Annotated in this window: 50 protein-coding genes (1 of these 50 only partly in view); 23 read left to right on the top strand and 27 right to left on the bottom strand. The window is 72.6% G+C overall.

Annotation, left to right across the window (positions count from 1 at the left end; genetic code table 11):
* Positions 1–137: 137 nt before the first annotated feature.
* The 7 genes from ACFZDK_RS48100 to ACFZDK_RS48130 form a co-directional block, all read right to left on the bottom strand.
* Positions 138–3692 (bottom strand): DUF4082 domain-containing protein, encoded by a 3555-nt coding sequence (locus ACFZDK_RS48100; protein WP_390983517.1) that lies wholly within the window; start codon positions 3690–3692, stop codon positions 138–140.
* 122 nt (positions 3693–3814) lie between these two features.
* A complete protein-coding gene (locus ACFZDK_RS48105; protein WP_390983520.1) occupies positions 3815–4933 on the bottom strand; it encodes a DegT/DnrJ/EryC1/StrS family aminotransferase in 1119 nt (372 codons plus the stop codon).
* Positions 4930–5619 carry a NeuD/PglB/VioB family sugar acetyltransferase gene (locus tag ACFZDK_RS48110; protein WP_390983522.1) on the bottom strand — a complete coding sequence of 230 codons (690 nt, stop codon included), beginning with the start codon at positions 5617–5619 and terminating at the stop codon, positions 4930–4932. Before ACFZDK_RS48110 ends, ACFZDK_RS48105 begins: the two co-directional genes overlap by 4 nt.
* A complete protein-coding gene (locus ACFZDK_RS48115; RefSeq protein ID WP_390983525.1) occupies positions 5616–6755 on the bottom strand; it encodes an aminotransferase class I/II-fold pyridoxal phosphate-dependent enzyme in 1140 nt (379 codons plus the stop codon). Before ACFZDK_RS48115 ends, ACFZDK_RS48110 begins: the two co-directional genes overlap by 4 nt.
* Positions 6752–7726 (bottom strand): SDR family NAD(P)-dependent oxidoreductase, encoded by a 975-nt coding sequence (locus ACFZDK_RS48120; RefSeq protein WP_390983527.1) that lies wholly within the window; start codon positions 7724–7726, stop codon positions 6752–6754. The genes ACFZDK_RS48115 and ACFZDK_RS48120 overlap by 4 nt, the downstream gene beginning before the upstream one ends.
* A gap of 30 nt (positions 7727–7756) precedes the next feature.
* On the bottom strand, positions 7757–8806 hold the full coding sequence (locus ACFZDK_RS48125; RefSeq protein ID WP_390983530.1) for a Gfo/Idh/MocA family oxidoreductase: 1050 nt from the start codon (positions 8804–8806) through the stop codon (positions 7757–7759).
* 32 nt (positions 8807–8838) lie between these two features.
* Positions 8839–10278, bottom strand: coding sequence for an exopolysaccharide biosynthesis polyprenyl glycosylphosphotransferase (locus ACFZDK_RS48130; protein ID WP_390983533.1), 1440 nt, complete (start codon positions 10276–10278; stop codon positions 8839–8841).
* Between the two features lie 296 nt (positions 10279–10574).
* Here ACFZDK_RS48130 and ACFZDK_RS48135 point away from each other — a divergent pair, with 296 nt between their 5' ends.
* The 4 genes from ACFZDK_RS48135 (at position 10575) to ACFZDK_RS48150 (ending at position 15580) form a co-directional block, all read left to right on the top strand.
* The gene (locus ACFZDK_RS48135; RefSeq protein WP_390983535.1) at positions 10575–11462 is read left to right on the top strand and encodes a glycosyltransferase; all 888 of its coding nucleotides are present in this window, start codon (positions 10575–10577) and stop codon (positions 11460–11462) included.
* Between the two features lie 26 nt (positions 11463–11488).
* A complete protein-coding gene (locus tag ACFZDK_RS48140) occupies positions 11489–12751 on the top strand; it encodes an MFS transporter (RefSeq protein ID WP_390983538.1) in 1263 nt (420 codons plus the stop codon).
* A gap of 44 nt (positions 12752–12795) precedes the next feature.
* Complete coding sequence (locus tag ACFZDK_RS48145; RefSeq protein WP_390983541.1) at positions 12796–13818, top strand: TolB-like translocation protein; 1023 nt, start codon at positions 12796–12798, stop codon at positions 13816–13818.
* A 493-nt stretch (positions 13819–14311) separates the two neighbouring features.
* Entirely contained in the window at positions 14312–15580 is a 1269-nt protein-coding gene (locus ACFZDK_RS48150; RefSeq protein WP_390983543.1) for an MFS transporter, read from the top strand.
* 38 nt (positions 15581–15618) lie between these two features.
* Here the strand turns inward: ACFZDK_RS48150 and ACFZDK_RS48155 are convergent, their stop codons facing one another.
* The 3 genes from ACFZDK_RS48155 to lnt form a co-directional block, all read right to left on the bottom strand.
* On the bottom strand, positions 15619–16554 hold the full coding sequence (locus tag ACFZDK_RS48155; RefSeq protein ID WP_390983743.1) for an SDR family NAD(P)-dependent oxidoreductase: 936 nt from the start codon (positions 16552–16554) through the stop codon (positions 15619–15621).
* 20 nt (positions 16555–16574) lie between these two features.
* Positions 16575–17054 carry an NUDIX domain-containing protein gene (locus tag ACFZDK_RS48160; protein WP_390983546.1) on the bottom strand — a complete coding sequence of 160 codons (480 nt, stop codon included), beginning with the start codon at positions 17052–17054 and terminating at the stop codon, positions 16575–16577.
* A gap of 67 nt (positions 17055–17121) precedes the next feature.
* Positions 17122–18735, bottom strand: a complete 1614-nt coding sequence (gene lnt, locus ACFZDK_RS48165; RefSeq protein ID WP_390983549.1) for an apolipoprotein N-acyltransferase — start codon at positions 18733–18735, stop codon at positions 17122–17124.
* Between the two features lie 185 nt (positions 18736–18920).
* On the opposite strand from lnt, the gene ACFZDK_RS48170 reads away from it, so the two are divergent.
* Positions 18921–19949 (top strand): O-antigen ligase family protein, encoded by a 1029-nt coding sequence (locus tag ACFZDK_RS48170; protein ID WP_390983552.1) that lies wholly within the window; start codon positions 18921–18923, stop codon positions 19947–19949.
* Between the two features lie 73 nt (positions 19950–20022).
* Here the strand turns inward: ACFZDK_RS48170 and ACFZDK_RS48175 are convergent, their stop codons facing one another.
* Positions 20023–20580: a hypothetical protein gene (locus ACFZDK_RS48175; protein ID WP_390983555.1), complete on the bottom strand. Its 558-nt coding sequence runs from the start codon at positions 20578–20580 to the stop codon at positions 20023–20025.
* 89 nt (positions 20581–20669) lie between these two features.
* Positions 20670–21461, bottom strand: a complete 792-nt coding sequence (locus ACFZDK_RS48180; protein ID WP_390983558.1) for an aspartate/glutamate racemase family protein — start codon at positions 21459–21461, stop codon at positions 20670–20672.
* A 57-nt stretch (positions 21462–21518) separates the two neighbouring features.
* Between ACFZDK_RS48180 and ACFZDK_RS48185 the strand changes: the two genes are divergently transcribed.
* Positions 21519–22694, top strand: a complete 1176-nt coding sequence (locus ACFZDK_RS48185) for a glycosyltransferase (RefSeq protein ID WP_390983561.1) — start codon at positions 21519–21521, stop codon at positions 22692–22694.
* Positions 22695–22707: 13 nt separating this feature from the next.
* Here the strand turns inward: ACFZDK_RS48185 and ACFZDK_RS48190 are convergent, their stop codons facing one another.
* Positions 22708–24048, bottom strand: coding sequence for a TerD family protein (locus tag ACFZDK_RS48190; RefSeq protein ID WP_390983746.1), 1341 nt, complete (start codon positions 24046–24048; stop codon positions 22708–22710).
* A 279-nt stretch (positions 24049–24327) separates the two neighbouring features.
* Here ACFZDK_RS48190 and ACFZDK_RS48195 point away from each other — a divergent pair, with 279 nt between their 5' ends.
* The 4 genes from ACFZDK_RS48195 to ACFZDK_RS48210 all read left to right on the top strand — a co-directional run bounded on the left by ACFZDK_RS48195 (position 24328) and on the right by ACFZDK_RS48210 (position 29295).
* On the top strand, positions 24328–24786 hold the full coding sequence (locus tag ACFZDK_RS48195; protein WP_390983563.1) for a DUF6643 family protein: 459 nt from the start codon (positions 24328–24330) through the stop codon (positions 24784–24786).
* A gap of 43 nt (positions 24787–24829) precedes the next feature.
* On the top strand, positions 24830–25654 hold the full coding sequence (locus ACFZDK_RS48200) for an MOSC N-terminal beta barrel domain-containing protein (protein ID WP_390983565.1): 825 nt from the start codon (positions 24830–24832) through the stop codon (positions 25652–25654).
* A gap of 487 nt (positions 25655–26141) precedes the next feature.
* Positions 26142–26747, top strand: coding sequence for a hypothetical protein (locus ACFZDK_RS48205; protein WP_390983567.1), 606 nt, complete (start codon positions 26142–26144; stop codon positions 26745–26747).
* A 121-nt stretch (positions 26748–26868) separates the two neighbouring features.
* A complete protein-coding gene (locus ACFZDK_RS48210; protein ID WP_390983571.1) occupies positions 26869–29295 on the top strand; it encodes a right-handed parallel beta-helix repeat-containing protein in 2427 nt (808 codons plus the stop codon).
* Here the strand turns inward: ACFZDK_RS48210 and ACFZDK_RS48215 are convergent, their stop codons facing one another.
* Positions 29296–31554 (bottom strand): hypothetical protein, encoded by a 2259-nt coding sequence (locus ACFZDK_RS48215; RefSeq protein ID WP_390983748.1) that lies wholly within the window; start codon positions 31552–31554, stop codon positions 29296–29298.
* 562 nt (positions 31555–32116) lie between these two features.
* Between ACFZDK_RS48215 and ACFZDK_RS48220 the strand changes: the two genes are divergently transcribed.
* Both ACFZDK_RS48220 and ACFZDK_RS48225 read left to right on the top strand, forming a co-directional pair.
* Complete coding sequence (locus ACFZDK_RS48220) at positions 32117–32935, top strand: DeoR/GlpR family DNA-binding transcription regulator (protein ID WP_355721689.1); 819 nt, start codon at positions 32117–32119, stop codon at positions 32933–32935.
* An 88-nt stretch (positions 32936–33023) separates the two neighbouring features.
* Positions 33024–33494 (top strand): SRPBCC family protein, encoded by a 471-nt coding sequence (locus ACFZDK_RS48225; RefSeq protein ID WP_390983573.1) that lies wholly within the window; start codon positions 33024–33026, stop codon positions 33492–33494.
* Positions 33495–33498: 4 nt separating this feature from the next.
* On the opposite strand, the gene ACFZDK_RS48230 is transcribed toward ACFZDK_RS48225, so the two are convergent.
* Positions 33499–34623: a pyridoxal-phosphate dependent enzyme gene (locus ACFZDK_RS48230; protein ID WP_390983576.1), complete on the bottom strand. Its 1125-nt coding sequence runs from the start codon at positions 34621–34623 to the stop codon at positions 33499–33501.
* 358 nt (positions 34624–34981) lie between these two features.
* Between ACFZDK_RS48230 and ACFZDK_RS48235 the strand changes: the two genes are divergently transcribed.
* Both ACFZDK_RS48235 and ACFZDK_RS48240 read left to right on the top strand, forming a co-directional pair.
* Complete coding sequence (locus tag ACFZDK_RS48235) at positions 34982–35305, top strand: hypothetical protein (protein WP_390983578.1); 324 nt, start codon at positions 34982–34984, stop codon at positions 35303–35305.
* A gap of 183 nt (positions 35306–35488) precedes the next feature.
* Complete coding sequence (locus ACFZDK_RS48240) at positions 35489–36097, top strand: ATP-binding protein (RefSeq protein ID WP_390983581.1); 609 nt, start codon at positions 35489–35491, stop codon at positions 36095–36097.
* Between the two features lie 27 nt (positions 36098–36124).
* Here the strand turns inward: ACFZDK_RS48240 and ACFZDK_RS48245 are convergent, their stop codons facing one another.
* From ACFZDK_RS48245 to ACFZDK_RS48255, 3 genes are read right to left on the bottom strand one after another with little or no spacing between them, the layout of a single operon-like run.
* Entirely contained in the window at positions 36125–38686 is a 2562-nt protein-coding gene (locus ACFZDK_RS48245; RefSeq protein WP_390983584.1) for an FtsX-like permease family protein, read from the bottom strand.
* Positions 38683–39432: an ATP-binding cassette domain-containing protein gene (locus ACFZDK_RS48250; protein WP_390983587.1), complete on the bottom strand. Its 750-nt coding sequence runs from the start codon at positions 39430–39432 to the stop codon at positions 38683–38685. The genes ACFZDK_RS48245 and ACFZDK_RS48250 overlap by 4 nt, the downstream gene beginning before the upstream one ends.
* A complete protein-coding gene (locus ACFZDK_RS48255; RefSeq protein WP_390983589.1) occupies positions 39429–39719 on the bottom strand; it encodes an SHOCT domain-containing protein in 291 nt (96 codons plus the stop codon). The genes ACFZDK_RS48250 and ACFZDK_RS48255 overlap by 4 nt, the downstream gene beginning before the upstream one ends.
* 181 nt (positions 39720–39900) lie before the next feature.
* On the opposite strand from ACFZDK_RS48255, the gene ACFZDK_RS48260 reads away from it, so the two are divergent.
* The 4 genes from ACFZDK_RS48260 to ACFZDK_RS48275 are packed head-to-tail and all read left to right on the top strand — an operon-like array spanning position 39901 to position 42365.
* Complete coding sequence (locus ACFZDK_RS48260) at positions 39901–40455, top strand: TetR family transcriptional regulator (protein WP_390983592.1); 555 nt, start codon at positions 39901–39903, stop codon at positions 40453–40455.
* Positions 40456–40460: 5 nt separating this feature from the next.
* Positions 40461–40850, top strand: a complete 390-nt coding sequence (locus ACFZDK_RS48265; protein WP_390983594.1) for a cupin domain-containing protein — start codon at positions 40461–40463, stop codon at positions 40848–40850.
* Positions 40851–40875: 25 nt separating this feature from the next.
* Positions 40876–41460: a DUF4865 family protein gene (locus ACFZDK_RS48270; RefSeq protein ID WP_390983597.1), complete on the top strand. Its 585-nt coding sequence runs from the start codon at positions 40876–40878 to the stop codon at positions 41458–41460.
* On the top strand, positions 41457–42365 hold the full coding sequence (locus ACFZDK_RS48275) for a phosphotriesterase (RefSeq protein WP_390983599.1): 909 nt from the start codon (positions 41457–41459) through the stop codon (positions 42363–42365). Before ACFZDK_RS48270 ends, ACFZDK_RS48275 begins: the two co-directional genes overlap by 4 nt.
* Here ACFZDK_RS48275 and ACFZDK_RS48280 read toward each other — a convergent pair.
* The gene (locus ACFZDK_RS48280) at positions 42362–43834 is read right to left on the bottom strand and encodes a ketol-acid reductoisomerase (RefSeq protein WP_390983601.1); all 1473 of its coding nucleotides are present in this window, start codon (positions 43832–43834) and stop codon (positions 42362–42364) included. The genes ACFZDK_RS48275 and ACFZDK_RS48280 overlap by 4 nt on opposite strands.
* A gap of 88 nt (positions 43835–43922) precedes the next feature.
* On the opposite strand from ACFZDK_RS48280, the gene ilvY reads away from it, so the two are divergent.
* Complete coding sequence (ilvY, locus tag ACFZDK_RS48285; RefSeq protein ID WP_390983604.1) at positions 43923–44774, top strand: HTH-type transcriptional activator IlvY; 852 nt, start codon at positions 43923–43925, stop codon at positions 44772–44774.
* A 30-nt stretch (positions 44775–44804) separates the two neighbouring features.
* Here the strand turns inward: ilvY and ACFZDK_RS48290 are convergent, their stop codons facing one another.
* Positions 44805–46043 (bottom strand): ROK family protein, encoded by a 1239-nt coding sequence (locus ACFZDK_RS48290; RefSeq protein WP_390983607.1) that lies wholly within the window; start codon positions 46041–46043, stop codon positions 44805–44807.
* Between the two features lie 129 nt (positions 46044–46172).
* On the bottom strand, positions 46173–46823 hold the full coding sequence (locus ACFZDK_RS48295; protein WP_390983610.1) for an alpha-ketoglutarate-dependent dioxygenase AlkB: 651 nt from the start codon (positions 46821–46823) through the stop codon (positions 46173–46175).
* A gap of 67 nt (positions 46824–46890) precedes the next feature.
* On the opposite strand from ACFZDK_RS48295, the gene ACFZDK_RS48300 reads away from it, so the two are divergent.
* Positions 46891–48021, top strand: coding sequence for a methyltransferase (locus tag ACFZDK_RS48300; protein WP_390983613.1), 1131 nt, complete (start codon positions 46891–46893; stop codon positions 48019–48021).
* On the opposite strand, the gene ACFZDK_RS48305 is transcribed toward ACFZDK_RS48300, so the two are convergent.
* Together ACFZDK_RS48305 and ACFZDK_RS48310 are read right to left on the bottom strand one after the other, a co-directional pair.
* Positions 48008–48868, bottom strand: coding sequence for a ketose-bisphosphate aldolase (locus ACFZDK_RS48305; protein WP_390983616.1), 861 nt, complete (start codon positions 48866–48868; stop codon positions 48008–48010). The two genes, ACFZDK_RS48300 and ACFZDK_RS48305, sit on opposite strands and share 14 nt — an antisense overlap.
* A gap of 2 nt (positions 48869–48870) precedes the next feature.
* Positions 48871–49773 (bottom strand): SIS domain-containing protein, encoded by a 903-nt coding sequence (locus tag ACFZDK_RS48310; protein WP_390983619.1) that lies wholly within the window; start codon positions 49771–49773, stop codon positions 48871–48873.
* A 124-nt stretch (positions 49774–49897) separates the two neighbouring features.
* On the opposite strand from ACFZDK_RS48310, the gene ACFZDK_RS48315 reads away from it, so the two are divergent.
* Positions 49898–50677, top strand: a complete 780-nt coding sequence (locus ACFZDK_RS48315) for a DeoR family transcriptional regulator (protein ID WP_390983622.1) — start codon at positions 49898–49900, stop codon at positions 50675–50677.
* 49 nt (positions 50678–50726) lie between these two features.
* Here the strand turns inward: ACFZDK_RS48315 and ACFZDK_RS48320 are convergent, their stop codons facing one another.
* The 3 genes from ACFZDK_RS48320 to ACFZDK_RS48330 all read right to left on the bottom strand — a co-directional run bounded on the left by ACFZDK_RS48320 (position 50727) and on the right by ACFZDK_RS48330 (position 52908).
* Positions 50727–51122 (bottom strand): luciferase family protein, encoded by a 396-nt coding sequence (locus ACFZDK_RS48320; protein ID WP_390983624.1) that lies wholly within the window; start codon positions 51120–51122, stop codon positions 50727–50729.
* 182 nt (positions 51123–51304) lie between these two features.
* Positions 51305–52234, bottom strand: a complete 930-nt coding sequence (locus ACFZDK_RS48325) for a PfkB family carbohydrate kinase (protein ID WP_390983627.1) — start codon at positions 52232–52234, stop codon at positions 51305–51307.
* Entirely contained in the window at positions 52231–52908 is a 678-nt protein-coding gene (locus ACFZDK_RS48330) for a class II aldolase/adducin family protein (protein WP_390983629.1), read from the bottom strand. The genes ACFZDK_RS48325 and ACFZDK_RS48330 overlap by 4 nt, the downstream gene beginning before the upstream one ends.
* Before the next feature lie 57 nt (positions 52909–52965).
* On the opposite strand from ACFZDK_RS48330, the gene ACFZDK_RS48335 reads away from it, so the two are divergent.
* Entirely contained in the window at positions 52966–53619 is a 654-nt protein-coding gene (locus ACFZDK_RS48335) for a TetR family transcriptional regulator (protein ID WP_390983632.1), read from the top strand.
* Positions 53620–53893: 274 nt separating this feature from the next.
* On the opposite strand, the gene ACFZDK_RS48340 is transcribed toward ACFZDK_RS48335, so the two are convergent.
* Complete coding sequence (locus tag ACFZDK_RS48340; RefSeq protein WP_390983635.1) at positions 53894–54433, bottom strand: hypothetical protein; 540 nt, start codon at positions 54431–54433, stop codon at positions 53894–53896.
* Positions 54434–54859: 426 nt separating this feature from the next.
* On the opposite strand from ACFZDK_RS48340, the gene ACFZDK_RS48345 reads away from it, so the two are divergent.
* Positions 54860–56733: the 5' end (the start) of a glycoside hydrolase domain-containing protein gene (locus tag ACFZDK_RS48345; protein ID WP_390983751.1), read on the top strand. 4861 nt of this gene lie beyond the right edge of the window; 1874 of the gene's 6735 nt are visible here — the first part of the coding sequence; the start codon lies at positions 54860–54862; its stop codon lies beyond the right edge, outside the window.

A 56733-nucleotide genomic window follows, 5' to 3' on the forward strand; every position in this document is an offset into this window, starting at 1 on the left:
CCGCGGGCGCCGGCCCCGGCGCCCTACCTGGGCGGGGGCAACCCCAGCCCCCCCCGGCCCAGGGGGTCCCCACCCACCCCGGCGGGGGGGGCCGGGCCCCGGCCGGCCCCCCCCCCCCGACGGTGTGTGGGGACGGGTCAGTTCTTCTTGTTCTTCTTGAAGGTGGTCCTGCTCGTCAGGGTCCAGCTCCGGGACTTCACCGTGTCGCGGTGCTTGTCCTTCGCGGTGACCGTGATCTTGAACCGGGTGCCGTCCGGAAGCGGGGCGGACAGGTGCACGGTCGCCCTGTGGGTCTTCCGGTCATAGGTGACCACGGCGGTGACGTGGAGCTTCTTCGCCGCCTGGGAACCCTTCAGGACGGTCACGGTCGCCTTGACGGACGCCACCGCCGCCTTGGCCGGCACGGTCAGGACGAGAGGGCTCGCCGCGTCGGCGGTGTGCGCCACGGTGGCCGCGGTCACCTCCGAGGCGGCGACCGACGCGGCCAGGGACGCGCTCGGGTCGTCGGCGGTGAAGACGGGGCCGACCCAGTAGTTCGCGGATCCGTAGGAGCCGTTGGGGAAGGCCGAGCCGCCGTACTTGTAGAGCCCGTTGTGGTGGGCGGTGGTGTCGGCCGTGGCCGTCAGCGGATAGGACTTGTGGGCCGCCGCGAAGTAGCCGCCGTCCACCGCGTAGTTGCCGTTGGGCGCGTGGTAGGAGACGACGTAGGCGGTGTCGGCGGTGATCGCCACCGGGGTGGCGAAGGTCAGCGTCTGCCAGCCGGAGGCCGTCTCGTTGGTGAAGGTGCCGCTGGCGAGCAGCGTGCCGCCGTCGGTCCACAGGCTGCCGGTGTGGGTGCCCGTGTTGCCGGTGCCCTTGTAGAAGGTGACACCGGTGACCCAGCCGGCCGCGGAGGACGTGAACCGGGTGCCCAGCTCGACGGAGTTGGGGTCGGCGGTCATGTCGGGGGTGGCCGGTGTGGCGGATGAACCCCACAGCGTGCAGGGGCAGGTGACCGCCGGCGGTGTGGAGCTGGTGGTGAACGACCAGGTCACCGGGGCCGCCATGGCGTTGCCCCACACGTCGGAGGCCTGGACGGACGCGGTGTACGTGGTGTGCAGGTCCAGCTCCGTCGACGGCGTGAAGGTCGCCTTGTTCGACGCGGGGAAGGTGACGGCGCCGGGCACGGTGTTGCCGTCGGCGTCCTTCACGGTGAACGTCACGCTGTCGGTGTCGACGGCCGAGCTGAAGGTGGCCGACACCGGCGACGTGATCGACGCGTCCGTCGCCCCGGACGTCGGGGAGGTCGAGGAGACGGTGGGCGGGGTCGTACTGGCCGTCGAGGTGTCGAGCACCACGTCCACCCAGTAGTTGCTGCCCGAGGACGCCGAGGACGGGAAGGAGCTGGTCGAGCCGTAGTGGTAGACGCCGTTGCCGCCGTCGACCCCGGTCTGCAGGGCCGTCAGCGGGGCCAGACCGGCGCCGCTGCCGGCGAAGGAGGGGTCGTAGGAGTATCCGCCGTTGGGGGCGAAGTACGAGGCGACGTAGGTGGTGTTGGCCTTGACGGTCACCGGGGTGGAGAAGTTCAGCTGCTGCCAGCCGGAGGCCGTCTCGCCGGTGAAGGTGCCGGTGGCCAGGCGGGTGCCGGAGGCCGTCCACAGGCTGCCGATGTGGGTACCGGTGTTGACGGGCGACTTGTAGAAGCGCACACCGGTGACCGAACCGGCCACGGTGGTACGGAACTTGACGCCGAGCTCCACCGAGCCGCCGTCGCCGGCGTTGACGGTGCCGGGCACGGCCGAGGCCGGCCAGATGGTGCACGGGCAGGCCTGGGGGCCGACCGTCACCGGGACGGTGGTGACGGCGCCGATGTTGACGCTGTCGTCGACCGCGCGGACCTTGATGGACTCGGATCCCGGGGTGGTGGGCGTCCAGCTGTAGGTCCAGGACCCGAGGCCGGTGGCGGCCTCCCAGGTGGTGCCGCCGTCCGTGGAGACCTCGACGCGGGCGACCACACCGCCGGAGTCGGTGGCCGTGCCCTTGATGGTGACCGCCTTCAGTGCCGGGACGGTGGCCCCGGAGGACGGGCTGGTCACGGTGACGGTCGGGCCGGTGGTGTCGGTGGAGGCCGTGGCGCCGACCAGGTTGCTCTGCAGGGTCAGCGGCTGGACGCCCATGTCGGCGAGGATGTTCACCGTCGCCTGCTGCATCCGGGAGTCCTCGGTGACCACCGTGTCGTCGGGGTTGTAGGTGGGCACGTTGGTCAGGCCCCACGACCACTGCACGGTCCCGGTGCCGAACACCAGGGCCCCGGAGTCCTGGTCGCGGAACTCGACGAGGTTGTGCGTCGCCGTGCCGTTGCCGTAGAGGTTGCCCCAGTCGAGCCGGTAGGTGCCGTCGGTGATGTCCACCGTCGTGGAGGACACGTCGATCTCACCCGCGGGCCGGGTGCTGTTGTCGAGGTCGCTGTCCCACTCGTAGCCGAGCGTGCCGGTCGGGAAGGTCGCGGTCTGGCTGGAGGTGAGGCCCGCGATGGACGTGTTGCGCCAGATCCGGTTCTTGCCGTACGAGCCGGGGACGGTGATCGCGTCGGCGCGGTAGCCGTTGGCCTGGAACATGGAGCCGGTGAGGATGTTCGGCGGCTGGTAGGTCTGGCCGTAGTTGGTGCTGGTCGGATCCATCCAGGTGCCGGTCCAGGTGCCGCTGGGATCGGCGACGCCGTTGTTGAACGCCATCTTGGTCATCTTGTAGCAGACCAGGGTGCGGTCGGCCGTGCTCGTGCCGTCGATGCTGGGGGCCAGCCGGGTCTTCCAGAAGACCTCGTTGCCGCTGAAGAAGCCCTGCCGCACGCCGGCCTTCCGGGCCGCCAGGACGTTGGAGTACTGGCTCTGTGTCCAGTACTCGTCGTGCCCGGACGACATGTACATCTTGTGCTTCTCCAGCAGGGTCGCGCCGCTGCTCGACGACACGTCCACGCCGGACAGATAGCTGACGTCGTAGCCGTTGCGTTCCAGCCAGGACAGCATCTCGAACTCGGAGCCGTAGATGCCGTTGTCGCCGCCGATGTCCAGCGGCCGGTTGTAACTGACCTCGTAGGCGCGGCCGTCGGGCGCGGGCCCGGTGCCGCCGTACAGGTCCTGGCCGCCGTAGTCGTTGTAGGCCTGCCAGGTCTGGTCACTGGTCTGTACGACGACGGCGGAGGTGCTGGAGTCGTTGCGGACGACGAACGGGTACGGCATCAGGCCGTCGCCGTCGGTCTGCGTGAGGTTCGCGATGTACAGGCCGGACACGGCGTCGCTGGGTACGGTCCAGGTCGCGGTCACCGGCCAGTTGCCGCAGTCGACCAGGCCGGTGCTGCTCTTGGTGGTGCAACTGGCGGCTTTGCTGGTGTAGTTGGCCGGATACGTCACGGCCGCCTGGGCCGCGGTCGACATCTGGCGCGCGCCGTCGCCGCCGTACCAGCCCAGCCGGTAGATCTGGATGTTGTACGAGACCGGGGACTGGACCTTGAACTGGACCGTGTCGCCCGCCTGGACGCTCTCCTTGGTGGTGAAGCCCTTGATGTCACCGTAGGCGTTGGGCGAGAACCAGTCGTCCTTGGGGGTGCCCGTCTTGGAGTTCTCGCACACGATCGAGTTGGAGCCCGACCCGCACGGATCGGACGCCGCCTGCGCGGAGGCGGCCAGCGGGAGCACCGCCAGTATCAATGCCACTACGACGGCGAGGCGCCCGCCCCGGATCCGTCTGCTCCATTTTCTCATGTGTACCTCTCAGCGGTGCTGTGCAGGGCCCGGCCCATGGGGACGGAGGTGGAGCGTGAAACTCTGGGGACCGGTCAGCGGCCGAGCGCGTCGGTGAACGCGTCCACGACGCGCCGCTGCTGGTCGGGGGTGATCTGCGGGTACAGCGGCAGCGACAGGATCCGGTCCGCGGCTTTCTCCGCGTTGGGGAAGTCGCCCCGGCCGTGCCCGAGACGGCGGTAGGCCGGTGTCAGGTGGACGGGCGCGGGATAGTGCACCCCGGCGCCGATGCCCTCGGCGTTGAGTTTGCCGACGAGGTCGTCCCGGTCGGCGTCGGCGACCTGGACGACGTACAGGTGCCAGACGTGGACGTTGCCGGGTGCGGTGACCGGGAGGACGATCCGGCCGTCGGCGGCCAGGTCGGCGAGGAGTTCGTCGTAGCGGGCGGCGGCCGCCCGGCGGGCCGCGTTGCCGGCCGCCAGCCGTGCCAGCTTCGCCCGCAGGACGACGGCCTGCAGCCCGTCCAGGCGGCTGTTGAAGCCGGGCACGTCGTGGCGGTACTTGGCGACTCCGCCGTGGTTGGCGATCGCCCGCACCAGGTCGGCGCGCTCTCCGTCGTCGGTGAGCACCGCGCCCGCGTCGCCGTAGGCGCCGAGGTTCTTGCCCGGGTAGAAGCTGGTGGCGGCGATGGATCCGCTGCCCGGGGTACGGCCGTCACGGGTCGCGCCCTGGCACTGGGCGGCGTCCTCGACGACCTTTACATCAGGGGGGAGTTGGGCACTGAGCGCCGTGACGTCGGCCATCTGCCCGTAGAGGTGGACGGGGACGACCGCGCGCGTGGCCGGGCCGACCGCGTCCAGCGCGGCCCGCGGGTCGAGCAGGTGGCTGTCGGGCAGGCAGTCCGCGAGGACCGGGCGGGCGCCGATCCGGGCGACCGCCCCGGCCGTGGCGATGAAGGTGTTGGCGGGCACCACGACCTCGTCGCCGGGCCCGACCCCGCTCGCCCGCAGGGCGAGTTCGACGGCGTCGGTGCCGTTGGCGACGCCCACGCAGTGCGCGACGGCGCCGAAGCCGGCGTACTCACGCTCGAATGCGCGCACCTCGTCGCCGCCGACGAACGCGGTGTTGGCCAGGACCCTCTCGAATCCGGCCCGTACCTCGTCGGCGACCTCCTCGTGGGCCGCTTTGAGGTCCACGAGCGGAATCTGGTTCATGTCAGCGGTCCCCCCACTGTTCTTGTCGCCAACTGTTCCAGCGCGGGCGGTTCCGCCGCGCGCAGCCGTCGGGCCGGGCTCCCCACCCAGACCTCGCCCGGCGGTATGTCGCCGAGCACGGCACTCCCCATCCCGACCAGCGACCAGGCGCCGACCGTCGTACCCTCTCTGACCAGCGCGCCGGAGCCGACGTAGGCGCCCTGTTCCAGCCGTACTCCGCCGCCGAGGCGGACGCCCGAGGTGAGTGTGGCGAAGTCCTCGACCACGTCGTCGTGGGTGAGGACGACCTGGGGCATCACGGCGACATGCGCGCCGACGCGCACCGCGGCCGTCAGGGCGCAGTGGGCGAGCAGGACCGTGCCGGGGCCGACCTCGGAGGTCTCGGAGACCGAGGCCGTCGGGTGGATCACGGTGGCGTAGCGGTCCGCGGGCAGGGCGAGCCGGCGGACCAGGCGGGCCCGGGCCGCGTAGTCCCGGGGATTGCCGACGCAGATCACCACCCGGGCGCCGGTCAGCTCGTGGACCAGGTCGCAGCCGCCGAGGACCGGCACGCCGTCCACGTGGGTGCCGTGCAGGGCGGGGTTGTCGTCCAGGTGCCCGAGCAGCTTGAACTCGCCCGCGTCCGCCACGGCCTGCGCGGTCTCCCGGGCGAAGCCGCCCGCGCCCACGATCACGAGTTCGGTCATCTTCGGGCCTGTTCGCGCAGGGCGGTCACGACGCGGTCCTGCTGGGCCTCGGTCATCGTGTGGAACAGCGGCAGGATCAGCGAGTCGCGGGTGAGGCGCTCGGTGACCGGCAGCGGCGCGCGGGGGTGGTCCGCGTAGGCGGGTTCGAGGTGCGCGGCCATGATCCCGCGCCGGGCGGAGACGCCGGCCTCGGAGAGCGCGGCGAGCAGGTCGTCCCGGCCGACCGGGAAGTCCTCGTCCAGCAGCACCCAGTAGGACTGGAAGTTGCTCTGCCCGTGCCCGGGGTCGCGTACGGGGGTGAGGCCGGGAACGTCGTGCAGCAACTCGTCGTAGCGAGCCGCCAGTTCGCGGCGGCGGGCGATCATCGCGTCGAGCTTGCCGAGCTGGACCAGGCCGATGGCGGCCTGGACGTCGGTCATCCGGTAGTTGAAGCCGACTTCCAAGTAGCTTTCCAGGACCGGCTTGTTGCTCGCGTGGCGGTCGGCCGCCGAGGCGTTCATGCCGTGCTCGCGCAGCCGGCGCAGCCGCGCCGCCCACTCGGCGTCGTCGGTGGTGATCATGCCGCCCTCGCCCGTGGTGACGAGCTTGCGCGGGTGGAAGGACCAGGCGGCGAGCAGCGCGCCGTGCCCGACGGGCTTGCCGCCGACGGTGGAGCCGATGGCGCAGGCCGCGTCCTCGACCAGGGGCAGGTCCCAGTCGGCGCAGGCGGCCCGCAGGGCGTGCACATCGGCCGGGACACCGCCCTGGTGGACGGCGAGGACGGCCTCGGTGCGCGCGGTGCGGACCGCGTTCACCGTGGCCGGGGTCAGGTTGCCGGTGGCCGGGTCGACGTCGGCGAACACCGGCTCGGCACCGACGTACCGTACGGCGTTGGCGGTGGCGATGAACGACAGCGAGGGCACCACGACCTCGTCGCCCGGGCCGATACCCAGCGCGACCAGGGCCAGGTGCAGGGCGGTGGTGCAGGAGCTGACGGCGACGCCGTGCTCGGCGCCCACCCGCTCGGCGAAGGCCTTCTCGAAGGCGGCGACCCGGGGGCCCTGGGCGACCCACCCGGACAGCACCGCGTCGGAGGCGGCCCGGGCCTCCTCCTCGCCGAGCCAGGGGATCATCACCGGGATGCGGTCGGTGCTCACTGGGCGGCCTCCCGCTCCGCGCGCCACCACTGGACCAGGTCGCGCAGCCCGGTCCGCAGGTCGATCTCGGCCGTGAAGCCGAGCCGCCCGGCGGCCTGCGAGGTGTCGGCGAGCCGGCGGACCACCGAGTTCACCGAGCGGGCGGGCCCGTGCACCGGCTCCAGTCCTTCGGCCCCCATCGCCTCCAGCAGCCCCTCGGCGAGCTCCTTCAGCGAGGTCTCCGTGCCGCTCGCCACGTTGAACACCTCGTCGGTGAGGTCCGACTCGGCGGCCAGGACGTTGGCCCTGGCGATGTCGCGGACGTCGACGAAGTCCATGGTCTGGGTGCCGTCGCCGAGGATCAGCGGCGGTTCGCCCGCCTCGATGCGTTCCATCCAGCGGATGAGCACCTCGGTGTAGAGGCCGTGGATGTCCATCCGGGGGCCGTAGACGTTGAAGTAGCGCAGCGCCACGTAGTCCAGTCCGTACATGGCGTGGAAGCTGCGCAGCATGCCCTCGTTGAAGGCCTTCGCGGCGCCGTAGAAGGTGTCGTTGTTGTACGGGTGGTGGCGCTCGGTCGTCGGGAAGGTCTCGGCCATGCCGTAGACGGACGCGGAGGACGAGGCGACCACCTTGGCGACCCCGGCCGCGGCCGCCGCCTCCAGGACGTTGAAGGTGCCGTCGACCAGGACCTCGTTGGCGAGCCGGGGCTCCTCCGCGCACTGGGTGATGCGGATCGCGGCGAGGTGGAACACCAGGTCGGCGCCCTCGGTGACCTTCCGTACGGTGTCGGCGTCCCGGACGTCGCCCTCGACGATCTCCACGACACCGCTGGGCAGGGCCTGGGCGAGGTTGGCCCGCCGCCCGCGCACGAAGTTGTCGAGTACGACGACCTCGCGGGCGCCGCCCTCGGCCAGCAGGTCGACGAGGTTGGAGCCGATGGTGCCCGCTCCCCCGGTGACCAGGATCTTCTTGCCGCGTACGCTGCTCAACTGTTCTTGCCTTTCAGCGAAGTGGTTCTGTCAACGCCCGGCGCGCAGGCCGACGACCGCGCCCTTGAATTCGAGGCTTCGCGACGCCGCCTCGAGAATGTCCAGCACCCTCAGGCCCGCCCGGCCGTCGGTCAGCGGCGCCCGGCTCTGGCGGATCGCGTCGCCGAACTCGTCGACCATGCTGCGCAGCGCTTCCTTCTCGCCGATGGCGGGCGCGACCATGTCTCCGGAGCGGTACGAGATGAGCATCTCCCGGCGCTCGTCCGCGCCGATCTCCTGCGGTGCGGCCATGTCCACGCCCCGGTCGTAGACCGAGACCCGCTGGAGGGGGTTGAGGTCGTCCCAGAGCAGGGTGCGCTTGGAGCCGCCCACCATGGTGGTCCGCACCTTCGTCGGGGAGAGCCAGTTGACGTGCACGTGGGCGATGGCACCGGTGTTGAGCTGGAGGGTCAGGTAGGCGACGCAGGCCTGGCCGGCGCCGATCGGGTCGGCCCCGTGGGCGGCGACGGCGACCGGTTCGACGTGGTCAGGGAGGATGAAGTCCAGGATGGACAGGTCGTGCGGGGCGAGGTCCCACAGCACGTCGATGTCCTTCTGGACGAGCCCGAGGTTGATGCGGACCGAGTCGACGAAGTGGATCTCGCCGAGCTCGCCGGAGCGGACCAGTTCACGGATCCGGCCCACGGCGGGCGTGTAGCAGTAGGTGTGGTCGCACATCAGGGTGAGGCCGCGTTCCTCGGCCTCGGTCACCAGCCGCATCCCGTCGGCGTAGGTCGCCGCGAGGGGCTTCTCGACGAGGACGTGCTTTCCGGCGCGCAGGGCGGCCAGGGCGATGTCGAGGTGGGTGCCGGCGGGTGTGGCCACGGCGACGGCGGCGACGGTGGGGTCGGCGAGGACGGCCGCGTAGTCCGCGGTGGCCTCGACCGTCGAGTAGCCGCCGAGGACCCGCCGGGCCCGGTCCACGTCGAGGTCGCACAGCCAACGGAGCCGAAAGCCCTCGCCGGCCTGGAAGTTGCGTACGAGGTTGGGGCCCCAGTAGCCGGCCCCCACGACCGCCACCCCCAACGGCTCCTGCGTCACTGTCTGCCTCTTCCGCTGATTCCTCTGGTCCATCAGTAGGCCCCCGTTCCACGCACCACCACGGCCCCGGTGCGCGCCAGGATCGACAGGTCCAGGCCCATCGACCAGTTGTCCACATATCCGAGATCGAGCCGGACCGCCTCGTCCCAGGGCAGGTCGGAACGTCCGCTGACCTGCCACAGCCCGGTGAGGCCGGGCTTCACCAGCAGCCGGCGCTTGATGTCCGCCGAGTACTCCTCGACCTCCTCGGGCAGCGGCGGCCGGGGCCCGACGAGCGACATCTGGCCCTTGACGACGTTGAGGAGCTGCGGGAGTTCGTCGAGCGAGCTGCGGCGCAGGAAGGAGCCGACCCGGGTGATGCGCGGGTCCTCCTTCACCTTGAACAGCAGCCCGTCGCTGTTCTGGTTGAGGTGTTCCAGTTCCGCGCGCAGGGCCTCCGAGTCGGCCCGCATGGTGCGGAACTTCAGCATGGTGAAGTGGTCGCCGTAGCGGCCCACCCGCTGCTGCCGGAAGAGGGCGGGGCCGGCGCTGTCCAGCCGGACGACCAGCGCGATCGCCAGCATCGGCAGCGCGAGGAGGAGGAGCAGCACCGCCGCGAGACAACGGTCCAGCAGTTCCTTCGGCAGCCGGGAGAGCCGGGAGAGGTTCGGCGGCTTGATCCGTACCAGCGGCACCCCGTTGGTGGGCCGTACCGCCAGCCGGGCGGTGGCCACGTCGGTCAGGACGGGGGCCAGCAGGAAGTCGACGCCCTGCACGGCCGCCGTCCAGGACATCCGGCGCAGGACGGAGGCGTCGAACTCGGGGGCGGGCAGCACCACCACGGTGTTGATGCCCAGGGCCCGGACGACGTCGTTCATACCGCCGACACCGCCGAGGGCGGGGAGCCCCAACTTGCGGATCTCGCGGGCGTTCTCGGGGTCGGTCAGGCAGACTCCGGCGGCCTGGAGCTTCGGGGTGCCGCCGCGTCTGAGCACCGCGACCAGTTCCACGATGCCCCGTGACGGCCCGACCAGCAGCGTCGCGCTGCCGTCCCGGCTCTGGGCCCATCGCCGGTGCAGTCGGCGGCGGAGCGTGTAGCGGACCGCAAGGGCGATCGCGGCGACAGGTGCCGCCGCCATGATCATGTCATGAAGGAGGCCCGAATCGTGGATGAACAGCCCGTACGCGACGGCGGCCAGGGCCGGCAGCGCGACGGCCCCCCGGAGCACCCGCCGATACTCCTCGGCCCCCAGACCGAGCGCGCCTCGGTCGTAGGAACGGTGGGCCAACATGGCCACGATCCAGGTCGGGGGCAGCACCAGGGCCACCGCCCAGCGGCCGTAGGCCGCGTGGACCAGGAAGGCCGCGGCGACGGCAGCGACGCCGTCCGCGACCAGCAGGACGATGCGGTACTTGCGTTCCCACCGTCTTCGGCGGCCTTGTGGAAGTCTGCGTTCCACGACCGATTGCTCATGCGTGACCTCAATGGTCATGCGCCCCCCACCACATGCGCGGCTACCCCTGACCGAAGTGCCCTGGACCGAGCGGCACTGGAAAGCGAGGGAGCTTCAGCGGTTCCCCAACCGCTGCATGCCCCCGGCATGCTGGTACGTACTGGTTGTTCTGATTGTTCAGATCCGTTCAACGGCCGGTCCATGACGTGCAGTCAAGAACGAGTTCCCCACCCAAACCGGTCCGGCGGCCATCAATCTAGACCACGGGGCGCAGTCTCGGGAACAGTTGGACGAAACACATGTCGCAATAGTGACGCCGACGGCATACTGCCCCCGTGACCAGCATCGTGATCCCGGCCCACAACGAGGCCCGCGTCATCGGTCGGCTCCTCGATTCGTTGTTGGCCGATTCCGGACCCACGGGCTCCTGTGGTTCCGGCGGCCTCGGGGACTCCCCGGACGACACCGACATCGTGGTCGTGTGCAACGGCTGCACGGACGACACCGCCGAGATCGCAGCGACCCGTGGCCCGCGCGTCCGGGTGGTGGAGATACCCGTGCCGTCCAAGCACGCGGCGCTGCGCGCCGGTGACGATCACGCGCGCGGCTTCCCGCGCCTCTACGTGGACGCCGACGTGGTGATCGCGGGCGCCGACGTACGGGCCCTGACCGAGCCGCTGGCCGACGGGACCTCGGGCATCCTCGCCACCGCCCCGGCCCGGCGGATCCCGCTGGCCTCCTGCGCCTGGCGGGTGCGCGCCTACTACCAGGTGTGGCAGCGGCTGCCCGCCGTACGCGAAGGCCTGTTCGGCCGGGGGGTCATCGCGGTCTCCAAGGCCGGGCACGCCCGGCTCGCCGCGCTGCCGCCGCTGATGGCGGACGACCTCGCCGCGTCCCTCGCCTTCGCGGCGGAGGAACGGCGCGTGGTCGACGCGGCCGGCGTGGTGATCCAACCCCCGCGCACCTGGCGGGATCTGATCAAACGGCGGGTCCGGGCCGCGGTCTCCACCGCCCAGGTCGAGCAGCACCAAGGGCCGCAGGGGGCCTCGGCACGCACCAGCAAGGCCGACCTGAAAGCGCTGCTGCGCCGGGAGCCGAGGCTCTTCGTGGCGGTGCTGGTCTTCGTCTCGGCGGCGGTCGCCGCCCGGCACAAGGCCGCGAAGGCCATCCGGGCCCAGGACTTCGGCACCTGGCTACGGGACGAGAGCAGCCGGCAGAACTGACCGCACCGCACCCGGGGGTTCCCTTCTTGTACCTCACCGACCGTTCGCAGCCCGTCCAGGCGGACACCGACCAGGGCCGAAGACGCGGGCCGGGGCACGGTGTCGCCCCGGTCGTGCTGGTCCTGGGCACGGTCAGCCTGATCACCGACATCTCCTCGGAGATGGTCACCGCCGTGCTGCCGCTCTACCTCGTCACCACGCTCGGCTTCAGCCCGCTGGGGTTCGGCACCCTGGACGGTGTCTACAACGGGGTCAGCGCGCTGGTCCAGCTCACCGGCGGCCACCTCGCCGACCGCGTGCGCAACCACAAGCTGCTCGCCGGGCTCGGCTACGGCCTGTCCGCACTGTGCAAACCGCTGCTCCTGTTCGCCGGCAGCATCGGCACCCTGGGCACGGTCCTCGCCCTGGAACGGACCGGCAAGGGCCTGCGCACCGCCCCGCGCGACGCGATGATCTCCCTGTCCACCCCGGCCGCCCACCAGGGCCGCGCCTTCGGCGTGCACCGGGCGATGGACACCACCGGCGCGATGCTCGGCCCCCTGGCGGCCTTCCTCATCCTGCGCGCGGCGGCGGACGGTTACGACGCGGTGTTCGGGGTGAGCGCGTGCGTCGCCGCGCTGGGCGTGCTGGTGCTGGTGCTGTTCGTGCCGGGCAGACGGCGGACCGGGGCAGCGGACGAGAGCGACGCCAAGCCTCCCGTCCGGGTCCGTGAAGCCCTCGCGCTGCTGCGCATCCCCCGGCTCCGGGCGCTCGCCGGCTGTGCCGCGCTGCTCGGCCTGACCACCGTCAGCGACGCCTTCGTCTACCTGCTGCTGCAGCGGCGGGCCGGCATCGGCGAGGAGTGGTTCCCGCTGCTCCCGCTGGGCACCGCCGTCGTGTTCCTGCTGCTGGCGGTGCCGCTGGGCTCGCTCGCCGACCGGGTCGGACGGCGCACGGTGTTCCTCGCCGGACACGCGGCCCTGCTCACCGCCTACGCCCTCCTGCTGTGGGCCCCGGCCGTCCCGGCCCTGGTCCCGCTCGTCCTCGCCCTGCACGGCACGTTCTACGCCGCGACCGACGGGGTGCTCCCGGCGGCCCTCGCCGGCATCGTGCCCGAACAGCTGCGCGCCAGCGGGCTCGCCATCGTCGGCACCAGCCAGGCGCTGGCCCGGTTCTGCTGCTCGCTGGCCTTCGGCGCCGCCTGGACGGTGTGGGGCGACGGCCCCGCGCTGGCCGGCGCGGCCGTCGGCCTGCTCTGCTGCGCCGCCGTCGCGAGCCTGGTGCTGCGCCCGGCCGACCCGACCCGATGACCACCACCGCCCCACCGAACACCACAGGGAACCAAGGGAACCAGATGACTTCCATGCGCCGCCGTCTGCTCGTCCTCCTCGCGGCGGTCCTGGTGCTCGCGGGCGTGGGCACCGGCGTGGTCCTGCACGCCGCGGACCGCGCGGACCGGGCGAACCAGCCGCACGCGGGCGACCCCACGGTCAGCGCGGGCAGGCTGACGCTCGGCCAGAAGAGCCGCCTGATGTTCGTCAACGCGGCCGCCGGCCCGCACCGCACCGCGGTCGCCTCGGTCCCGTCGGCCGACCCCGGGGGCAGCCGGACCGCCTCCGGCCTGAAGTGCGTCCGCTTCTACGCGGCGGCCGGGACCGGGGTCTGCCTGCAGTCCAACCCCGGTGTCCTCAAGCAGAGCAACCAGGCACTGCTCCTCGACGCCGACCTGCGCACCAAGCGCGCCTTCCCGCTCGCGGGCACCCCCAGCCGGGCCCGGGTCTCGCCCAGCGGCCGCTTCGTCGCCTGGACCGTCTTCGTCTCCGGCGAGTCCTACTCGTCCGCCTTCTTCTCCACCCGGACCTCGGTCCTGGACACCCGCACCATGAAGCTGACGCCCAGCCTGGAGACCTTCGCCATCACCAAGGACGGCACGTCCTACCACGCCTCGGACGTCAACTTCTGGGGCGTCACCTTCGCCGCCGACGACGACACCTTCTACGCCACCCTCAACACCGCCAACAAGACCTACCTGGTGCGGGGTTCGCTGTCCCGGCGCACGGTCACCACCCTCGTCGAGAACGTGGAGTGCCCCTCGCTCTCCCCCGACGGGACCCGGGTCGCCTTCAAGAAGCGGGTGCTGTCCCGCACCGACCTCTGGCACGAGTACGTCCTCGACCTGAAGACCCTCCGCGAGACACCGCTCGCCGAACGCCACAGCGTCGACGACCAGGCCACCTGGCTCGACGACCACACCGTCGCCTACGCGCTCCCCGCCGACGGCGACGTCAAGAGCACCGACCTGTGGTCCGTCCCCGCCGACGGCACCGGAAAGCCCCATCTGCTGATCGCGGGCGCGTCCTCCCCGGCGCCGCTGTAGGCCGGGACGGCGCGGCGCGGCCGCCCGCGCCGGCCACCGCCACCCGCCTTTGCGGCATTTACGACAGCTGATGATCTCCGCACGTATTCCGCCCCACTGGGCCACTCCACGGAGCAGCGCCCGAATTGAAGGGTTGGGCACCAATAACGGCGTTCAGGACGGAGAACGCCATAACTCCGTTCCCCGGAAGACGCCCAGGCCGGATACGTCACACCCGCCGGGAGAGCGCTATAGTGCAGCCGTCAACTGCCCGTGCTCGCACGCCAGTCCCCCACCCTTCCTCAGAGCGGAGGCCAGGTGTCCCACGTGCGCGTCGTGACGGGCAGGGACACGACTCGGCACGCCACGGACTGTCCTGAACAACCATCACGACAACCCGCCGCGGCGTAGTTCAATTTCCGCACCCGCATTTCCGGTGCGGGTAAACGGGCAACCGCTATCTCCCCCCACCCCTCTCGCAGTATCTCCCCCTCACCGAAAGTCTCCCTCTTTCGTGGCCATCACCGTGCACGAGAACCGGCCCGCGGGCCGGCATGCCGCCGTTCCGTCCGGCAGTCTCTTTCGGCGAATCTATGCTCCGCGCGTGAGTGACGCGCTGGCCTTTTCGATGGCTACGTACGCGATGCCGCTTCTGGTGCTCACCATCACCAGTTCCGCGTCCTTGACGGGCCTGGCGTTCGCGGTGGAGTGGACTCCGCGGATCGCGGCGTTCGTCCTCGCCGGCAAGGTGGTGGACCGCCGGGGCGCGGCGGTCGTCTGCTTCATCGCCTCGCTCGCCCGGGCCACGGTGGTGGCGGTCTCGGCGGTCGCCCTGACGATGCTGCCGAGGGGCACCGCCGAGACGGCGGTGATGCTGGTGCTGGCAGCCGTCACCGGCACCCTCTCCCAGTTCGGATTCGTCGCCAACGAGGCGGTCGGCGCGATCGTCACCCGGCGGGACCAGGCGCGGCCGCACGGGATCCAGGCGGTCCTCGTCGGCATCGACCAGACCGCCGCGGTGGGCGGTCCGCTGCTCGCGGGCTTCCTGCTGCTGGCGGGACCGGAGTGGATGCTCGGATGCCTCAGCGCGATCTCCTTGTTCGCCGCCGTGCTCGGCCTGCAGACCCCGCCGACCCCGTTGCGGGTCGTCCGTGCCGACGCCGCCGGAAAGGACCGCGCGCTGCGCCTCGGCCTGCGGACGCTGCTGAAACTGCCCGCCCTGAGCTGGCTGGTGGCCGGATTGGCCTGTTCCAACCTCGCCCTCGGTCTGCTCCAGTCCGCCAGCCCGGTGATCGTGGTGGAGACGTTCGGCCGCTCCGCCGCCGACGTCGGCACCATGTGGTCCGCCGCCGCCGTGGCGACCCTGCTGGCCATCACCTGCTGCCGGCTCGTGCTGAGCCGCCTCGACCTCTGGGCGGTGGGCGTGGTCTCCGCGACGCTCGCCTCCGCCGCGTGCCTGGCCGTCGCCGAGGCTCCGTCCTACCCCTCGTACACCGTCCTGGTGGCGATCTTCATGGCCGGGGACGGCGGCCTCACGGTCGTGTTGCGCACGGTGCGCTCGCTGATCATCCCGCCCACCGCACTCGGTGCCACGCTCTCCCTGACCATGCTCCTCCTGCTGCTGCCCTTCCCGGCGGCAGGCGTCCTCGTCGCGCTCACTCCGCCCTCGCACCTCGGCAGGGTCGTCCTGGTCTGCGCTCTCGTCCAGGCTCTCGCTCTGCTCGCCACGTTCGTCAGGCTCCGCAACAACGACACCCTGCGCATGGTCGCCACCCGGCGGTGACGAACGGGCTCCCCCGGCCGTCGGGCCCCGATCCCGGATCAGCCGCGCCCCGGAAGGGCCCCCAACCGGTGCAGGCGCAGCGCCAGTTGGACCTCCAGGACCCGTGCCGGGCTCTGCCAGTCGTCGCCGAGGAGGCGGGCGACGCGCTCCAGGCGCTGGGCGACCGTGTTCACATGGACATGGAGTTCGTCCTTCGTGCGGACCGGGCTCATCCCCGAGGCGAAGTACGCGTCGAGGGTGTCCAGGAGTTCCGTGCCGCGCCGCTCGTCGTAGGCGACGACGGGGCCGATGGTGCGTGTGACGAACCCGGCGACGTCCCGTTCGCCGGCGAGGAGCAGACCGAGGAAGCCGAAGTCATCGGCGGCGGCGCCGTCCCCGCCGCGGCCGAGGAGGTTCAGCGCGTCGAGGCAGCGGCGGGCCTCGGCGTAGGGTCGGCGAGCTGCTTCTCGACGAGCGGGGTGCGCGGAGGCGCGCAGCCCATGGACGGAGGACATGTTCACGATCCGCCCCCAGCCCTGCTCGTACATATGGGGCAGGGCGCCCCGGATGAGCCGGAACGGAGCCTCCGGCATCACCGTCAGCACGGTGTGGAAGACGTCCGGCGGGAACTCCTCGATGGGGCGGACGAGTTGGATGCCCGCGTTGTTGACGAGGACGTCGGTGCCGGCGGCGGCCCGCTCGGCCGCGTCCAGGTCGGTGAGGTCCAAGACGTACGGCTCGACGGCTCCGCCCGCCGCGCCCGGGGTCCGCCCGGCCGCGTCCACGAGCTCGGCCAGCCCCGCCGCGTCCCGGTCCACGGCTCCGACCCGCGCCCCGGCGGCCGCGAGACGCAGGGCGCAGGCGCGGCCGATGCCGCCGGCGGCGCCGGTGACGAGGGCGGTGCGACCGCGGAGGTCGAGGGCGGTGGCATACGAGCCGGGAGGGCGCTGGGCGAGCTCATGATCCGACCCTGGGCGGGCCTCCCCCGGGCCCACATAGGGGCAGCCCACATACTTCAGCTGAAGACGGTAGCGTCGAACCACGTGGGTGCGTCCGACAGGGCCTGCTTGATCCGGAAGACCCCGAACTCGTTGAGCTCCGGCAGGGCGTCCACGTCGAACCAGGCCACCTCCAGCGACTCGTCGTCGTTGACCCGGGCTTCGCCGCCGACGGCCCGGCAGCGGAAGGTGATGTCCATGTACTGGCAGACATCGCCGTTCGGGTAGGTGACGGGGTTCAGTGCCTGGACGAGGACCACCCGCTCGGCGACGCACCGCACCGCGGTCTCCTCGAAGACCTCCCGCACGGCGCAGGCCGCGGGCTGCTCCCCCGGCTCCGGGATGCCGCCGATGACCGACCACCTGCGGGTGTCCGTACGGCGGCCCAGGAGCACTCTGCCCTCGTCGTCGAAGACGATGGCGGTGATCCCGGGCAGCCACAGCAGCTGGTGGCCGGCGGAGGCCCGGATCTCGCGGATGAAGTCAGGAGTAGCCATGGGGCGACCCTAACGGCCCGGTTCCCCGGGCCCCGCCGAAGCCGCGGGGCGTACGGCGGGCGTACGGCTACGCGTCACCGGCGCGGCGGGCGCGCACCCCGGCCCCGATCGCCCAGCCGACGCCGCTCGCGGCGACCAGCAGCAGCGCGATCTCGGGCAGGATGCCCAGCTTGGTCGCGGGCGTCTCGGAGGTGCGCAGCGGCACCTTCTGGACCAGGTAGGCGGGCACGAACATGCCGGTCTTCTGGGTGATCCTCCCGTCCGGCATGATGATCGCGCTGACGCCGCTGGTCACCGGCACGGTCACGGTCCGGCTGTGTTCGACCGCGCGGATGCGGGACATGGCGAGCTGCTGGTAGGTCATCTCGCTGCGGTCGAAGGTGGCGTTGTTGCTCGGCACGGAGATCATCTCGGCGCCGTGGGTGACGGTGTCCCGCACGTCCCAGTCGAAGGCGGCCTCGTAGCAGGTGGCGAGGCCGACCTTGGTGCCGTCGATGTCGAAGACACCGGGCTTGGTGCCCCGGCTGAAGTCCTGGCGGACCATGCTGGTCCAGTTCTTGTTGATCGCGCCGACCAGCCCGCGCAGCGGGAGGTACTCGCCGAAGGGCTGGATCTGCCGCTTGTCGTAGGTCGCCGTCGGACCCTTGACCGGGTCCCACAGGATCTGCTCGTTGAGCAGCTTGCCGTCCCGTTCCACGACCCCGCCGACCGAGATGGGCACGCCCATCGCCTGGGAGGCCTCGTCGATCACGGCGGCCGCGCCGGCGTCGGCGAACGGGTCGACGTCGGAGGAGTTCTCCGGCCACAGCACGAAGTCGGGCTTGGCGACCTTGCCCGCCTTGACGTCGGCGGCGAGCTTGAGCGTCTCCTTGACGTGGTAGTCGAGCACGGCCTGCCGCTGGGAGGCGAAGTCGAGGCCGGCGCGCGGCACGTTGCCCTGGATCACCGCGACGGTGACCGAGCCGTCCTCCGCCTTGTCGCTCACCAGCGCCCGCGCGGCGACGGCGCCGACCACGGGGACGGCCACGCTCAGCAGGGCCACGGCCGCCGCCCCGCGCCGGAGCTCCCGCGTCCGGCGCCCCTCGACGACGAGGCGCCCGGCCTCGTACAGGCCGAATCCGCACAGCACGACCGCGAAGCCGAGCACCGGGGTGCCGCCCAGCGCGGCGAGCGGCAGGAAGACGCCGTCCGCCTGGCCGAAGGCGATCTTGCCCCAGGGGAAGCCGCGGAAGGGCACGCGCGCGCGTGCCGCCTCGCCGGCGACCCATATCGCGGCCGCCCACACCGGCCAGGCCGGCAGCTTGGAGACGGCGGCGACGCCCACACCGACCAGGGCGATGAAGATCGCCTCGATGGCCACCAGCGCGAGCCACGGCCCGGGGCCGACCTCGACACCGGTCCACACCAGCAGGGGCAGCAGGAAGCCGAGTCCGAAGACATAGCCGAGGCCGAGGGCCGCCTTCCGGCTCCGGCCGCGCAGCACCCACCCGAAGCCGGCGAAGGCGGGCACGGCCAGCCACCACAGGGGGCGGGGCGGGAAGCTGACGTACAGCAGCACTCCGCTGAGCGCGGAGGCGGCGGCCGGGACCAGGCGGCGGAGCAGCGCGAGGCCGCGCGCGCGGGGCGTGGGACGCGGTGTGAGCTGGTCCGACTGGTCGACGGAAGTTGCGGTGACGGTCACTCGGGGAGTGTACGGCGGTGGACCTTGCGGCCGACAGCACGGTCTCGGCATGCAGGAATCCCATCGTTCCCGCTCAAGTCGTCCACAAAGCGGGCATCGGCGGTTACGGTGTGCCGAGGCGGGCGGCGGGGCCTGCCTACAGGTCGGGGGACCGGGCACGGGGGGCGACGGTGGGGTCGACCGGGATGACGTCTGCTGCCGGCACGGACGCGGACAGCGACAGACGAAACGTTTCTGATGCGGTGGGCGTCGTGGTGCTCGCGGCCTGCGCCGTGTGGCCGCTGATTTCCGCTGCCGGGCGCGACGGACGGCCCGAGGGCGTACTGCTGGCGGTGCTCGCGGTGGCCGCGGGCTATGCGGCGGGCCGGATGGCCGGATCACTGCTGCCGGTGGCCGCACTGTGTGTCGGTGCGCTGGCCGGGTTCGGACTCGCGGTGGCGATGCCCCAGGTGGCCCCCGGCCCCCAGTTCACGGATCCGCTCGGCCATGCCGGTGCGGTCGCGGCGCTGCTGGCGCTCGCGACGGGTGGCGTGTGCTGCGCCGCGTGGGCGACCCCCGTTCCGGCGCTGCGCTTCGCGCTGCGGACGCTGGCCGCCGGGATCGCGGTGGCCGGGGTGGCCATGGGCTCGGCGGCCGGGTGCGCCGCGAGCGCCGCCGTACTGCTGTGCTCCCTGGCCGCGGGCCGGATGCGGCACCGGGGCCCGGGTATCGCCGGACTGGCCCTGGCGGCCGCGCTGGTGACCGGGACGGTGTGGGCGGTGGCCGCGGAGGTACTGCCCGCCGGCCTCACCTCCGCTCTCGAAGGCCCCCTCGGCTCGCACCGCGTCCAGCTGTGGCGGGATGCCCTGCACCTCGCCCGCCGGAACACCGCCGCCGGCGTCGGACCCGGGCGCTTCGGCGAGCTGAGCGGCGGCGCGTCCGACGCGCTGCTGCCCGACGGCAAGCCGCACTCCGCGCCGCTCCAGCAGGCCGCCGAACAGGGGCTGGTCGGCGTTCTCCTACTCGTCACCGCGTTCTGCTGGCTCCTGTACGCCCTGTGGCGCTCGCCCCGCTCCACACCGGTCGCCCTCACCGCGGGCGCGGCCCTGACGGCACTCGCCGTGATCGCGGCGGTCGGCAACGCGCTGAGCTTCACCACGGTGTCGGTGGGCGCGGGCCTGCTGGCGGGTCTGGCGACGGCGCGACCGTGGATCGCGGGTGTCCCACGGAGCTGAGTCGCGGGGATCCCACGCAGCTGAGAGGTGTCTTCCCCGCACATGTGGTCGGGCCACACGCCTGCGGTCTGCCTCAGTGGGCCGTGCCCGGGGTGATGGTCCGCAGGCGTTCCCTGATGGCCCGGACCGCCGACTCGGCGTTGTCCACGGTGATCGTGAAGGTGTGGCCGTCCCACAGGCGCAGGACGATGCCCTCGCCGCGGCGGACGACGACGGCCGTGCCCTTCTCGGGCCGCCAGCGGTAGCCCCAGCCGCCCCAGTGGCGCGGGGTGATCTGCGGGGTGAAGTCGGCGCCGACCACATGGGAGAGCGGAATACGGCGGCGCGGTACTCCTATGTGGCCGCAGCGGACCTCGAGGCACTCCTTGTCGAGCCTCAGGTCGACGTGCACGAAGGCGAGGGTGCCGAAGAGGACCAGCAGTCCGGCGGCGATGCAGCCCACCACGGACATCACCAGCGGGGCGACGCCCGCGGACCAGGCGGAGTCCACGGCCAGCTCGATGCCGAGCGCCATACAGGCCGCACCGACCAGCGCCAGCAACCACTGGACCCGGTTCGTCGCGCGCCCGGTCCAGACGTCCGGGTGCGGGGCGTCCTCGTCCGGGGAGCGGTCGTGGGGGTGGTCCCTCATGTCTACGAGATTACTCAGGTTTCGCTGCGCGGGTACCGCGTCGCGGAGGGTGACTGCTCACATCGGTTGAATCCCCGGCCCCGGAGGGTTCACTGGGACGCGGCGGGAGTGACCGCGCGCAGCAGCCGGCCCTCGGCGTAGGTCAGCGCGGCCTCGGGCAGCTCGCCCTCCCGGCCGTTGAGCAGCACGGTCACCGTGCCGGTGGCCGGTGCCTCGGGGGCGGGCCGCGCGCCGATCCGGCGCAGCGCCTGGGCGGCCACCGCTCCGGCGGAGCCGTGCAGGGCGAGGGGGGCGGCACCGGGGCGCTGCACGGCGGCGCGGATACGTTCCGCCAGGAACTCGTAGTGGGTGCAACCCAGCACGACGGTCGTGACCTCGTCCGGCGTGAGTTCGGCCGCCGCGCTCACCGCGGTGTCGATGGCCGCCCGGTCGGCGTGCTCCACGGCCTCGGCGAGACCCCAGCAGGGCACCTCGGTGACCGGCACACCGCCCGCGAAGTCCCTGATGAGGCCCCGCTGGTACGCACTGCCCGTGGTGGCGGGGGTCGCCCAGATCGCGACATGGCCGCCGCCGGCCGCGGCCGGCTTGATGGCCGGGACCGTGCCGATGACCGGGATCCCGGGCTCCAGATGGGCGCGCAGCGCGGGCAGGGAGTGCACGGTCGCCGTGTTGCAGCCGACGATCAGCGCGTCGGGACGGCGGGCGGCCGCGGCCTCGGCGACGGCCAGGGCGCGCTCGGTGACGCCCTCCGGGGTGCGCGGCCCCCAGGGCATGCCCTCGGGGTCGAAGGAGAGGACGAGATCCGCGTCGGGGCGCAGCCGCCGTACCGCTGCGGCGGCCGCCAGCAGGCCGATTCCGGAGTCGATGAGCGCGATCTTCACCCGGCCACGATAGACGATGGGCCCTTGGGGACCGGCCCCGTGGGGCAGACTGCGCGGGTGAGCGCCATCGCGTGGACCGCCGCCGTATCCCTCGCCGCCTGGCTGTGGCTGCTGCTCTGCCAGGGCTTCTTCTGGCGCACCGACGTCCGGCTGCCGCCCCGGCGGGATCCCGGGGAGTGGCCGGACGTGTGCGTGGTGGTCCCGGCCCGGGACGAGGCCGCCGTACTGCCCCTGAGTCTGCCGTCGTTGCTGGCGCAGGACTATCCGGGGCACGCCGAGGTCTTCCTGGTCGACGACGGCAGTACGGACGGCACCGGGGAACTGGCCCGGGAGCTGGCCGCGCGCCACGGCGGGCTGCCGCTGACCGTGGACTCGCCCGGTGAGCCGCCGGCGGGCTGGACGGGCAAGCTGTGGGCGGTCCGGCACGGCATCGCCCTGGCACGCGCGCGTGAGCCCGAGTTCCTGCTGCTGACCGACGCGGACATCGCGCACGAGCCGGACAGTCTGCGGCTGCTGGTGGCGGCGGCGCGCACCGGGGACTTCGACGTGGTCTCGCAGATGGCCCGGCTGCGGGTGGAGAGCCGGTGGGAACGGCTCGTGGTGCCCGCCTTCGTGTACTTCTTCGCCCAGCTGTACCCGTTCCGCCGGATCGGGCGGAAGGGATCGCGGACGGCGGCAGCGGCGGGCGGCTGCGTCCTGCTGCGCGCCGCCACGGCGGACCGGGCACGGATCCCGGACGCGATCCGGCACGCCGTGATCGACGACGTGGCGCTGGCCCGCGCGGTGAAGGGCGCCGGAGGCCACATCTGGCTGGGGCTCGCCGACCGCGTGGACAGTGTGCGTCCCTATCCGAGGCTGCACGACCTGTGGCGGATGGTCTCCCGCAGCGCGTACGCGCAGCTGCGGCACAATCCACTGCTGCTCCTCGGTACGGTCGCCGGTCTGGCTGTGGTGTACCTGGTGCCCCCGGCCGCGGTACTGGCGGGCGCGGTCACCGGCAGCGCGGCGACGGCGTTCGTCGGTGCGGCGGCCTGGCTGGTGATGGCCGCGACCTACGTGCCGATGCTCCGTTACTACCGGCAGCCGCTGTGGCTCGCGCCCCTGCTGCCGTTCACCGCGTTCCTCTATCTCCTGATGACGGTCGACTCGGCGGTGCAGCACTACCGGGGGCGCGGCGCGGCCTGGAAGGGTCGTACGTACGCGCGCCCCGGCACGGTCGCCGACGAGGGCTGACCGCCGGCCGCGGTCACTTGCGGCCGGGCGTCCAGTTCATGCCCCACCCGTAGGCGCGGTCGACGGTCCGCTGCGGGCTCACCCCGCGCTCCGGCACCAGATAGCGCGCCTCGCGTTGGACCACGAGGTCGCCGCCGGTGTTGGTGAGCAGGGCGAGCGCGCACACGGTCGAGGGGATCGTGCACTCGTCCAGGGAGAAGTCGATCGGGGCGCCGTGCTGCGGCTGGAGGGTGACCGTGGCGTGCAGGTCGGCGAAGGACGAGGCGCCCTGGTAGATCGTCACGAAGACCAGGATGCGCCGGAAGTCCTGTTTGTGATCGAGATTGACGGTGAGGTTCTCCCCGCTCGACACGGCGCCCGTGCGGTCGTCGCCGTCGAGATGGATGTACGGGGGCCGGTTCACGGAGCCGAAGGCGTTGCCCAGCGCCTGGACGACGCCCTTGCGGCCGTCGGCGAGTTCGTACAGGGCGCACAGGTCGAGGTCGAGGTCGGACCCGCCGCGCCGGCCGCCCCGTCCCGGGAGCTGTTTACGGACCTGCCAGTTGAGGTTGACCCGCAGGGAGCCCGAGGTGCCGCCCTGTTTGGCCAGCGAGACGGAGGGCGCCGCCTTGGTGAGCGTCACCTTGGACAGGCGCACGGGCGTGGGCGGCGGCGGGACGGGCAGGCCCGCCGAGGTGGGCGCCGCGTGCTGCGGGAAGGGGAGACCACCGGTCGGCGGCGCAGGCGGAGGGGCCGGGGCATGCGCGGGCGCCTGGGGGACGACGGGGGGCACGGCCGGCGGGACGGTGCGCGGCACGGGCGGCGGCGCCTGGTGCTGCGGCTCGTCCACCGTGATCCCGAAGTCGGTGGCGAGTCCTTCGAGCCCGCTGCTGTAGCCCTGCCCCACGGCACGGAACTTCCAGCCGCCCTGGCGCCGGTACAACTCACCGAGCACGAAAGCGGTTTCCACCGTGGCGCCGGTGCTGTCGAATCGAGCGACGACCCTTCCGTCCACCCCTTCCCGGACCTCGATATAGAGGTCGGGAACCTGCCCGAAGGTGCCGCCGTCGGCGGAGGCCGCGAGGACGATCTTCTCGATCGGGGTCTCCACGCGCGCGAGGTCGACGGAAAGGGTGTCGGTGACCCGGTCACCGGACCGCCGCTTGCCCTCGTGCCGGACCGCGCCCGAGGCGTGTGCGGGCTGGTTGTAGAAGACGAAGTCGTCGTCGGAGCGCACTTTCCCGGCGACCAGGAGCAGCGCCGAGGCGTCCGCGTCGGGGATCCCCGGACCGGAGCGCCAGCCCAATTCCACGCGCAGCGCCGTGGTCGGCACCGGCGCATTCGATCCTTTCGGCATTGACATGTCCGCCCCCATCATGTGTCGGCATGCCGGGCGCGCCCCGGCGGTCCCAGATCATCCCTACCCGCACAACCTATTCCCGGGGACAGCGAACACCCACGAGCGGCACAGGAAGAGCCCTGGCCAACTGCCGGTAACCAGGGTGGAACTCGGCCTTTACACGATCAGAACGCTGATTGCCGTCCTTTTTTGCCGAGTTCGCTCGGATTGGGGATCCGACGTCACTGCCGACACGGAAAACAACCCTCTTATCGGTCTCCCCAACCAGCACATCGTGGGCTTAACTTATGTGCCATGACCTCCCCCCGCTCCACCTATGGCGGCGGCTACTACTCCGCCTCCTTCCCGGACACCCCGATCTACGACTCCCTCGTGGCCGAACGGGGCACCCCGCAGATCGCCCCGATCCGGGTCCCTCCCGCCTACGACACGCCGAGCAGCCTGAACCTGCCCGCGCTGCCGTCGGCACTGCCCGCCCTGCCCGCGGGTCCCTCCCAGCCGGCCCCGGGTTACGGCTACCCCCAGCAGATGCAGCAGCCCGCACCGCTGCAGCAGGCGCCCTCGGCGTACATCCCCCAGCAGGCGACGGGCCCGCGCGGCTACCCCGCGCAGCAGCCGCCGCAGCAGCCCCGTCCGATGATGGGCGGCACTGGTTACGAGGCGATGCGCCCGGCGGCTCCGCGCCCCGCGCAGTCGGCTCCGTACCAGGACCCGTACAACAACCAGCAACAGCAGCAGTACCGCGGCTACTGATCGGCGGCCCCCGGATGTCCGTGCGGCCTGGCACGATGGCGTCATGGGGCTTGCCGAACTGCAGTCGATCCACGTTCACCCGGTCAAGGCGCTCCGGGGGTTCTCGCCCCGGGAGGCCGTCGTGGAGCCCTGGGGGCTGGCCGGTGACCGACGCTGGGTTCTGATCGACGACGGGGGAAAGGTCGTCACCCAGCGCGAACAGCCGCGCCTCGCGCTGGCCGCCGCCGAGCCGCAGCCCGGTGGCGGTGTGAGCCTGTCCGCGCCCGGTCGCGCGCCCCTGGTGGTGCCGGTCCCGCACCCGGCGGCCACCGTGCCGGTGGACATCTTCGGCACGAAGGTGGAGGCCGTCCTGGCGGCGGAGGCCGCGCACACCTGGTGCGCCGACTTTCTGCGGACCGACGTCCGCCTCGCATACATGGACGATCCCGCCACCCGCCGCCCGATCGACCCGGACCACGCGCTGCCGGGCGAGACCGTGAGCTTCGCCGACGGCTATCCCCTGCTGCTCACCACGCAGGCCTCGCTCGACGCCCTCAACTCCCTCATCGCGCTCGGCGATCACGCCGACGAGGGCCCCCTGCCCATGAACCGTTTCCGGCCGAACGTGGTCGTGCGGGGCACCGATGCCTGGGCCGAGGACGACTGGACGCGCGTCGCCGTCGGCGAGGTCGAGTTCCGGGTGGCGAAGATGTGCGGGCGGTGCGTCGTGACCACGACCGACCAGGCCACCGCCGAGCGCGGCCGAGAGCCGCTGCGGACGCTGGCCCGGCACCGCAGATTCGGCAACCGCCTGGTCTTCGGCCAGAACCTGGTCCCCTGCTCCCCGGGCACGATCCGGGTCGGCGACCCGGTACGCGTCCTCGGCTGAGCCCCCGGCCGAGCCGTCCGAGCGCGCCGCCCAGGTCGACACCGGCGGCACCGGCCGCACCGCGATGCTCGCCGCCCCTCGCTCGTCGCCCCGGCTCCACGCCCGGACCGTCCACCTCCCCGGCGTCGAGCGATCCGCCCCACGCCCGGACCGACCGCCGCCGCCCGAACCGTCTCCGCCCGAACCGCCGCCACCCGAACCACCTCCGCCGGATCCGCCTCCGTCCGTTCCACCTCGGGCCCTGACCGTCTCCGCCCGGGCGATCCCCCCTCCCCGGCCCCGCCTCCACCCGGCCCCCGGCCTCGTCCCACCCGGCCGAGCGATCTCCGTCTCCCGGCGGGAACCCAAGCCCGCGGCCCGGTCGTTGGGAGTCGTGAGAAGTTCATGAAAGTCCCGGCCGGGGGTGATTTCGCTCTCTCTTCGGTCGGGGTCGCGGGTGAACGGCCCGGGCGGGGGTTATCACGGAGCGGGAAGGGGGTGGTGGACGGTGCGAGTGATCCGCGGCCTGTGGCGCTGGCGGCGCAATCCGCTGCGCCGCGCGACGGACCTGGCCGAGGCCTGGGTGGCCCTGGGGGCACTGCTGCTGATCGTGGTGGCCGCGCCCGTGCTCGGCTCGCTCGTGGGCGCCGTCGCCGAGGACGCCCTCCAGCAGTCGGTCCGGCAGCAGCACCACGACCGGCATCTCGTCACGGCGACGGTCGTCCGGAAGCTGGGCGGCTCCCCGGTGGAGCCCGACCCGGACGCCACCAGCGCCCACGACACCCGCAGCCGCGTCCTCGCCGACTGGATGGCGCCGGACGGCACCCGGCAGCACGGTCCGGTCCTCACGGCCCTCAAGTCCCCGCACAAGGGCGACCACTTCGGCGTCTGGACGGATGTGCACGGCGCCGTGACGGCCCGCCCGCTGGACTCCGTGACGGCGACGACGCACGCCGTGCTGGCCGGGTTCGGCGCGGCCCTGCTCACGGCGGGGCTGGTCGAGGGCGGCAGACGGATGATCGTCTGGCGTATGGTCCGTCGCAGATACGCCCGGTGGGACCAGGCCTGGGACCGGGCGGGTCCGGACTGGGGCAAGGCCGGTACGGGCAGCTGACCACCTTTCCGCCTCTGGTCATTCCACCACCTCGGCGCACGCTACGGTGGACCGGCCGAAGTGCATTCGGTATCGACCCGCGCGAGCGATCCGTACGACGAGGTGGGGGCACGGCAACGCCATGGCACAGGGCACGGTCCAGGTGACGCACACCGGCACATCGCGGTGGCGGCGCCGCACGGGTGAGTACGCGTCGCTCGCCGCCGCCCTGGAGGCCGCCGCGGACGGTGACGTCCTCACGGTCGCCCCCGGCACCTACCGGGAGAACCTCGTCGTCCAGCGCGCGGTGACGCTGCGCGGCCCCGAGGGTTCGCCCGGTTCGGTGCGGATCGCGCCCGTGGACGGGGTGCCGCTGACCGTGCGGGCCTCCGCCGTCGTACAGGACCTGCATGTCGAGGGCCAGGACGCGGCCGCGCCGGCGCTGCTCGTCGAGGAGGGCGCGCCCGAGCTGCTGGACGTGCGGATCGTCACCCGGTCCGCGGCCGGCATCGAGGTGCGCGGCGGAGCACGGCCGACCGTGCGCCGGTGCACCGTGGACAACCCGGCCGGCATCGGGATCGCCGTACTCGACGGCGGTGGCGGGGTGTTCGAGGAGTGCGAGGTCGTGGCGGCCGGTCAGGCGGGCGTGGCGGTGCGCGGCGGCGGCCGTCCGCGCCTGGAGCGCTGCCGGGTGCACCATGCCTCGGGCACGGGGCTGACCGCGACCGGGGAGAACTCCTCGCTGGAAGCGGTGGGTTGCGAGATCTACGAGGTGCGGGGCTCCGGTGTGCAGGTCACCGCGCGGGCCACGGCGCACCTCACCGACTGCGATGTGCACCGCACCACCGCCGACGGGGTCACCCTCGACACCGACGCGGTGCTCACCCTCGCCGACTGCCGGATCCACGACATCCCGGAGAACGCGGTCGACCTGCGCTCGCGTTCGGTGCTGACGCTGACCCGGACGACGGTGCGTCAGTTCGGGCGCAACGGCCTGTCGGTGTGGGACCCGGGTACCCGGGTGGACGCCAACCAGTGCGAGATCTTCGACAGCACCGGCGACTACCCGGCGGTCTGGGTGAGCGACGGCGCCACCGCCGTCCTGGAGTCCTGCCGGGTGCACGACGTGCCGGACGCGCTGTTCGTACTGGACCGCGGCTCGCGCGCGGACGTCGTCGACAGCGATCTCTCCCAGGTGCGCAACACGGCGGTGTCGGTGAGCGACGGGGCGACCGCGCAGCTCGACGACTGCCGGATCCGGGACGCGGCCACCGGGGCCTGGTTCCGTGACCACGGCAGCGGCGGCACCCTCAGCAACTGCACGGTGGACGGCACCCAGACCGGAGTGATCGTCACCAAGGGCGCCGACCCCACCATCGAGCGCTGCACGGTGGACTCCCCCGCGGAGGCGGGTTTCTACGTCTCGGCGGGCGGCCGGGGCTCCTTCCTGAACTGCCGGGTCACCGGCAGCGCGGGCTACGGCTTCCATGTGATCGACGGCAGCCGTTCGACGCTGCGCAAGTGCCGCACGGAGCGGTGCGCGCGCGGGGGTTACGAGTTCGCGGACGGCGGCCCGGGCACCGGCCCGGTGGTGGAGGACTGCACCAGCGACGAGAGCGGCAGCCTGCGCCGGCCCGCGGCGCCCGAACCGGCCGTGCAGACCGCGCACCAGTCCCCCGGTCTGCTGGGCGCGATCCCCGGCCAGCGCACCACCGAGCAGGAACCCCTCCTCACCCCGGCCGCGCCCGAGGAGCCGGCCCGCACCTCCAAGGCCGTCCTCGGTGAACTCGACGCGCTGGTCGGTCTGGACAGCGTCAAGCGCGAGGTCCGTGCGCTGACCGACATGATCGAGGTCGGCCGGCGCCGCCAGCAGGCCGGTCTCAAGGCCGCCTCGGTCAAGCGGCACCTGGTGTTCACGGGCTCCCCGGGCACCGGCAAGACGACCGTCGCCCGGCTCTACGGCGAGATCCTCGCCTCCCTCGGGGTGCTGGAGAAGGGGCATCTGGTCGAGGTGTCCCGGGTCGACCTGGTCGGCGAGCACATCGGCTCCACGGCGATCCGCACCCAGGAGGCCTTCCAGCGGGCGCACGGCGGTGTGCTGTTCATCGACGAGGCGTACGCGCTGTCCCCGGAGGACGCCGGCCGTGACTTCGGCAAGGAGGCCATCGACACGCTGGTGAAGCTGATGGAGGACCACCGGGACGCGGTGGTGGTGATCGTCGCGGGCTACACCGAGGAGATGGAGCGCTTCCTTTCGGTCAACCCCGGTGTGGCGTCCCGTTTCTCCCGGACCATCACCTTCACCGACTACGGCCCGGACGAACTGCTGAGGATCGTGGAGCAGCAGGCCGACGAGCACGAGTACCGGCTGGCGCCGGGCGCGTCCGAGGGCCTGGTGAAGTACTTCACGGCGATCCCGAAGGGCCCGGCGTTCGGCAACGGCCGTACCGCCCGGCAGACCTTCGAGGCGATGGTCGAGCGGCATGCGAGCCGGGTCGCCCAGCTCGCCGACCCGACCACCGACGACCTCACCCTGCTCTACGCCGAGGACCTCCCGGAACTCGCCTGATCACTCCGCTCGGTCCACCGGCTGGGCGGCCGGCCGCTGCCCGGGCAGTTCCGGGCGCAGCCGGGCCAGCAGCCGTTCCCGCTCCTCGGCGAAGACCGGGTCCGCCTGGTAGTCGGAGTGACCCAGGATCGGGGCGGGCAGCGGATGGCCCGGGGTACGGCCGTAGGCGAGCGGGTCCTTCAGGGGTGTGTGGTCGACCTCCGGGCCGTCGCCGTCGGGGATGCGCACCGGCCCGCCGATGGGGTCGGTGAGCCGGTAGAGGTTGTGCCAGCAGGCGACCTCGCGGTGCAGGGAGCCGAGTTCGGCCGGGCCGAAGTGCGCGGGGAACCAGCGGCCGTACAGCCGCTCCAGCGGGGAGCCGTACGTCAGCAGGGCGACCCGCCTGCGCACGGACGGGGTCAGCTGCCAGGCCGCGGCGGCCGCGAGGACGCTGCCCTGGGAGTGGCCGGAGATGACCAGCCGGCCGCCGGTACGGCGGGTCCAGGTGTCCATGCGCCAGGTCAGGTCGGGCACCGCGCGCTCGGCGTAGCAGGGCGGGGCGAAGGGGTGGGCGGCGCGCGGCCAGAAGGTGCCGACGTCCCAGAGGATGCCGATGGTGCGTCGTGCGGAGGCGTCCTTGTAGGCGCGCCGGCCCCAGGTGACGAACAGTATGAAGCCGAGCCCGACCAGCCAGGAGCCGAGCGCCTGCGAGGCCTCGGCCGTGCCGTGTACGAGGGCGTACGTCCCGTCGGCGGCCGCGTCCGGCGTCCTCCCGGTGGCCAGGGCGCCCACCAGCGCCCCGGCGCCCAGCACCAGCGTGGCGGCGCACAGCACGGTCACGACGAGCGGCGCCCGGTCGGTGAGGACGGCCATGGCACGGACCCGGGCGATACGGCGGGTGCGTGCCGTGTCCTCCGGCTCCCCGCGGTGGTCGAGGTCGACGGCCGCCCGCTCGATGCGGCCGAGCCGTGAGGTGCGCCAGGAGAGCCAGGCGACCGCGCCGAGGAGCACCACGAGGACGGGCGGGATCACCGACGCCTGCCAGGTCAGCAGCACCGGTGGCCCGGCGAGGGAGGTTCCGGTGCCGTCCAGCCAGTCGGAGACCCGCTGGGCGACCCCGCCGGAGATCACCCCGCCCAGCGCGCAGGCCAGCAGCGCGACCGCGGGGCCGCCGAGACCGCGCATCGCGGCGCGCCGGTCGGGGAGCCGACGGTGCAGGTCGTGGGCGACGACGCAGAGGACGATCACCAGCACGCCCTGGGCCAGGGCCAGACCGCCGAAGGTCGCGTCCCCGGCGAGCCGCCCGACGGAGTGCCAGCCCGGCCGGGACCAGCCGGCGTACAGCGCGACGAGCACCAGCAGGGCGAGGGCGCCGAGCGGCAGGCGTCGTACCAGACGGCGGTCGAGTTCCTGGTCGAGGAGGTTCTCGCTGCGGCCCCGGCGGCAGACCACCCACACCACGGCGGCGGCCCCGACGACGAGCGCACCGGTGAGCAACCGGCCGACCGTGTCGAGTACGGCGGGTCCGCCGGTCCGGCGGTCGAAGGAGGCCGCCGGGGCGAGGATCGCGGCGGCCACGGTGAGCAGGCCCGCCGCGGTGTGGGCGGCCCGCAGTCGGGCGACCAGCCGCCGCCCGTACCAGAAGCCGGGGCTGCCGAGGGAGGTGTGGCCGGGCTCGGGGTCGACGGCCATCGGCCGGGTGGACTCGTACGCGCTCCAGGTGCGGTGCGAGAGGTACCAGAGCAGGCCGGTCAGGGCGGTGGGCACCAGCGCGGCCAGGACGAGCCGACGGCCGGGGGCGCTCCACCAGCCGCCGGAGCCGGGCGAGAGGAATCCGAGCCAGGAGTGGCGGGCGGCGCAGGCGGCCGTCCCCGCGCACTGCCACGCCGCGAGGTCCAGGGCGACCTCGCAGGCCGCCGCGACCAGCAGCACGGTGAGGGTGAGCCCGGCGAGCCGGACCAGCAGGCCGTAGAACCGCACGGTCCGCGGCCGGTCCTGGGCGGCGGGGCGCATCCAGTGGGCGAGGTTGACCACCATGAACGGCACAAGCAGCAGCCACAGGGCGCGCGAGGCGTTCCCGGAGGTCAGATTGCACCAGACGTACGCCTCCGGCACCGGCCGGTCACGGTAGTCGCCGGGCCGCGCCTCGGCATCGACGTCCTCGGCACGCCGGAAGACTGCCGCCGTGTCGTCGCCGGTGACCCGGACCGTCCGCGCGTCGTCGAGCATCTTCTCCGGCGTGGTCCCGCCGACACCGTGCACCAGCAGTTCCAGGTCGATCTCCGGCCCGCCGGTCCGCCCGGCCGCACCGGCCTTCTCGACGGCGGGCCGCTCGACCGGGTCGATCTGCCCGACCGCGAGCCGCCGACCGGAGTCGCTCTCCCCGGCCGCCGACGGCTCGGCCAGGACGGTCCTCTCGACTGCCAACTGCCCAGCCGGGTCGGTCTTCGTGGCGCCGGGACGGGACGCGGGCGTGGTGGCCGTCTCCGTGGCGGTGGGTGTGGGTCGGTCGGCGGGGTCGCCGAAGGTACGTTCCTGCGCGCGTTCCACTCTTCTCGCACTTCCCCCGTGACGCACCGTTGGTCTCTGTCCGTGCGGGTTTCAGGATCGCCGATTTCGGTGTGACGCACACCACTCGCCACGGAATCTCCTCGTTGTGTGTGACACCCGGTGGAACACGTGGTGACCGAATGACATGTGCGCACCGACACAGGGAGTAGCGCGACCGGTGTGGTCCCGTGAAAGGATGGGGCGCCCGTGCACCGGAGCCGAGCGGAATGTCCTGGTCGGAGCTGGTGCGCAGGGCGTGTCGGGCAGCTGAGGCGAGAGGACCGGAGCGTACGTGAGCGAGAACCAGAACCTCCTCGCGGAGCAGCGCCGCGCCCTGATCCTGGACGAGGTCCGGCGCCGGGGCGGCGTGCGGGTCAACGAGCTGACCCGCAAGCTCGGCGTGTCGGACATGACCGTGCGCCGGGACCTGGACGCCCTGGCCCGGCAGGGCGTGCTGGAGAAGGTGCACGGCGGCGCGGTGCCGGTGGTCGAGGCGAGCACCCACGAGCCGGGGTTCGAGGCCAAGTCGGGGCTGGAGCTGACCGCCAAGGAGGACATCGCCCGGGCCGCCGCCGAGCTGGTCGTGCCGGGGACGGCGATCGCCCTGTCCGGTGGTACGACGACGTACGCGCTGGCTCATCAGCTCCTGGAGGTCCCCGACCTCACCGTGGTGACGAACTCGGTGCGGGTCGCGGACGTCTTCCACGCGGCCCAGCGGGTCTCGGGACAGCGTCAGGGCGCGGCGACCGTCGTCCTCACCGGCGGGGTGCGCACCCCGTCCGACTCGCTCGTGGGCCCGGTGGCCGACCAGGCGATCGCGGCGCTCCACTTCGACCTGCTGTTCCTCGGCGTCCACGGCATATCGGTCGAGGCCGGCCTCTCCACCCCGAACCTCGCGGAGGCGGAGACCAACCGCCGTCTGGTGCAGTCGGCCCGGCGGGTCGTGGTGGTCGCCGACCACACCAAGTGGGGCACGGTGGGCCTGAGTTCGTTCGCCAAGCTGGAGCAGGTCGACACGCTGGTCACCGACGCGGGCCTGCCGGCCGCGGCGCGTGCGGAGATCTCCGAGCATCTGCGCCGGCTGGTGGTGGCGGGCGAGACGGAGGACTGATCGCGGCGGCGGTACAGACATCTGACGGGTCGCCAGTTATCTTGACCGAGCCGGTCAACCACCATCTCGGTCCTGGGGGTTCTCGCCCATGCCGCGCCAACTGCGCCCCGTGGGGCTCGACTTCGTAGAAACCGCGCCCGTACGCCTGGTCTTCGCCCAGCAGATGTCCGCACCGCCCGAAAGGGTCTTCCACGCGCTCAACGACGACGTGCCCGGCTGGGCGGACTGGTTCGCCGCGGTGACGCGCGCCGAGTCCGTCGACGACGGCGCCGGGCGCGACATCCGGCTCAAGGGCGGCGGGTGGTTCCGGGAGACGATCATCGCGGCCAAGGAGGCGGAGGTGTACGCCTACCGGGTGGACCGCACCAACGCGCCCGGTGCGCACGCCGTCGCCGAGGAGTGGCGGCTGGTGCCGTCCGGCGGCGGGACCCGTGTGCAGTGGACCTTCGCCGTGGACGGCACGGCACCCTTCCGCTTCGCGGTCAGGCTGGCGCGTGCGGGACTCGGCCGGGCCTTCCGGGGCGCGGTCACCGAACTGGACCGGCGCCTTTCGCGGTAGCCGCTCAGCCCGGCCAGACGCCCGTCTCCAGCAGCGAGTCGATCGCCGCCGTGTACGGCGCGATGTCCAGGCCCTGCCCGGCGAGCCAGGTGTCCGAGTAGTACTTGTCGAGGTAGCGGTCGCCCGGGTCGCACAGCAGGGTCACCACGCTCCCGTGCCGGCCCTCGGCCACCATCTCGGCGACGATCTTCAGCGCGCTCCACAACCCGGTCCCGGTGGAACCGCCCGCCTTCCGCCCGATCGCCCGCTCCAGCGCCCGTACCGCCGCCACGCTCGCCGCGTCCGGCACCTTCATCATCCGGTCGACGGCCCCCGGCACGAAGCTCGGTTCCATGCGCGGCCGTCCGATGCCCTCGATCCGGGACCCGCAGTCGCAGGTGACGTCCGGATCGCCGGTGGTCCAGCCCTCGAAGAAACAGGAGTTCTCGGGGTCGGCGACACAGATCCGGGTGTCGCGCTGGGTGTAGTGCACATAGCGCGCGAGCGTCGCGGAGGTGCCTCCCGTGCCCGCCGTGGCCACGATCCAGGCCGGTTCCGGGAACCGCTCCAACTCCAGCTGGCGGAAGATGGATTCGGCGATGTTGTTGTTGCCGCGCCAGTCCGTGGCCCGTTCGGCGTAGGTGAACTGGTCCATGTAGTGGCCGCCGGTCTCCACCGCGAGGCGGCCGGACTCCTCGTACATCTTCCGGGAGTCGTCCACGAAGTGGCACTGCCCGCCGTGGAATTCGATGAGCCGGCACTTCTCCGCACTGGTCGTGCGCGGCATGACGGCGATGAAGGGCACGCCGATCAGCTTGGCGAAGTACGCCTCGGAGACGGCCGTCGAGCCGCTGGACGCCTCGATCACGGGGCGGCCCGGCCGGATCCAGCCATTGCAGAGCCCGTAGAGGAAGAGCGAGCGGGCCAGCCGGTGCTTGAGGCTGCCCGTCGGGTGGGTCGACTCGTCCTTGAGGTAGAGGTCGATGCCCCAGGCCTCGGGCAGCGGGAAGCGCAGCAGGTGGGTGTCCGCCGAGCGCTGGGTGTCGGCCTGGACCTTGCGGACGGCCTCTTTGAGCCAGTCGCGGTACGCGGTGTCACTGCGGTCGACGTCGAGGGTGGCGCCGGTCCGGATCTGCGGGGTGGTGGTCACGGCGGGACTCCTTAGGCTGCGCGCCGACGGCGTTCGAACACGGCCGACAGACCGATCATAGACACCTTCCGCACGCTTCTCACCTGCATAAACGCATCTTTGAGCACCTCAAAGGCACCCCTGGGGAACAGTGGCGGGATCCCTTCGGGGGCGCATTGCGGCGAGTGCTCCGAGCGCCCCCTGCCCGGCGGGCCGTGCGCACTGGTGCTCCACGCCGGGGGCGGGCAGACTGCCACCGGACGGGACGAACGTCTCGAACGGGGGCGCACACTGGATCACGACACGAGCCGGGGCACGCCGACCGGAGCCGCAGGCTTTCGGACCGGTGACCGAGGTACTCGAAAAGGGGCGGGGCACAATGGCGGAGCCGGAGTTCACGGCGATGGGCGTGCGGATCGACAAGCGGCTGCGTTCCCTCACCAGGGCCGGGCAGGTCCGGATAAAGGACGGCAGGCTGCAGCTGCTGACGAGTTACGGCAGCGAGATCGACAGCGCGCCCGTGCAGGCGGTGCGGGCCTCCAAGCCGTGGTTCGCGTCGGAGGACCGGGCCCTGGCCGACCTCAACGGCCAGCGCTACTCACTCACTCTGGGTGACCACGATCCGGCACCGGGCGAGCCCGGGCCGCCCGCGGCGCGCCGCTTCATCGAGGCGGTACGGCGGGCCGCGGGGCGTGACCGCTGAACCACGGCGAGTTGCGGGACCGTACGCACTGGGTCACGCTTGTCTCACGTCACTCTGGGTTTACCGGCGATAACGCTGCGAACCAGCCCGCCGGCCACGACAGCAGGCGGCCCCACGGACGGCGGCACCCTGCTGGTTTCGTTCTTCGTGTTCTTCCGGACCTCACGTCGGGGAGTCGCAGTCGTGATCGAACACCCAAGCAGACACTGCTCGGTGGAGCTTCAGGCTTTGCCCTCGCGGATCGGCCAGGTCCGCAGAATCGTATCTGCGCAGTTGCGTTACTGGCGTCTGGACCCGCTCATCGACCGGGCCGCGCTCGGTGTGACGGAGTTGCTCACCAACGTCCACCGGCACGCCCAGCCCGACAAGAACTGCACCGTGGAGATCGAGCTCCAGCTCGACCGCCTCACGGTGTCGGTCCGTGACCACGATCCGCGTCTTCCGGTGGTCGAGGACGGCAAGCAGACCGCGCCGATGGCGACCTGCGGGCGGGGTCTGGCGATGGTGGCCGCGGTCAGCGAGAGCTGGGGCGTACGGCCGCACGACGACGGCAAGGTCGTGTGGTTCACCCTGCCCGCGCCGAAGGCGGCCCGCCCGGCGCGCCGCACGGCCGAGCCGGCAGCCCACCGGATCGTCGGGCCGGAACTCGCGGCCTCGGGCGCGCCCGCTCCCGTACGTACGACGACGCCCGCCCCGACTCCCGCACACGCGACGGCCGGGCCCCCCGCCCCCGCGACGGCAGACGCCCCGGCCCCCGCACACGCTCCCGCCCGCTCGGCTGTCGCCAGTTGAGCGGGCGGTGAGCCTTGTACCCCGGCGCTACTCCATGGCGATCGCCCGCAGCACGTCCAGGCGTGCCGCCCGCCGGGCCGGGCGCAGGCCCGCGAGGGCGCCCGCCGCCAGCCCGACCAACGCCACGACCGCCAGCCGGCCCGGCGGGACGGCGAACGCGAACGCGGTGTCGCTCGCGCCGTCCGAGGCCCTGACGAGGACCCAGCCGAGGAACGCGCCGAGGCCCAGCCCGCCGGCCGTGCCGAAGGCGGCGACCAGGACCGACTCCCAGCGCACCATGGCCCGCAACTGGGGGCGGGTCTGGCCGACGGCCCGCAACAGGCCCAGTTCCCGAGTGCGTTCGTGGACGGCCAGGGTCAGGGTGTTGGCGATGCCGAGCAGCGCGATGAGCACGGCGAGCGCGAGCAGCGCGTAGACGAGGGTGAGCATCATGTCGATGCCGCCGGCCGAGGACTGCGCGTACTCGTGCCGGGTCTGCACCCGCGGGTCACCGTACCGCGCGGCCACCCGGGTCACCGCGGCCTTGCCCGCGTCGGCGCTCACCCCGGACCTGAGGGTGACGGCCACCAGGGTGTCGGAGTCCTGGATGCGGTGCGGGGCCCAGGCGGCGCGGGTGATGACGTAGTCGCCGGCGAGTTCGGAGCGGCCGTAGACCGCGCGGACGGTGAAGTCCTGCTCCGTGCCGTCGGTGAAGGCGAGGCGGGCGGTGTCGCCGGTGCGCAGGTGCAGCCGGTCGGCCTCGGTCCGGGTGACGGCGATACCGTCGGTGCCGAGCCGGGCGAGTGAGCCCTGGACGGTGCCGAGGTCGAAGGTCCGGGCGAGGGCGGCCGGGTCGGTGACGGTCAGCGCGCGTCCCCTGCCGTCGACCTCGGCGACCCCGCGGCCGAGTCCGACGGCGGTGTCCACCTCGGGCAGCCGCTGGATCGCCGGGGCCAGCCGGGGGCTGAGTCCGCTGCCGCCCGCGCCGAAGGAGGGGTTGCTGACGGCGAGGTCGCCGGCGAAGGACCGGGAGACGGTCTGGTCCATGGTGGCCTTCAAGGACGCGCCGAACACGGTGAACAGCGAGACCACGGCCACCCCGATCATCAGCGCGCTCGCGGTGGCGGCGGTCCGCCGGGGGCTGCGCAGCGCGTTGCGCCGGGCGAGGGCGCCGGTCACTCCGCGCAGCCGGTCCAGGGGGCCGCCGAGGAGTCGTACCGCCGTGGTCGCGGCGACCGGGCCCAGGACCACGAAGGAGACCAGGGCCAGCAGGGCGCCGAGTCCGGCGAGCCAGACGGACGGTGAGACCAGGACGCCGGTGAGCGCGAGGGCGACGGCCGGCGCGCCGAGGCCCGCGCCGACCACGGCACGGAGGCCGGACGCGCCCGAGGAGTCGACGGCGGTCTCGCGCAGGGCGGCCAGCGGTGCGGTGCGTCCGGCGCGTACGGCGGGCAGCAGCGCGGAGCCCAGGCACACGACCGCGCCGACCACCAGCGGGAGGGCCATCGAGAGCGACTTGATCACCAAGTCGCCGTCGGGGAAAGGGAATCCGATGGCCGGGAAGAGCGCCTGCAGCCCGGCCGCGACCCCGATGCCGCCCGCGAGTCCGGCGGCGGACGCGGTGACCGCCACCACGCTCGCCTCGGTCAGGGTCGACACGGTCACCTGGCGGCGGGAGGCGCCGAGGGCCCGCAACAGGGCGTTCTCACGCGTGCGTTGGGCGACGACGATCGCGAAGGTGTTGTGGATGGAGAAGGTCGCGACCAGCAGGGCGACCCCGGAGAAGACCAGCAGGAAGGTGGTGAAGACGGTCAGGAACTGACTGGAGATCATGTCGGTGTTCTCCTGCGCCGCCTGCCGGCCGGTGATGACCTCGACTCCCTTGGGCAGTACGGGAGTCAGCCGGTCGATGAGTTCCTTCTGGCCGACGCCGGGACCGGCCCGGACCAGGATGGAGGCCGCCTCGCCGGGCTTCGCGGTGAGGTACTTCTCGGCGTCGGCGCGGGTCATGCCGGTGAAGGTCACCTGGGCCATGCCGTCCTCGCCGCCGAAGGTCGCGAGGCCGACGATCGTCACCTTCACCGGGTCCGGGGTGCGCAGCACGGTCGTGTCGCCGATCCTCAGGCCGCCCTTCTTCGCCGCGCCCCGGTTGACCACGACCTCCCCGGACCTGGCGGGGGCGCGGCCCTCGGCGATCCGGTAGGAGTTGAGCTCCGGGTCGGTGATCCAGTTGCCGGCGAGGGTCGGCGGGCCCTGGCCGCCGACGGGTTCGCCGTCGGCGCCGACCAGTTGTCCTGCGCCCTGGATGTCCGGCGCGGCGGCCGCGACGCCGGGCACCCGTTCCACGGCGTTCACCAGGGACGTGGGGACGGGCTGTCGTACTCCCTGGGCCTCGCCCGGTGTGGTGATGGCGTCGGCGCCGCGCACCACGGCGTCGGTGCCGCTGGTGGCCTCGCCGAACATCGAGTCGAAGCTCGCGCGCAGGGTGTCGCCCATGACCAGGGTCCCGGCCAGGAAGGCGACCCCGAGGAACACGGCGAGGAAGGTGCCGGCGAACCGGCGCCGGTGGGCGCGCACGGAGGTCAGGCTGAGGCGTACGGAGGCGTTCACGACCGCACCTCGAAGGCCTTCATCCGGTCCAGGACCGTGTCGGCGGTCGGGGACTGCATCCGGTCGACCAGCCGCCCGTCGGCGAGGAAGACGACCTCGTCGGCGTGGGCGGCGGCCACCGGGTCGTGGGTGACCATGACGACCGTGCGGCCCGTCTGCCGTACGGCGTCACCGAGCAGGCCGAGGACCTCGGCGCCGGAGCGGGAGTCGAGGTTGCCGGTGGGCTCGTCGGCGAAGACGACCTCGGGACGGCCGGCGAACGCCCGGGCCACGGCGACGCGTTGCTGCTGGCCGCCGGAGAGTTCGGAGGGGCGGTGGTGCAGCCGGTCGCGCAGCCCGACGACGTCGACGAGCGCGTCGATCCACTCGGGGTCGCCGCGGCCGCCCGCCAGGTCCAGCGGCAGGGTGATGTTCTCCGCGACGGTCAGCGTCGGCAGCAGGTTGAACGCCTGGAAGACGAAGCCGACCCGGTCGCGGCGCAGCAGCGTCAGCCGCCGGTCGTCGAGCGGGCCCAGCTCGGTGTCGCCGACGTAGGCGGCGCCGGAGGTGAGGGTGTCGAGGCCGGCCGCGCAGTGCATCAGGGTGGACTTGCCGGAGCCCGACGGGCCCATGATCGCGGTGAAGCGTCCCTCGGGGAACGCCACGTCCACGCCGTCCAGGGCGCGTACGGCGGTGTCGCCACCGCCGTACACCTTCACCGCGCCCACGACCCGGGCCGCGGCCCGTACCGCTGTCGTCGTGGTCATGCCGCACCGCCCTTGCCGAGGCGGCCGAAGTGCTCCTCCAGGACGGACAGCCGGCGCCAGTACTCGTCCTCGTCGATCTCACCGGCGGCGAAGCGGCGGCCGAGAACCGCGAGCGGCGAGTCGCCCGCCGGGCGTCCGGTGTCCATCGGGCGCCAGGGGCCGCCGCGTCCGCGCCAGGCGGTGCGGCGCAGCAAGATGACAGCGCCGATCACGACGGCCGCCCAGATCAGCGGGAAGAACAGGATCCACGGGCCGGGCCCGCCGTCCCAGTTCGCCAAGGTCTGCATCTCGGTTCAACTCCCTCGTCGGAGGCTCGGGGTGTGCTGCGTCGAGACTGGCCGCGGGGCGGGGTCCGGGTCGTCGTGCGGCCGGCGGCAGTGGCCGTACCTCCCGGGGAGTACAGGGGCCGACGGCGCCTGCTCCCAGCCGCGCTGGCGGACTGTACCTACTAGTATGTACAGTGCTCGCATGAGCACGTCGGAGCGGTTGATCGAGTCCACCCGTGAGCTGCTGTGGGAGCGGGGTTACATCGGCACCAGCCCCAAGGCGATTCTGGAGCGCGCCGGAGCCGGCCAGGGCAGCATGTACCACCACTTCAAGGGCAAGCCGGACCTGGCCCTGGCCGCGATCCGGCGGACCGCGGACGAACTGCTCGCCACCGCCGAGGGGGTACTGACCGGGCCGGGCACGCCGTACGAGCGGATCGAGGCGTATCTGCTGCGGGAGCGCGATGTGCTGCGCGGCTGCCCGGTCGGCCGGCTGACCATGGACCCGGACATCGTCGCGAGCGACGAACTGCGGGCGCCGGTCGAAGAGACGCTGGACCGGATCCGGGAACTGATCGCCGGGATCGTCGAAGAGGGCAAGGAGCAGGGGCAGTTCGGGCCCCGGGTGGACGGCGGGGAGATCGCCGCCGCCGTCCTCGCGACCGTGCAGGGCGGCTACGTCCTCGCCCGTGCCTCCGGTTCACCGGCCGCGTTCGACGCCGGCGTGCGCGGACTGCTGTCGCTGCTGAGGAGTTGACGTACGTGCACATCACCAGGAACCGCCCCGACACCCGGCAGGGCCCGGCGGAGAACTTCACCGGCACGGTCTGGCTGGACGAGGTGGCCGCGCCCGCCGCCCCGTCCCGGCTGCGCCTGTTCAACGTCCACTTCGCACCCGGCGCCCACACCGCCTGGCACCGGCACCCGCACGGCCAGGTGCTGCACGTGCTGGAGGGCGAGGGGCTGGTGCAGCGCAGAGGCGGCGAGGTGGCGGCGATCCGCGCGGGCGACACGGTGTGGATCGAGCCGGACGAGTGGCACTGGCACGGCGCCGGGCCCCGCACCTTCATGACGCATCTCGCGGTCGTGGAGGCCGCGCAGGACGGCACGACCACCGAGTGGCACGAGCACGTGACCGACTACCCCGCCTGACCCGGCCTGCGAAGGGAACCGCACCATGCACGCCATGCAGTACGAGTTCGTACTCCCCGCGGACTACGACATGGGCATCATCCGTTCCCGCGTGGCCCGTGTCGGGCACCTGCTGGACGACTGGGACGGTCTCGGCATCAAGACGTACCTGCTGCGCGAGCGCGGTGTGCACGGCTCACCGGTGAACCAGTACGGGCCGTTCTACCTCTGGAACACCGTGCGGGGAATGAACGACTTCCTGTGGGGAGGCGCCTTCCAGGGCCCCGTCGACGACTTCGGACGGCCGCGGATACGGCAGTGGACGGGCCTGGCCTTCGAGGAGGGCACCGCCGCCGGCTCCCCCGCCTCGCTCGCCGTCCGGCGGCGCCGACCGGTGCCGGACGGAGTGGAGTTGACCGCCTTCATGGCGCAGGCCGCGGCCGAGACCGGGCGGCTGGCCGCCGAGGACGGAGCCGTGCTGGCGGCGTCCGCAGTGGACACGCACGCCTGGGAACTGGTCCACTTCTCGCTCTGGGAGCACGACACGGCCAAGGCCGAGGGCGACGTCTTCCAGGTGCTGCACCTGTCGCAACCGGGGCGCGCCGGGCTGCCGCGCGGACGGCAGTGGTGAGCACGGTCCGTACGGTCCTCGGTGACATCCGGCCCGAGGACCTGGGCGTGTGCGACGCGCACGACCACCTCTTCCTCCGCAGCCCTCAACTCCCGGGCCGGGAGCTGAACGACGCGACCGCCGCGCGGGCCGAACTGGAGGCGTTCCGGGCGGCGGGCGGGGCGGCCGTCGTGCAGTGGACCCCGTACGGGATGGGACGGCGGGCCGCCGACCTGCCGCTGCTCTCCCGCGCCGCCGGGGTGCACCTGGTCTGCGCCACGGGACTGCACCAAGCGGCGCACTACGCCCCCGAGTTGCTCGACCGGCTGCGCGGCCGGCTCGCCGAGGTCTTCGCCGACGAGCTGACCCGGGGCATCGGTACTTCGGGGGTGCGCGCCGGACTCATCAAGGTGGCGGGCGGTTTCCACGCACTCGACGCACACGCCCGCTGGACGATGACCGCGGCGGCCGAGGCGCACCGGGCCACGGGTGCGCCGATCGCCGTCCACCTGGAGCTGGGCACCGCCGCACTGGACGTACTCGACCTGCTCTGCGGGGAGTTGGGAGTCCCGGGCGACCGCGTGATCCTCGGCCACCTCAACCGCTCCCCCGACCTCGTCGTCCAGCGCGAGGCCGCCGCCTCCGGCTGCTGGCTGGCCTTCGACGGCCCCTCCCGCGCCAACCACGCCACCGACTGGCGCATGCCCGAGGCCGTACGGTCCCTGGCCGAGGCCGGGTTCGGGGACCGGCTGCTGCTGGGCGGGGACACCGTGGTGGCGGGGGCCCGGTCGGTGGACGGCGGGCCCGGGATGCCGCACCTGCTGCGGCGCGTACGACCGCGGCTGATTGCGGAGTTGGGCGCGGAGCAGGTCGACCGGATCCTGACCGCCAACCCGGCCCGGGCGTTCGCGCTGGAAGGGCGTTAGGCCACGAAGATGTCGACCGACGGGCGGAGTTTCGCGGCGGCGGCCAGGGCCTCGTGGGCCGGATGGATGTCGAAGGCGGCCAACAGGGCCTGGTCGGCGGGGAGTCCGGCCGCCGGGTAGGCGATCTGCTCGAAGGCCGCCTGGAAGCGCGGGCCCCAGCGGCGGGTGCCGAGACGCGCCGTGCGGGAGCAGTTGTCGACCATGTACGCCACGTCCCGCGCGTGCATGTAGGGCAGCAGCGAGTCGACCGCCTCGATGACGGACTCGTTGACGATCTCGGACCAGGGGTGGCCGCGCCCGGCGAACTCGTCGACCTGCGCCATCATCGTGGCGACGAACACGCCGGCGGTGAACGGCTCCACGGGCAGCTCCCGTTCGGCCCGCCGGGCGCGGACCTCCTCCCCCGTCGCCCACATCGGCGAACCGCCGATCCGGCTCATCTCCCGCTTCCCGAGCCGCTGTTCGGCCAGGATGACGCTGCGCAGCTCGGTACCGTCGGCGACTTCGTCGTAGATCTCGGCGACGATTTCCCGGGCCGGTCCGTAGGCCGCCGTGTACGCCCGGTCGAAGACCTCCCGGCCGGCGGGGTCGAGGTCGTCGCGGACGGCGCGGATGCCCGCCCGGGAGATGGTCCGGGCGATCGGCCCGGTGACGTTCTCGCAGGACCGCTCGTACGCCGTCACCGCGTCGTCCCCGGCGAGCCGGTAGTGGCTGTGCAGGCTCTCCACGATGCCGTGCACGGCGCCGAGCAGGATGGCGCGTTCGCCGACGACGTCGGAGCGGTACTCGCTCTCCAGCGTGGTGCGGAAGGTGTACGGCGCCCCGAGCGCGACCGACCAGCCGAGCGCGAGGTCGGTGGCCCGGCCGTCCGGGTCGGCGTGCACGGCGAAACTGCCGTTGATCCCGGCGCCGTTGATCTCGGCACCCTGTTCGTAGAGGCGGCGCACGGAGTCGCCCATGCCCTTGGGACAGACGGCGATCACGCCGTGGCCGGCGGGGAAGTCACCGCCGGTGGCCCGCAGATGGCCGAGCAGGAAGCCGTGCGAGAGGCCGATGACCGCGCCGGGCCTGAGCACGGCGAAGATCTCCTGGTGGTGGGCGGCGAGGGCGGCGTCGGCGATCAGCAGGAGCAGCAGGTCGCTGTCGGCGGCGACGGCGAGCCAGTCGCCGAGGGTGCCGTTCTCCTCGGTGAAGCCGTGCTCGCGGGCGTCGGCCGCCGAGGCGGAACCGGGGCGCAGTCCGACGGCGACCGTGATGTCCGTGCCGGCAAGGGAGTCACGCAGGTTGCGTGCCTGAGCGCGGCCCTGCGGGCCCCAGCCGAGGACGCCGATCCGACGGATCCCGGCGAAGGCCTGGGGCAGCAGCGGGAACAGGTGCCGTCCGCCGCGCAGGATCGTCTCGGTGCCGCCGGGCACGTCCATCGTTTCGAGTGCGAAGACACGGGAGGTGTAGCTGCTCGTCGAGGTCATGGTCGAGTTGTAGGCTCCGAGCAGGTATTGCGGCAAGCGCAACTTTCGCAGCGGCCTCTTGCAGATCATGAAAGGGCCTGGTCACAGGATGCGGGACGACTATCGTGAGCTGCGGCTCTTCCTCCATCTCGCCCAGTCGCTGAACTTCGGGCGGACCAGCCTGGACTGCCATGTCAGCCCGGCCACGCTCACCCGGACCGTGCAACGGCTGGAGGCGGAGCTGGGGCACCGGCTGTTCGACCGGGGCCCGCGCGGGGTGTCCCTGACGGCGGAGGGCCACCGCTTCCGCGCATACGCGGTCCGGGCTCTGGAGTTGTGGCAGACCTACCGTGACGAGCACCCCGATCCGGCCGAACTCCAGGGCAGGCTCGCCGTGTTCGCCACCGTCACCGCCTGCCAGGCCCTGCTCCCCGACCTGTTGGCGCCGTTCCGGGCGGCGCACCCTCAGGTGCGCCTCGATCTGCGCACCGGTGACGCGGCGGCCGCGCTGGCCCGGCTCGACGAGGGCGAGGCGGACGTGGCCGTGGCCGGGATCCCGGCGCGACTGCCGGAACCGCTGGTCGGCCGTACCGTCGCGGTCACCGACCTGGTGCTGGTCACCGCGCGCGACCGGCCGGACCCCGGTCCGCACGGCCCGTTCGTCCTGCCGCAACGGGGTCTGGTGCGCGAGGCGGCGGACCGCTGGTTCCGCGCCCGGGGCACGGTGCCGGACCTCGCCTGCGAACCGGACGGCCACGAAGCCCTGTTGGCCCTGGTGGCCCTGGGCTGCGGCACGGGGCTAGTGCCGCGGATCGTCCTGGAGCACAGCGCGGTGCGGGACCGGATCGCGGTGCTCCCGGCCGACCCGGCGCCGGAGCCGTTCCCCATCGGCTTGTGCGTCCGTCGGTCCGACCTGCGGCGACCGCTGGTGGCGGCGCTGTGGAGCCTCACAGCGAACTGAGGCCTGGGCGCAGGGGCTTTCGCGGGGGCTTTACTGCAGCGCCCCCAACGGGTCGTCCAGCACCGGCTGCCACGCCAACTCGGCTGCTCCCACGAGGCTGTTGTGGCTCAGGGTGCACGGCAGGATCGGAACGCCGCCGCTCTGGCCCCACAGGCTGCGGTCGGCGACGACGGCGCGCAGTCGCTCCGGGTCGGCGTCCAGGAGGGTGCGGTGCAGGCCGCCGAGGATGATGCGGTCGGGGTTCAGGATGTTGACCAGTCCGGCCAGGCCCAGGCCGAGGCGGTCGATCAGGGCCTCGGCGGCTCTGCGGACCGTCGGGTCGTCGTAGTGGTCGCGGACCAGGTCCTCGGCCTGCCGCAGCAGCGACACCTCGGGGCCGGGCTCGCGGCCCGCCTCGACGAGCAGCGCCAGCGGATCCGCCTCGACGTCCAGGCAGCCCCGGCTGCCGCAGTGGCAGGGGCGGCCCTCCGGGTTCACGGTGAGGTGGCCGACCTCCAGCGCGAGCCCCGAACTCCCCGTGTGCAGACGGCCGTCCAGGACCAGCGCGCCGCCGACGCCCCGGTGCCCGGTGGCCACGCACAGCAGGTCCCGCGCACCCCGGCCGGCGCCGTGCCGGTGCTCGGCGAGCGCGGCCAGGTTCACGTCGTTGCCCGCGAACGCCGGGCCGGTGATCCCGGCCGCGCGCACGCACTCCGCGAAGATCCGGCGTACCGGCGCGCCCACAGGCCAGGCCAGGTGGAGGGGGTTGAGGGCCAGGCCCTCCGGTTCGGCGACGGCGGACGGCACGGCGAGTCCGGCGCCGACGCAGCGCCGGCCGGTGCTGCCGAGCAGGTCGGCGCCCGCCTCGACGACCGAGCCGAGCACCTTCGCCGGGTCGGCGTCGACCGCCTCGCAGCCGGGCGCGGTCGCGACGATACGGCCGCCGAGGCCGACCAGTGCCGCGCGGAAACCGTCCGCGTGGACCTGCGCGGCCAGCACGACCGGGCCGTTGTCGGCGACCTCCAGGCGGTGCGAGGGCCGGCCCTGGGACCCGGCGGCGGCGCCCGGGTGGGCGTCGACCGTGATCAGGCCGAGCGCCTCCAGTTCGGCGGCGACCGCGCCGGCGGTGGCCCGGGTGACGCCGAGTTCCGCGGTGAGCACGGCGCGGGTGGGGGCGCGGCCGGTGTGCACGAGTTCCAGTGCGGGGCCGAGTGCGCCGCGTCCTCTGTCCAACCGGGTCTTCGAGGTGGTCCCTTCCCCCGCGGGCCGGGGGTGTGCCTTGCCGCTCATGAGGGGGAGTCTGCCATGATCCGTAGTGTTGGACAGTGTCGGTGCGTTGTGGCTGGTCGCGCCCACGCGGCGGGGCCGCACATCGATTCAGCCCCGCGCCCCTGAGGGGCGCGCCTCAGCCGAGGTCGGTCAAAAGCCACTCACCCTCAGCGTGACGTTCAAACGGCCGGTCGATCCCAGCCCCGCCGGTCCTGTGCCCGGGTACACCTTCGGCACCCCGTGATAGGCGAGCCTCGACTCTCCGCCGAACACGAACAGGTCCCCCGACCTCAGCTCCACGTCCGTGTAGGGCCTCCCTCTGCTCTCCGTGTTGCCGAAGCGGAACACGCAGGTGTCGCCCAGGCTCAGCGACACCACCGGCGCGGTGGAGCGTTCGTCGGCGTCGCGGTGCATGCCCATGCGGGCGTCCGCGTCGTAGAAGTTGATCAGTGCGATGTCGTACGACAATCCGCCGACCGCCGCCGGGCCGAGCGCGTCGGTCGCCGCGCGGCGGGCCAGGTCGTCCAGCCAGGCCGGGAAGGGCTTCACGGGGCTGTCGTCGCCGTCGACGACCGTGCGGGCGTAGGCGTAGGGGTACCAGTGCCAGCCCAGGCAGACCTGGCGGGCGGTCATGGTGCCGCCGCCAGGGGTGCGGACCGTGCGCAGGCCCGCCGGGGGCCGGGCCCAGTCACGGCAGGCGGTCAGCAGCGCGCGCTGCCGCTCCGGGTCGAGCCAGTCGGGGACGTGCACGGCGCCCGGCGCGAGCGGGGCGCGCGCCCTCGGGAACAGCTCATCCTCCATGCCCCCATCCTGCCCGACCGGGTCTGAGCTGGGGCTCCGCTAGCCTGGACACACGATGAGCGACCGTATGACGACTGCGTGGGGCGAGTTCGAGCTGTCCCGCTTCCCCGAGGATCCGCGCGACCGGCTGCGTGCCTGGGATGCCTCCGACGCGTATCTGCTGAGGCATCTCGCCGCGGAACGCACCGGGCTGTCCGGCACGGTCGTGGTCCTCGGCGACCGGTGGGGCGCGCTGGTCACGGCGCTGGCGGAGCACCGGCCGACCCAGATCACCGACTCCTACCTGAGCCAGGAGGCGACCCGGGCGAACCTCGCGCGCGCGGGGGTCGAGCCGGGTGCCGTGCAGCTGCTCACGACCCAGGATCCGCCGCCGGAGCGGGTGGACGTGCTGCTGGTACGGGTGCCGAAGAGCCTCGCCCTGCTGGAGGACCAGCTGCTGCGGCTGGCGCCCGCCGTGCACCCGGACACGGTCGTGATCGGCACCGGCATGGTGAAGGAGATCCATACGTCGACGCTCCGGCTGTTCGAGCGGATCCTCGGGCCGACCCGGACCTCGCTCGCCGAGCAGAAGGCCCGGCTGATCCACTGCACTCCGGATCCGTCGTCGGCGCGCCCGGCCAATCCGTGGCCGTACAGCTACGCGCTCCCGGACGGCATCGGGCCGGTCTCCGGCCGTACGGTCGTCAACCACGCGGGCGTCTTCTGCGCCGACCGTCTCGACATCGGTACGCGGTTCTTCCTCGCGCATCTGCCGGCGGGCGGCCGACGGATCGTGGACCTGGGGTGCGGCAACGGGGTCGTCGGTACGGCGGTGGCACTGGCCGACCCGACGGCCGAGGTGCTGTTCGTGGACGAGTCGTTCCAGGCGGTGGCCTCGGCGGAGGCCACCTACAAGGCCAACGGGGTGCCCGGGCACGCCGAGTTCCGGGTCGGGGACGGGCTGGCCGGGGTCGCGGACGGCAGCGTGGACGTGGTGCTGAACAACCCGCCCTTCCACTCGCACCAGGCAACCACCGACGCGACGGCGTGGCGGATGTTCAGCGGGGCGAAGCGGGTACTGCGGCCGGGCGGTGAGCTGTGGGTCGTCGGCAACCGGCACCTGGGCTATCACGTGCCGCTGCGCAGGCTGTTCGGCAACAGCCGACTGGTCGCCGGTGACCCGAAGTTCGTGGTGCTGAAGGCGGTCAAGCGGGGGTAGGCCCCAGCACGCCGATGATCCTGGTCACCTCGCCGGCCATCGCCTCCCTGCCGACGCTGAGGTACTTGCGGGAGTCGACCGCCTCGGGGTGATCGGCGAGGAAACGGCGGATCGAGGCGGTCATCGCCATGTTGAGCGCCGTGCCGACGTTGACCTTGGCGATGCCGCCCGCCACGGCGGCCACCAGCCCCTCGTCCGGGACCCCGGAGGAGCCGTGCAGGACGAGCGGGACCGGTACGACGGCGGACAGCCTCGTGAGCAGTCCGTGGTCGAGGGCGGCGGTGCGGGTGGTCATGGCGTGAGCGCTGCCGATCGCCACGGCCAGGGCGTCGACCCCGGTGCCGGCAACGAAGGAGTGTGCCTGGTCGGGGTCGGTGCGGGCGCCGGGTGCGTGGGCGTCGAGCGGCGGGCGGCCGTCCTTGCCGCCGACCTCGCCCAACTCGGCCTCGATCCAAAGGCCCTGGGTGTGCGCCCAGTCGACGGCTGCGGCGGTCGCGGCGAGGTTCTCGGCGTACGGAAGCCGGGAGGCGTCGTACATCACGGAGCTGAAGCCGGCGCCGGGCGCCTGCCGGAGCAGGTCGTCGCTCTGGACGTGGTCGAGGTGCAACGCGACGGGGACAGTGGCCCGTTCGGCGGCCGCGGTGGTCGCGCGGGCCAGCGGAAGGAGGCGTCCGTAGCGGAACTTGACCGCGTTCTCGCTGACTTGGAGGACGACGGGTGCGCCGGCCGCCTCGGCGCCGGTGACGACGGCCTCCACGTGTTCCAGGGTGATGACGTTGAACGCGGCGACGGCTGACCGGACTTCGGCGGCCCGGGTCATCAGCTCGCCGGTGGCTGCAAGGGGCACGGTCACTCTTTCCTTGATATGCCGGGCGGGGTGAGGATCACCGAGCGGGTGAGATGGCGCGGCCGGTCGGGGTCGACGCCCCGGGCGGCGGCGACGGCGACCGCGAGACGCTGGGCGCGGACGAGTTCGGCGAGCGGGTCCAGGGTGCCTTCCACCCACAGTCCCCCGGTGGCGGTGACCTGTTCGGCGAGCCCGGCGGGTGCGGGGCCGAACATCCAGGTGGCCGTGGAGCGGGTGGTGACGGCGATCGGGCCGTGCCGGTACTCCATCGCCGGGTAGGCCTCGGTCCAGGACAGCGAGGCCTCGCGCAGCTTCAGCCCGGCCTCGTTGGCGAGTCCGACAGTCCAGCCGGACCCGAGGAAGGTGAACTGGGTGCGGTCGACGAGCCCCGGCGGCAGGGGGGTCGAGAGCGCGGTGCGGGCGTCGGCGATCACGGCGTCGGTGTGCAGGCCGAGGTGGGCGCGGAGCAGGGTGAGCGCGGTCGTCGCGAACCGGGTCTGGACGACGGAGCGTTCGTCCGCGAAGTCCAGGACGACGAGGTCGTCGGCGGCCTCCGGCACCGGGGTGTCCGGGTCCGCGGTGATCGCCGCCGTGCGCGTGCTTCCTTTCAACTGCCCGAGCAGTTCGAGCACTTCGGTCGTGGTGCCGGAGCGGGTCAGGGCGAGCACCCGGTCGTAGGACCGTCCGCGCGGGAACTCCGAGGCGGCGAAGGCGTCGGTCTCCCCCTGCCCCGAGGACTCGCGCAGTACGGCCGCCGCCTGGGCCATGAAGTACGAGGTGCCGCATCCGACGATCGCGACCCGCTCCCCCGGTGCGGGCAACGCCTCCGCGTGGCGCTTCGCGGATTCGGCCGCCCGGGTCCAGCAGGCGGGTTGGCTGTGCAGTTCCTCCGCGATATGTGACATACCACTACCCTCCCCTGCGATGACTGTTCTTGCAAGATAGAGCCACATTCCGAGCATAATCAAGCATCCAGCCGGAATCCAGGTGCGCTAAGGTCGCCGGGAGATCGAGGAACGGAGGCGGCGGATGTCGCGCGACGCCCGCTGGAAGGCGCTGCTTGAGCTGCTCGTCGAGCGCGGCCGCCTCGACGTCGAGGAGGTGGCGGCCGAGCTGGCGGTGTCGGCGGCCACGATCCGCCGGGACCTCGACCAGCTCGCCGAGCAGCAGATGCTGGTGCGCACCCGGGGCGGGGCGGTGGTGCACGGGGTGTCGTACGAGCTGCCGTTGCGCTACAAGACGGCCCGGCGGGCCTCGGAGAAGCAGCGGATCGCCAAGGCGGTGGCGGAACTGGTCGCGCCGGGCGAGGCGGTGGGGCTGACCGGCGGGACGACCACCACGGAGGTGGCCCGCGCCCTGGCCGTGCGCGGCGACCTCGCCGGCGGCGCGCCGGCGCTGACGATCGTCACCAACGCGCTGAACATCGCCAACGAGCTCGCCGTACGGCCCCAGTTCAAGATCGTGGTGACGGGCGGGGTGGCGCGCCCGCAGTCGTACGAGCTCGTGGGGCCGCTCGCGGACGGGGTACTGGGGCAGATCACCCTCGATGTGGCGGTGCTCGGGGTGGTCGCCTTCGACGTCACGCACGGGGCCGCGGCCCATGACGAGGCGGAGGCCGCGATCAACCGGCTGCTGTGCGAGCGGGCGGCCCGGGTGGTCGTCGCCGCCGACTCCGGCAAACTGGGCGGGCGGGCGTTCGCCCGGATCTGCGCGGCCGAACTGGTGGACACGCTGGTGACGGACACGGCGGCGGCGCCGGACGTCGTGCGCCGGTTCGAGGAGGCGGGGATCCGGGTCATCACCGTGTGACCGGTGCCGGTCACGGGCCCCCCTCCGGCGCCGCCGCCGGACATCGCTGTCACATCCCGCTGGTGTCCGCGCTGACGAATCCCGCGCCGCGCTGGTCGTTGCAGCCGAACACGGGCCGGTCGACGGGGTCCGGCCAGCTCTGCTGGGCCTGGAGGGCGACGCTGACCAGGGTCAGCAGCAGATCGACGTCGCTCGCGGCGTCGAGTCGTATGGTGACCCACTGCGAGCCCGGGACGATACGGATCGCCCCGGTGCTCCTGAAGTCCTTGGCGAAATGCAGGACGGCACGGTTGGTGAGACGCAGGTCCACATCGCGGTCCGAGTGGAAGTGCGCGATCTCGCCCTGCGACGAACTCACCGCCTGACCCAGACCGCAGCTCGGTACCGCCTCGGTCAGGTCGGGCCAGGTCGCCAGTTGCGCCAGAGCGCGCGAGGCCAACGTCATGGGGCCATCATGGCCCGCTCACTCTCCGGTAACCAACTAGCGAGCAGTTATTAACCGAGCTGTTGCCGGGCTCTGTCCGAACACAGGCGCAGGGGGCGCCTGAATATCCGCAGGACTTCAGTGGTTCGGGGGACGGAAGGTACCTCTCGGACGTCCGGGGCGGTCGTGGCGAACGTCACGTTTTACGCACGTGTGGCACTCGCCGCCGCGAACGCGTCGACGGCCTCGAGGTCGAAGTCCCCGTGGTCGCTGCCGAGGCCCTGGGCGACCAGTGCCGCAACGGCGTTGCCGAGGACCGCGGCCTCGTGCGGGGTGCGCCCGAGTCCGATGCCGCGGAGGAAACCGGCCGAGAAGGCGTCGCCGCAGCCGGTGGTGTCCACGACGTCGATCTCGAAGGTGGGGACCGTCTCGGTGCCTTCGGCGGTGACCAGGAGCGTGCCGTCGCCGCCGCGCGTGGCGGCGACCAGCCCGGCCCCGGCGTCGATCAGCTTCTTGGCGCCGGCGACCAGGTCGTCCTCCTCGGAGAAGCCCAGCACCTGGTCCTCGTTGGGGAGCAGGTGGTCGATGTGCGGCAGCGCCGCCGCGATCTGCTCGAAACTGCCGAACACGCCGGGGGCGAGGAGGTCCACGGACGTGGTCACCCCGTGCTCCTTGGCGAAGTGCAGGATTCGCGCGGCGATGTCGACGCCGATCAACTCCGGTCCGCCGAGATGGAGATGGGTGGCTTCGGCGAGGGCGTCCCAGGGCACGTCGTCGAGGCCGTAGGTGACGTTGGCGCCGAGCAGATGGAGGGAGGGCCGGTCGCCGTTGGGGCGGATGGGCAGCACGCTCGCCGAGGTGCCGGTGTCGATACGGCGCACCAGGAACCCGGTGTCGATCCCGGCCCTGTCGAGCAACTGCACCAGCATGTCGCCGGTCGCGTCGGTGCCGATCGCCCCGGCGCTCAGTACGTCGGCGCCGAGTTTGGCCAGGCTGAGCGCGGTCCCGCCGGCCGTGCCCGCGGCGGTCATCCTGATGTCCTCGACCAGGGTGGCGCCCTGCCCCTCGGGTATCGCGTCCACCGGCCGCACCAGCACGTCCAGCACATGCACGCCCATCGTGACGACTCTCATGACTTGCCCTCCCGCAGGGTTTGGGTGGTGCCGTAGTTCCGGGCGATCGCGGCCTCGATCACCGCGAGTTGCTGTTGCTCGTCGAGGACGCGGGGCTGCCCGAGAGCCGCCGCGTGCTGGTAGACACCGCAGGCCCATTCGAGCAACAGGGCGTTCTCGACGGCCTTGTCGAGGGTCGGGCCGACGGTGACCGAGCCGTGGTTGGCCATCAGGGCGGCGCTGCGGCCGTCGAGCGCGGCGAGCACCGACTCGGCGAGTTCCGGAGTGCCGAAGGTGGCGTACGGCGCGACCCGCACGGCACCGCCTAGTGCGAGCAACTGATAGTGGATACAGGGAAGTTCGTCGAGCACGCAGGACAGGGCGGTGGCCATCGGCGCATGGGTGTGCACGACCGCGCCGGCGCCGTAACGCCGGTAGACCCCCAGATGCAGGTCGAGTTCGGAGGTCGGCTGCAGGGTTCCGGCGCACACCTTGCCGTCCAGGTCGACCACCGTCACCTGACCGGAGGTGAGTTGGGCGAGCACCGCGCCGGTCGCGGTGACCGCGATCCGGTCCCCCACCCGCACGCTGACGTTTCCCGCCGTGCCGATGAGCAGGCCCGCCGCTCCCAGGCGGCGGCAGACCTCCGCCACCGCGGCCCGCTCCTGAACCAGCGCGGAGCTTGAGTCCGTCATGGCCGCGACGGTAACGTAAACCTGAAACAAAGTCACGTTCAGATTCAGGAGCCGTCCGTGAGCGAGCCGACCGCCGACGAGACCGGGGTCGTATTGCGCCGGACACCCCAACAGGCCCGCAGCAAAGCCCGGTTGGCGCGGGTACTCAAGGCCGCGGAGCGGGTGCTGGTCGCCGAAGGCGTCCAGGCGCTGACCACGACCCGGGTCGCCGCCGAGGCCAAGGTGTCGGTCGGCTCGCTGTACCAGTACCTGCCCGACCGGGACGCGATCATCGACGCGCTGGCGGCCACCTACTTCTCCCAACTCGAAGCGGTGATGGAGGAGTTCGTGCGCAGCGCGGCGACCGAGCGCTGGCCCGACCCGGTCGGCGTGCTGATCGACACCTACGCCGGGCTCTACCGCACCGAGGAGGGCTTCCGGGCCCTGTGGTTCGGCAGCGGCCTGACCGACCGGACCCGGGAGGCGGACCGCGAGCACAAACGCCGGATGGCCGACGGGGTGCGCCGGGTGCTGCTCGCGCTCGGCATCGCCGGCGACTCGGAGGGACTCGGCCGCGCCTGCCACGCCGCGCTCCTCGCCGCCGACGCCCTCGCCCAGGAGGCCTTCCGCCGCGACGCCGGGGGTGACACGGCCCTCCTGGAGGAGGCGAAGGTGATGCTGCGCGGCTACCTCGCGGCCATCGCCGCTCGGCAGGGACACGGCGACGCCTGAGCGCAGGGTGAGCGGGGCGTGGCTCCGCCCAGCGGGCCCGTTCCCGGACCGGTTGGCCGCCCGGGGCCGGCTCGAGGCCGCCGTCGCCGACACGGACCTGCTCCGCGTCCGGACCGCGCCGCACCACCCGACCGGCGTGCGCATACCGAAGCCACGGCGCAGGGGCCTCGCCGCCGACCGGCATGCAGCGCCCGGACCAGGAGCGCCTGCTCCACCTCACATAAGGGCGTCCGAACCGACCCGCAGGACGTTCCGCCCGCCCCACGGAAGCGGTTCAGCGGGGGGTTTTGACGTAGATGTACGGTGCGGAGACGTACGCGCTGTGATGATCCGCGGCGCGGAGCGCGGCGGTGAGGCGCTCGCGTGGTTTCAGGTCGAGGTGGGCGGTGGCGTGCAGCGCGCCCAGAGCCAGGTCGTCCCCGCTGCCGACGGCCGTGTATCCCCCGTCGGGCTCACCGACCTGGTAGTCGTCGTAGATCTCGAAGAGACGGCCGTGGATGCCGACGAGGAAGACGCCCGCCTGTTCCTGTTCCGAGTCCTTGCGGGCCCAGCCGCCCTCCTTGAGGCAGGTCCGGACGGCGTTGATGAAGGTCGTGGCCATGAAACGGTCGAGGTCGCCTTCGGGGTGCGGTGCCTCGAAGGCGTGGTGCAGGAGCTGGCCCATACGGAACGAGGTGGTGAACCCGAGCGCATAGGGGCCGTTGGTGAAGACCTTGGGATCCCGGCGAATGGTGAGCTGCGAGCCGCTGCTGCCCGCGGAATCCCCGGCGAGGTGGACGCGCTTTCGATGGACCAGACCGACGATGACGGTCAAGTCACCACCTCCGGGGGCTTGTTGAATCCTTGCCTTCCTCCATGGAGCGGTTCTTTCCCTGCCCCCGACGGAGTTACCGCTTCCGGGCGGAGATCCGGGAGCGTTGCGGTGGTGCGGTGGCCGCCGATGTGAACCTCGGGCGTACGGACCCCGTTTGCCCGCCGTACGCCTTCTCCGTGTCTGATGGCCGACGGTCGTGGACATGACGGGCGCGATCCCGGGTGTCCACTGCCGTCTCGCCCCGAGGGAGCGCGCTCCGGGTCCGGGATGACAACGTTATCCCCGACGAGGCCGGACCGTGCGTGTGGACCGCGACGATGGAGAGGTTCCGTGCCTGTCAGACCCGACGTGCCCCAGCCCCATGTCATCCGTCCGGCAACCGTCCGCCGACGAGGCCGAGCGCCCCTGCGGACGGCGATCGCCGCGCTGCTCGCCGGGGCGCTCGGCGTCGCCCTGCTGTCCGGGGCCGGTACGGCCGCGGCGGTGCCCCTGGCCGCGACGTCCGCGGGTGCGTCCGCGGGGACGTCCGCCGACACGGACTACACGGCGCTCGTCGATCCGTTCGTGTCGACCGGCGGTGACGACGGCAACGATCTGCCGGGTGCCGAGGCGCCCCACAGTCTGGCCAAGGTCAACCCGCTGACCACGCCGGACCGCAACCACTCGGGGTACGACTACGACGAGGACCACATCGCCGGGTTCACCGCGACGGACCTCGACGGCGTCGGCGGCTCGGGAGGCGGCGGCGACCTGCTCGTCGTACCGACGTCCGTGAAGTACGACAGCCGCCCCGGCGCCGGCAGCTACGCGCATCCGTACCGCCACGACGACGAGACCGCGACGCCCGGCTCCTACCGGGTGGGGCTCGGGGCCCTCGCCGGAACCGGCTCGGCGGTGACGCAGGGCTCCGGGACGATCGACGCCGAGATGACCGCGACGACGCGCACGGCGCTCGAACGGTACCGCTTCCCGGCCGGCTCGGACCCCGAACTCGTCCTCGACCTCGCGAACAACTTCACCAGCCGCACCCGCGCGACCGTGAAGGCGACCACGCTCCCGGACGGCACCACCTCGATCACCGGTCTCGTCGCGGGGTCGTTCAACGGCGCCGCCTACCGGCTGTACTACGCCGCCACCACGAACGTCCCCGTGACCTCCCTGCGGAGCTGGGGCGACGACGGCAGGTTGAGCGACGCGAGCACGCAGGACGGCGCCGACACCGGCGCGGTCCTCGGCTTCGACAAGTCCGCCGGGGACGACATCGAGCTGCGCGTCACGCTGTCGCCGATCAGCGCCGAACAGGCCGCGACCGACCAGCGCAACGAGGTGGGCGACCTCACCTTCGACCAGGCGCGGGCACAGACGAAGGCGGCCTGGAACAGCACGCTCGGCGCCGTCGCCGTGAAGTCCTCCGCGACGTCCGACCCCGACTCGACGCTCACCAAGGAGTTCTACACGCACCTCTACCGCATGTACGCGCTGCCGGTGAACGCCACCAGCACCAGCGGCACGTACCGGGGCGTGGACGGAGCGGTGCACAGGGCCAACGGCTGGACGTACTACGACGGTTGGTCCACGTGGGACGACTTCCGCAAGTACTCCGTCGAGGCCTATATCGACCCGGACACCTACCGGGACCTGGTGCAGTCGCTGATCGTGCTGTTCGCCGACGCGCACACCTCGGGGAAGAGCCTCGGCAGCCTCGCCCATTCGGTGCCGACCGTGCGCTGGGAGCGCTCGGCCGTGGTGATCGCCGACGCCCTGTCGAAGGGCTACCGGAACTTCGACCGGCTCGACGAGGCGTACCCGGCGCTCAGGTCGTACACCGGCTACTACACGGGGACGCAGCTGCGGCAGGGCTACATCGCGGGCGCTCCCGGTACGACCGTCCAGCGCGGCTACGACCAGTGGGCGCTCTCCGTCGTCGCGGGCGCGCTCGGCAGGGACGCGGACGCGAGGAAGCTGCGCACCCAGTCGACCATGGCGATCGACCACCTGGTGAAGTCGGGTGCCTGGACCGCGGCCGACGGCACCGAGGTCGGTCTGCTCACCCCGCGCGCCACGGGCGGCGACTGGCAGAGCGCCGACTACGAGAAGTTCGAGGCGGCGGGCCTCTACCAGGGCACGCTCTGGCAGTACCACTGGTACGACGCCTACGACATGGGCGGCCTCATCCGGGCCATGGGCGGCGCGAAGGCCGGCAGGGCCGCGGTGGAGCACATGTTCGGCGAGGACTCCGCCGACGACGACGGCTCGACCATGCTGCACTCCAACGCCAACGAGATCGACCTCCAGGCCCC

This window comes from Streptomyces sp. NPDC007901 (assembly GCF_042959465.1).
Taxonomy (GTDB): Bacteria; Actinomycetota; Actinomycetes; order Streptomycetales; family Streptomycetaceae; genus Streptomyces.

What these genes read in the sequence shown, in the direction of transcription:
- ACFZDK_RS48200 (WP_390983565.1), top strand. Translation starts at nt 24,830, where the DNA reads ATGGGGCTTGCCGAACTGCAGTCGATCCACGTTCACCCGGTCAAGGCG.
- ACFZDK_RS48225 (WP_390983573.1), top strand. Translation starts at nt 33,024, where the DNA reads ATGCCGCGCCAACTGCGCCCCGTGGGGCTCGACTTCGTAGAAACCGCG.
- ACFZDK_RS48105 (WP_390983520.1), bottom strand. Translation starts at nt 4,933, where the DNA reads ATGAACCAGATTCCGCTCGTGGACCTCAAAGCGGCCCACGAGGAGGTC.
- ACFZDK_RS48160 (WP_390983546.1), bottom strand. Translation starts at nt 17,054, where the DNA reads ATGGCTACTCCTGACTTCATCCGCGAGATCCGGGCCTCCGCCGGCCAC.
- ACFZDK_RS48325 (WP_390983627.1), bottom strand. Translation starts at nt 52,234, where the DNA reads ATGAGAGTCGTCACGATGGGCGTGCATGTGCTGGACGTGCTGGTGCGG.
- ACFZDK_RS48320 (WP_390983624.1), bottom strand. Translation starts at nt 51,122, where the DNA reads ATGACGTTGGCCTCGCGCGCTCTGGCGCAACTGGCGACCTGGCCCGAC.
- ACFZDK_RS48190 (WP_390983746.1), bottom strand. Translation starts at nt 24,048, where the DNA reads ATGGGGGCGGACATGTCAATGCCGAAAGGATCGAATGCGCCGGTGCCG.
- ACFZDK_RS48300 (WP_390983613.1), top strand. Translation starts at nt 46,891, where the DNA reads ATGACGACTGCGTGGGGCGAGTTCGAGCTGTCCCGCTTCCCCGAGGAT.
- ACFZDK_RS48315 (WP_390983622.1), top strand. Translation starts at nt 49,898, where the DNA reads ATGTCGCGCGACGCCCGCTGGAAGGCGCTGCTTGAGCTGCTCGTCGAG.
- ACFZDK_RS48280 (WP_390983601.1), bottom strand. Translation starts at nt 43,834, where the DNA reads ATGACCTCGACGAGCAGCTACACCTCCCGTGTCTTCGCACTCGAAACG.
- ACFZDK_RS48310 (WP_390983619.1), bottom strand. Translation starts at nt 49,773, where the DNA reads ATGTCACATATCGCGGAGGAACTGCACAGCCAACCCGCCTGCTGGACC.
- ACFZDK_RS48145 (WP_390983541.1), top strand. Translation starts at nt 12,796, where the DNA reads ATGACTTCCATGCGCCGCCGTCTGCTCGTCCTCCTCGCGGCGGTCCTG.
- ACFZDK_RS48195 (WP_390983563.1), top strand. Translation starts at nt 24,328, where the DNA reads ATGACCTCCCCCCGCTCCACCTATGGCGGCGGCTACTACTCCGCCTCC.
- ACFZDK_RS48290 (WP_390983607.1), bottom strand. Translation starts at nt 46,043, where the DNA reads ATGAGCGGCAAGGCACACCCCCGGCCCGCGGGGGAAGGGACCACCTCG.
- ilvY (WP_390983604.1), top strand. Translation starts at nt 43,923, where the DNA reads ATGCGGGACGACTATCGTGAGCTGCGGCTCTTCCTCCATCTCGCCCAG.
- ACFZDK_RS48260 (WP_390983592.1), top strand. Translation starts at nt 39,901, where the DNA reads ATGAGCACGTCGGAGCGGTTGATCGAGTCCACCCGTGAGCTGCTGTGG.
- ACFZDK_RS48330 (WP_390983629.1), bottom strand. Translation starts at nt 52,908, where the DNA reads ATGACGGACTCAAGCTCCGCGCTGGTTCAGGAGCGGGCCGCGGTGGCG.
- ACFZDK_RS48270 (WP_390983597.1), top strand. Translation starts at nt 40,876, where the DNA reads ATGCACGCCATGCAGTACGAGTTCGTACTCCCCGCGGACTACGACATG.
- ACFZDK_RS48235 (WP_390983578.1), top strand. Translation starts at nt 34,982, where the DNA reads ATGGCGGAGCCGGAGTTCACGGCGATGGGCGTGCGGATCGACAAGCGG.
- ACFZDK_RS48250 (WP_390983587.1), bottom strand. Translation starts at nt 39,432, where the DNA reads ATGACCACGACGACAGCGGTACGGGCCGCGGCCCGGGTCGTGGGCGCG.
- ACFZDK_RS48170 (WP_390983552.1), top strand. Translation starts at nt 18,921, where the DNA reads ATGACGTCTGCTGCCGGCACGGACGCGGACAGCGACAGACGAAACGTT.
- ACFZDK_RS48175 (WP_390983555.1), bottom strand. Translation starts at nt 20,580, where the DNA reads ATGAGGGACCACCCCCACGACCGCTCCCCGGACGAGGACGCCCCGCAC.
- ACFZDK_RS48110 (WP_390983522.1), bottom strand. Translation starts at nt 5,619, where the DNA reads ATGACCGAACTCGTGATCGTGGGCGCGGGCGGCTTCGCCCGGGAGACC.
- ACFZDK_RS48295 (WP_390983610.1), bottom strand. Translation starts at nt 46,823, where the DNA reads ATGGAGGATGAGCTGTTCCCGAGGGCGCGCGCCCCGCTCGCGCCGGGC.
- ACFZDK_RS48130 (WP_390983533.1), bottom strand. Translation starts at nt 10,278, where the DNA reads ATGACCATTGAGGTCACGCATGAGCAATCGGTCGTGGAACGCAGACTT.
- ACFZDK_RS48210 (WP_390983571.1), top strand. Translation starts at nt 26,869, where the DNA reads ATGGCACAGGGCACGGTCCAGGTGACGCACACCGGCACATCGCGGTGG.
- ACFZDK_RS48255 (WP_390983589.1), bottom strand. Translation starts at nt 39,719, where the DNA reads ATGCAGACCTTGGCGAACTGGGACGGCGGGCCCGGCCCGTGGATCCTG.